Raw genomic sequence first — 57,671 nt, forward strand, 5'->3', positions numbered from 1 at the left:
GCCCGTCGATGACTCAATCTGTGTCATCACTTGACGCATCTGAGCGATGACTTGTTGTTCTGTAATCATGGTCCTTACACATCCTTTACGCTTCCATTGTGCAGGATTTCCCCTTCGATTCGCAAGTTTCCTTAACGTTTCCTTGATTCGACCCAATTCAAAAAGGCGTCATAGTCAAAGCGAACCTGATTTGCATAAAAGTCAGCCCATCTCGATAATTGACGAATGAATAGTGATGGGGAGTCACCGATTGCCGCTGCGATTCGTTCACTCGCCGTATAATCCAACGCGTCAGACGTCGCATCGGCCCGTGCGTGAATCTTCGCTGTGATTTGCGCTTGCACTTTCAACGTCTCGATGAGCGACTTCTCATCTTTCATGTGTTTCGCCTTCACTTTGCGCTTATAAGGTGAGCGCTGCCTTACATAATACTCTTTTCCATCAATCGTCAAATAACCGAGATATGGATCACGACTATGGACCATTGCCCGCTGTGCGGCCACGACACGCGCTCCTTGATGCGATAATTCGTTCTCAAATAGCGGATGCGTCGGCAAAAAGAGCGACGGGACGGCAGATTGTGCCTGTTTCATTTCTAAAATGACATCTTCATCGTGCTCTTTGTCGGCTCCTTCAATCAAAATATAGTAACGCTCTAGACCGATAGAAGCCGTTCCACTTTGAAGCTTGATGGCAATGTCTTTGATTTCATAATGATCGGCGTGATGACGATGCTCCTCCGACAAAGAAGACAGATAATCTCCCCAGGCCGTCTCGATCTTCTCGCGCATACCTGATGAAAGGGGAATCAAATCCTCACTCGTTGAAAAGTAACGTTCCTCATCCCGTACTTCCGTTCGTTCGGACATGAATTCGTCCTTCTTTTTCTCCGCTTTTTTAATGACTTTTTTCACGGCTTTACACGTATTCTCTTTTGTAAATTGAATATGCTCACTTCGCCCGTTCGCATGCTTCTCAATCGCCTCTGCGTAAGAGCGGGCAAACGCCTCGATGGCCGCTTTTCCATCAAACCCAGACTCAGCCGCGAACAAGTCGACAGAGACCGCCATCCGCAACAAGTCGAACAAATATGATCCGATGTACGCCTCGTCAAAATCGTTTACGTCATAAATGATCGTACCGGCACCATCCTCGAACACACCGAAATTTTCAAAGTGCAAGTCTCCTTGAATGAACGTCGGGTGCTCAGGACCTGTGTCAAACGCAATCGGAACTTTCGCAAAGTCATAATAGAACAAGTGTGAACTCCCTCGAAAGAACGAGAACGGGCTCGAACTCATCTTCGCATACTTCTCTTGTCTCGCTTCTTCCGAAAGATGACGAATCGACTGGTCATAAAAATCAAGGACGGTCCCGATCGTCTCGCACCGAATTTGTTGTTTGACGGCTGTGAACATACGGCTCTCCCCTTCACTTGTTGAATAAGTGTTTATATTCCCCGTACCCAGCCTCTTCAAGCTCTTCTACAGGAATGAATCGGAGAGCAGCCGAGTTGATGCAATAGCGTAAGCCGCCTAGTTCTTTCGGTCCGTCGTCAAACACGTGACCGAGGTGACTGTCACCTTGTTTTGAACGCACTTCTGTCCGAACCATGTGGTGCGTCGTATCCATACTCAAGTCAACCCGTTTTTCCTCGATTGGACGTGAGAAACTCGGCCATCCGCAATTTGACTGGAATTTATCATGAGACGTGAATAGTGGCGTTCCATCGACGATGTCGACGTACAACCCTTCCCGCTCTTCGTCCCAGTATTCATTTTGAAACGGTGGTTCCGTTCCATTTTCTTGTGTCACTTTATACTGCATCGGTGTCAAGCGCTCACGGAGCGCTTGTTGTTGCTTACGGTCACTCCATGCTTCTTTGATGAACTTCGCGCGACCCGACCCGACCCGATACATCTCGTAGCGGAACGGATTCTTTTTATAATAGTCTTGATGGTAATCTTCCGCTTCCCAGAACGTTTTCGCAGGGCGGATGTCGACTTCAATCGGACGTTCAAATCGCCCTGAGTCTTCTACTTCCTGTTTCGAACGCTCTGCTGCAGCCCGTTGTTCCTCTGAATGATAGAAGATGGCCGGACGATACGATTCGCCGCGATCGTTGAATTGTCCCCCACCGTCTGTCGGGTCGATTTGACGCCAATAGATGCGGAGCAGTTCCTCATAAGAGATAACCTCAGGATCGAACGTGATCTCGACCGCCTCTAAATGTCCCGTCGTCTCTGAACAGACTTGTTGATACGTCGGGTTATCGACATATCCTCCGGTGTATCCGGAAATGACATGTTCAACCCCCTCATATTTATGAAACGGTTTGACCATGCACCAAAAACAGCCTCCCGCAAATGTAGCTTTTGCCATAAAAAATCCCTCCTTACTTTGTAGTGTACCCAAAAAAGTCATCAGACAACAAAAAACGAGAACCACAAAATGTGTTCTCGCTTCAGTCTTCTTCGACTTGGTTCACATGACGCATCACTAAAAATAAGATGACTCCTACAATCGCAGCCCCCAAAAGGGTCAACACCATGTTATCTCGAGCCGATAAAGTATAAAAGATCGCTAATCCAATCAAAATGAGCGCAATCGGAATAAACGCTCGTTTAAAATGATCCCAGTAACGCACGGACAGTCCTCCTTTTCTCTTATCATACCAAACTTTCGATTTCCGATAGCGAAAGTTCTAAAAGTTGAAACATGTCTGTGAAACCGAAGAGGAGTAATCGGGGTTGTGCGTGAATTCTAATCTAGAATAACTTGTTTAAGTCGCAGGTTAATCCTACCTGTTTCAGATCATATGCTTTATACTGTAACTAAATATTTCCATACAGGATAAGGGGGAGCTTCGATGCTCACAATCGTTAATGCATTCTTTATCAACCTGTGTATCTTGTTCACGCTCTTCACGATTTCCTTTTTACCATTCCGCAATCGCCCTCGTTTGACACCACAATCCCCACTAAAAGGCAGAATCTTGCTCGGTGTACAAACCGGAGGCATTGCAATCCTATTGTTAGTCAATGCCTTACCCCTCGAAGGCGTGCTCATCGACTTGCGCAACATTCCAATCATACTCGCCGTTCTGTTTGGCGGCTGGGTAAGTGGGGCTGTCGCGGGTGTCATCTTATTGATGGGGCGCTTCCTGGTCCTCTTTTTTACAGATGGAGCTATGCTCGGTCTCTATCTTGCCATCGCGACAATGATTGTGTTAGTCGGGGCGACAGGCATTTTGCGTAAACGTATGGATAACACGCGTTCCACTTTACTTGTTTTTACAACGATTAGCATCGCCATCTTCGGGGCAGCTATCTATACCGCGCTACCGCTCAATCTGTTCTATCCCGTCTTAATCGTCTATACACTCATGTCATATAGCGGTTCTTGTGCTGCCTATCGATTGCTTCTCGAACTACGCCGTCATTTCGAGAACGTCCAACATCAACAACAGCTTGCGCGAACGGACGCACTCACTGGGATTGCCAACCGTCGTCTCTTGAATGAAGCGATGGCCAACTTGACGGTCGAGGCAGAAGAATATGCGTTAATCTTAGTCGATATTGATCACTTCAAACGAGTGAATGATACGTATGGGCACGACGTTGGGGATGATGTGTTACGTGAACTCGGTATGCTGCTCGTCAATGAAAGTGAAGAGCGGCATTTGGTCGGTCGCTTCGGCGGAGAAGAATTTTTAATCGTCATGCCTCACGCTACGCGAGATGAAGTGTCTCGCCTCGCAGAATCTATCCGAGAAAAGGTTTCGACGTTCCCGTTTGAAACGAGCGCAGGTACGCTACACATCACCGTTTCGCTCGGCGCCTGCCACTCGAACGATATTGAAATCGACAGTGTGCTAAAGCACGCAGACGAAGCGTTATATCACGCAAAAGAGTCTGGACGAAATCGCTTCATCCTCGCCTCTTAATCGATTGAACACTTCACACTTGAACATGTTTTCTCGCTTTACTTTCTCGAAACGAATCGTTAAACTAGCCTAGACTTTGGTTCAGATTGGTACATCAGGATTTATTCAGAAAAGGGGAAACATCGTTCATGTCAGTTTTGTTATCTTTGTTTGGAATTATGTTTATCAGCTCGTTCGCGATTGACTATAAACGTGGGAAGACGCTTCACCAATCGGCACTCGGGGGAATTCGTTCGATTCAACAAAACTTATGGATTTTCTTCCGTACGTCGCTCTCGATGATGATCGTCATCGGCCCACTCTTATTGATTTCAGGATTCGTATTCTCAGATTTAGTAGCATTTAACACCGTCCCATCTTTCCTGATCGCCGTGCTCAGTATCGGTTTTGCTGAACGGATTATCGGAATGACCGTCGCACCACTCATTCGTACGTTTTGGCATCAGCGTGGTCGTCTCATGCCACTTTATTTAGACGCTGCCCTTTACGTATTCTTGCTATCCATTCTCGTGTTAGAGTTTTTGATGAACATCCCGGGGATTCATCTCCAGTCACCGTTCATTGCGCTATTTTACGCGTTCGCTCTCTTCTTCACGAGATACTTGTTCAGTCTCATTCGCTTCACCGTTCGAAAAGGCGTCGCTTCGAACTAAGCAAAACAGAGTCCCATCCATGTTCGCATGGATGGGTCTTTTTTTACCTTTCTTATTGACAATGAGAATCGTTATCAACTATACTCTAGATGTAGCTTCCCAAAAGCTTGACGTGCACGTTCCCCAAACACATCACGTCACGTGGATTCCCCTCCACGACACACTTTTTGAAAGCATTGCTGCGACAACCCCCATTTGTTGCACCCATATTTGCCAAAAACAAGACGAGCAGCCCACCGACGGGGCTGCTCGTCTTGTTATGATGCGAACACTTCTTGTTCGATTTGTTTCAATTCGTAGAACATGCCTCGCTTCGTCATCAGTTCTTCATACGAACCGACTTCAACGATCCGCCCAGCTTCCATCACAACGATTTGGTCGAAGGCTTCGAGTCCCGTCAAGCGGTGACTGACGAGGATGAGCGTCCCTGCACCAGCTTGATTCAACAGTTCAGAAAAGACGTGCGCTTCCGTTCCGGCATCAAGCGCTGAAGTAGGTTCATCGAGCAACCACATCAGCCCATTTTTCAGAAGGGCTCGTGTAATCGCCAAACGTTGCCGTTCTCCACCCGACAAGTTCGCTCCTTTCTCAAGGACCGGTTCATCAAGCGCAAACGATAAACGGACACGTTCAAGCGCCACAAGCATCTCTTCATCACTAAATTCACCGGCCAGTGCCAAATTCTCACGTACTGTTCCATAAAAGAAGTGATTGTCTTGCAAGACGACACTCGCATGCTGCCAGATTGCAGTCTGTTTCAAATCATTCAAGTTTTGATCATCTAATCGTATCGTTCCATCTTTTGTTCGAACGAACGCCAATAAAAGTTGAAGTAACGTGGACTTCCCAGATCCGCTCGGCCCGACGATGACCGTCTTCGAACCGCTCGGGATGTGTAACGTGACATCGTCGATCACGTCCCGATACGTGTCCGGATAGCGATAGCGAACATGCTCAAATGAGATCGATGGGGACATCGTGAAGGTCACGTCCTGTCGTTTTGCTTCAAGCTCCTCAATCGCTTCACTCGGTTCCGTCACTTCAAACAATCGATCAGCGGCTTGCTTACTGTCAGCAAAATGACCTGGGAACACGGCCATCGGTGTCGTATTCTCAAATGCTGTGAGCGACATCATGATGAGCATCGCCAAGAACAACCCGTTCAAGTCTCCCTCCACCACTTGATATGCCCCAATCGCCAAGACACCCCATGAGACGAGTAAAGAGGCGGCGACGACGAGCGCGGAGTTGAAAAACTGGTTGGTCGTGTCTTTTCGCTCTGCTTCCATGTATCGCTCGCTTCGTGTATAGACGGCTTGCTTCGTCCGGTCAAGTTGATGATGAAGCTTCAAATCTCGGTATCCGTACATCATCTCTGTCAACTGAATCGATACATCCCCGCGCAATGCGCGAATCGTCTCGTCATGATGAGCACGAATCCGAGCAAAGCCAAGTGGAATCAAGAATCCAGTGACGAGTACACCGAGTAGGATCCATACACTGACTGCAAACGAGAAGAACGTGACAAAAAAGATGGTGCTTAAGAAAACAAGCACGAGTATGATCGGCGGATAAAACACACGAAGGAAATAGTTTTGCAGACTCTCGACGTCTCCGACGACACGTGCAAGTAAATCCCCGCTCCGATATTTCGCAAAAATCGACGGGACGAGCGGTTCAAGTTGTCGATAAAAACGGACACGTAGCTCGCTCAAAATCGTAAACGTTGCTCGGTGTGACGCGAGACGCTCCCGATAACGACTGCCTGCCCGAATGACCCCGAACAGTTTGATGAGGACGACAGGTACCATGAGCGCATACAGCGGCGGGACGAGACCCGCACGTGATACGAGGTATCCACTTGCCGCAAACAAGGCGACCGCCGCGATCCCAGCTGCATATCCAAAGAAGATGGAGAGAAGGATATCTTTCTTCTCACGCATCATCCATTTTGTGATTGTCCAAAGCGAGTTCATCGGCTCACTCCTTTCTGAAGCGCAAATAGTTCCGCATACTCTGGAACAGCGAGCAACGCGTCATGCGTCCCTTCTGCGATGCGCTTCCCATCCTCCATAAACCAAATCATATCTGCCTCTTTGATTGTATGCAGACGGTGTGCCACCGTGATCAACGTTGCCTCTTTCGACAGCTCAGCGATTGAACGCCTCACAATCTGCTCGGTCTTCAAATCGAGACCGGTCGTCGGTTCATCGAACAGTAGGATGCCTGGTCGTTTAAAGAACGCTCGGGCGAGTGCGAGACGTTGTCGCTCACCGCCTGACAGACCGAACCCGCCTTCTCCAAGCTCCGTCCAGATTCCATTCGGTAACTGGTCGATCACCTCAGAAAGTCCTGCCGCATCTGCTGCTTCTTGTAACGCGAGCTCGTCGGCTTTTTCGCCTAATGCGATATTATCGGCAAGCGTCCCGGCAAATAGATAAGGGTTTTGTGAGATATAGGCAATGTTTCCATACCAGACGGACTCGTCAAACGAATAAAGTGGCTCACCGTCTACGAGGACGCGTCCCGACTTCACTTGCAAGAGTCCGGAAATGACGTTGAGCACTGTCGTCTTCCCGGACCCGCTTGCGCCGACTAAGGCCAGATGGGTGCCAGAAGGAATCCGACCGCTCAACGGCTGAAGCGCAAAGCGTCCGCCTACATATTCGAAAGACACATCTTCCAGCTCAAGGTCCGGTGTCCGTGAACGAAGTGACTTCGATCCCCATTCGATGCGATCATCCGGGGCGTCTAGTACGTCAAAGATTCTTTCTGCCGCACCCATACTTCCACGTCCCGTATGGAAGGCACTTCCTAAATCTTTAATCGCCAAATAATACTCCGGCGCCAACACGAGAATCAAGAAGCCAGAGAAGAACGTCAGGTTCTCCCAAACGACCATCTGTAAGGCGACCTCTAACGCCACGACACCGGTACTGAGCATCGAGATAAATTCGAGCATGAGTCCCGATAAGAACGCCGTCTTTAAGACGACCATCGTCGCATCCCGAAAGTCGAGGCTACTCTTCTCAATCGCCTTCGCTTCTTGCTCGGTGCGATTGTAAAGCTTGAGCGTCGTCAATCCTTGTAACACATCTAAAAACTTACCGGAGAATTGGTTCATCTTCTCCATTTGTTCTTCCGATTTTTTTTGGGTCGCAATCCCGATGATGATGAAGAACAGCGGGATGAACGGTGCCGTCACCATCATGATGACTCCTGAGATCCAGTGTTGGCTGAAGACGACGACCAAAATAAGAAGCGGGATGATCGATGTTTGGATGACTTGTGGCCAGTATTGGCTAAAGTAAGCGTCCACCTCATCAACTGCATCCATGAACACGCTGACCTTTTTCCCGGACTGACCCGTCAAGGACGATTCGACCGGGCTCGTGGCATACCGATCCAACAATTGTAGGCGTAATGCCTGTTTTGCTTTTTCGGACAAACTCGCACCGATTCGTCCCGATACGTAGCCGAAGAGTGCTCGCGCCAACAAAGCGACAACGAGCCACACCAATGCCGGAAGGATGGCTTCGAATGATTCACCTTTCAAGAAAATTCGGTCGACGATGTCGACGATTAAATACGCTTGCGCTAAAATCGATAGTCCAATCATGATCGCAGACAACACGAGTCCGATGATATGACTTCTTTCAGCGAAAGCAAGGGCTTGCAGTCGTTTCACTGCATTCATCCTTTCTCTATTTACAATTCCATTGCTTTGTGAGATTCATCACTAATTATACAATATGCTACGTTTTGAAGCGAACGCTCCGCTCGTTTGAGTATGTAAAAGACGCCCTCATCTGAGTGGCGTCAATCGCTGTCTTGTTCAAAATATTCAGGATGCCCGATGACGAGTTGATGGGCATCCATGCGAAGCACATCTTCTTTTCGGAGTTTGGCTAAAATCGTCGAAACCGTCTCCCGGGACGTTCCGGACAGACGAGAGAGTTCGATCGCAGTGAATGGGCAGCGGACACGAACGCCTTGTTCGTCAGGCTCTCCTAAATCTTCAATTAAGAAATGGAGCGTATTGATGACACGCTCTTTCGCGCTTGGCGTGATGATTTCTTGGACACGACGCTCATGCAGATCGAGAATCCGGTTCATCTGGCTGATGATATAGAGCAACATGCTCGACTGCGTGGACACGAACCGCTCAAATCGATCCGTCGGGATATAGATGACCTCAATGTCCGTCACGGCCTCGGCCGTATGACGATAGTCTTCCCCCGTGAATAAACCGTTGTAAGGAAAAAATTGTTTCGGTTTCACATAGTCGGCATAATGATGGGTCGCATTCTCGTTCATCCGTTCGAGTTTGACGTAACCGCTCATCAAGAAATAGACACGTTCTCGCGGATCCCCTTCCATGAACAACAGTTGCCCTTTCCGATACGTTCGGCAATAGACGTGCGGAATCAGCTGTTCAAGCGTTCGACTCGGACATGTCGCGAATAGCGTCAACTGCCGTAAATCGTCAATCGTCCACATGTGTCGCATGTGCATCCCCTCTTTTCTACTCTTCTATCCTCAGTATAATGGGATTTTTATTGAAAGCGCTTTCTAATTCCGACAGTTTTCTGACATGACAAAAGGGGGTCGCCCCCCTTTTTCAGTCCAGCATGAGTTCCAACAGTGCATCCTGCAAATCACGCTCGAGTTCTAACGCATGAAGGTCAAACAACCATGCCTCGAGACGTGTCTTTGTCGTAGCCATCTGATACAGGCGATCTTTTAAATCATAGGCGATTTCAGCACGGTCTAAGAACCGATAGAGTCGGTCGAGTCGATGTGCGTTCTGCGTCACTTCGACAGGAAGTGTCACGGTCTGTTCCTGTTTCCATTCACCGAGTGGGATGTGTAACGTTTGCGTCTCCGCATCATAGTCCCCTTCCCCGACGACCCCACGGACAAGAATCGTCAACGTCCGATCCGCCGGCACGAGTGTCAAATCACCCGACGTCTCGATGTGGAGCGTACGCGCTTCCCAATCGAGCGTGAACGTTGTTTCAAGCGACGCCCCGTTCTCATAATCTCGGCTCTCCCCGTCATCTTCATACATCGTGAACGTGTTCGAGGCACCTGGGAAGACGAGTACTTCGAGATCACTCGGATTCCCCGTATCGTTCGCATGCGGTTCATGCGGCATCATCGGGATGATCGCACCGGCTTTGGCGAAGACCGGTTGTTCCTCAAGTCCACGGAACACCCGAATCGACTTGTCCCCTTCATAACGATGTCCCGTGAAGAAGTCGAACCATTCTCCTTTTGGCAACCACACGTTCGCACTGGCGACGTGAAGCTGTCGGTCCATCGGCGTAACGATCGGGGAGACGATGAGTTCACTTCCGAAATAAAACTGATTCGCCACCTCATAAGCCACGTCGTCATCAGGGTGTTCGATATACATCGGTAGCACGAGCGGCAATGAGTCGGCATGATTGCGATAGTTCATCGTATACAAGTACGGAATGAGTTGGTGGCGCAGTCGTAAAAATCGTTTCATCGACTGTTCGGCTTCCATTCCGAAACGCCAAGGCTCTTTTCCGTTGAACGTACTGAACGTCGAATGGAGACGCATGATCGGACTAAATACCCCATATGCGACCCAACGCGCGGCGAGCTCATCGTCTTTTTTACCACGATGATGCCCTCCAATGTCATGACTCCACCATCCGTAGCCGATATTTGTGGCTGTTGCCGTGAAATACGGCTGGAAGGCGAGTGATGCCCACGAGATGATCGTGTCTCCCGAGAATCCAACTGGGTAACGATGGCTTCCCGGTCCTGCGTATCGAGAGAAAATGAGTGGACGTTTGCCGTCACGGGCGATATCGATGGCGTGATAATGATTCAGCATCCATAACGGATCGAGTCCTTCCATCTTCGACGTCGATCCTTGTTGCCAGTCAATCCACCAAAAATCAACGCCGTCCGCTTCATGTGGATGATGCATCTGTTCAAAATACGCTTGAATGAATCGCTTGTCTGAAAAATCAAACGGGATGCGGTCCCCCGATTCCGGATTGACCCCCATCGCCTCAGCCATCGCTGCATATTGATCTTCAAACGCACGGACCCCGTCGGCGGGATGCAGGTTCAGTGTCACCATCATCCCCTCGTCTTTCAACCACTTGAGGAAACGCTTCGGCTCGGGGAACAAGTTTTTATTCCACGAGTACCCCGTCCAACCACTCCCGTACTCTTCTGGAATGTCAGTCACGTGCCAGTCCATGTCGATGACGCTGACCGAGAACGGCACGTCTTCAGACTTGAAACGACGCATCAACGCCTTATATTCTTTTTCGTCGTATCGCCAGTAGCGGCTCCACCAGTTCCCGAGCGCTTTACGCGGAAGCATCGGTGTCGGGCCCGTCAACGTGTAAAAGTCTCGAAGTGCCTGCTTATAGTCATGGCCATATCCAAAGTAGTAGATGTCATGAATCCCTTTACGTCTCGGCTCGACGAAACGGTCATCCGTCATTAAGAACGAGGCCGAATCGTCAATGATTGCATACCCTTGTTTGGAGAGGATCCCTTCCTCTAATTCGGTCGCCCCGTCCACATGATCGAGTGTCCGAGCCGTTCCTTTCAATGTTCGCTCCGGACCATTGAACATGTAGCGGCTATAGTACGTACTAAAGTTTCCTTTCACGTCCACATAGAGCGTATTCGGAGCGAACGGACCTTTCGTATAATATAAGTGGACATGCTCTGTGATGATTTGGAGCTCGGTCTCGTCTTCAATCACCCGAAACTGCGGAACATCAAATTCTCGATTCCATGCTACTTGAGTGGCACGGTCTTCAAAAATCCCATCTTCCGCATACTCCATTCGAATCAACTGACTCGTCAATACGGTGAAGCGATAACAGCTTCCTTGCACGATTGCCTCTTCCTTTGCTTTTGGTCTCATCCACGACTGATACACATGATTTTCTTCGAATAGGCGCATACATCCGAGCGTCTCCGCTCTTCGTCACTTCCTTCCTGAAATAAGTGCAAACGTTTACACTGAATATGATAGCAATCTCATTTTTGGCATACAACATTCCTTCCCCATGAATGGCGACAGAAAACAAAAAGTCGCAAACGGTTCACGTTTGCGACACATTGTTATTGTTGAAGGGAAGGAGCCAAGCGGACGCGTGTTCCGGCATCCCCATCAATGGCGGCTAACGCCTGATCAAGCGATGTGATAATGGCAACCCGGTTCGTACCAGATTCCGCGAACTGCAGTGCCGCTCTCACTTTCGGTAACATGCTACCCGGAGCGAACTGCCCTTCTGCGATATACGTCTCCATCTGCTCTTTTGACGTCTCCTGAAGCGCCACCTCATCTGGCTTTCCAAAGTTGACATACACATGTTCGACAGCGGTCAAGATGAGCAATACGTCTGCGTTGACGAGGTCCGCCAGTTTCGCAGCCGCAAAATCCTTATCGATGACCGCCTCGATGCCGACGTACCCTTCTGCTGTCTCCATGACCGGGATACCACCGCCACCGGAGGCGACGACGATGTGTCCCGCTTCGACGAGCGTTCGAATGACGGCATGTTCGGCAATTTGCACCGGAACCGGACTCGGGACGACACGACGATGTCCCCGTCCTGCGTCTTCTTTGAATACGTAACCGGTCGTCCGTTCGAGATGAAGTGCCTCTTCTTCCGTATAAAATGGACCGATCGGCTTCGTCGGATGATGGAACGCGCTATCATTCGGATCGACCACGCTTCGTGTGACGAGTGAAGCCACCTCTCTTTCTAGACCGCGCGCACGGAGTGCTTTCGTCAGCGCGTTTTCAAACCAGTATCCAATCATCCCTTGCGTCATCGCACCGCATACATCGAGAGGCATCGCCGGCGTTGCCGGACTGTCTGACGCGGCTTGTTGTAGCATCAAATTTCCGACTTGCGGCCCGTTCCCGTGCGTGATGATGACGTCGACCCCTTCCGCGATGAGTGTGGCGAGAGATTCCGCCGTCGCCTCGACCGCCCGCATTTGTGCTTCAGCTGTCGCATCTTTCCCTTGTTGAATCGCATTACCGCCTAAGGCGATGACCACACGTTTTTTTCCCATATCGATACCCCCGATCAGATGACTGAGATATTACCAGATAGTATGCGAACGACTGCGAAGATGGCGAGTGCGGTCAAAACACCGGCGACCAGCCATTCCGTTTTGTTGAGTGACTTGATGCCATTCTCACGTTGCGCTTTCATATAGAGAAGGGTTCCTGGTGCGTATAGAAGGGTTGTCAGGAGTAAATAATCAATTCCTGCGGCGTAGATGAGCCAGAGTCCATAGATGGAAGCGACCAATCCAATCGTCAAATCCCGTGTTCTACGTTCGCCAGCGCTATAACCGATCCCGTTTTTCGATACTTTCACTTGGTAAAATGCCGAGAACACATATGGGATTAAAATGGCACTTGATGCAAGTGAGAACGCAAAATTGTATGCGGCATCTGAAATCAAGAACGTGAAGAGGAACAGTTGGATCAACCCGTTCGTTAACCAAAGCGCGTTGACGGGTGCCTGATTTTTGTTCTCTTTCGTGAACCATTTCGGGAACACACCATCTTTCGCAGCGACGAACGGAATTTCAGCCGCGAGAAGCGTCCAACCGAGCCATGCCCCGAGTACGGAGATGACCAATCCGCCGTTGATGAGCATCGCGCCCCACGGACCGACTGCCGATTCGAGCAAGTAAGCCATTGCCGGTTGCGAGGCGTTCGCTACGTTTTCCGGTGTCATGAGACCGAGCGACATGACGGAAATGAGTAGATAAATGACGAGTGTTCCGAGTAATCCGATCACGGTCGCTTTCCCGACGTCAGAGCGCTTCCGGGCACGACCCGAGAGGACGACCGCACCCTCAACACCGATGAACACCCAAAGTGTGACGAGCATTGTCGAGACAACCTGGTCGCGAACACTACCCCATGAGAAGCCGCCTTGCCCCCAAAAATCGAAGGTGAAGTTTTCGAGATTGAAGAAGAACAGCGTAATCGTAATGAATGCAAAAATCGGAACGAGCTTGGCAATCGTTGTGACGATGTTGATCATCGAGGCCTCATGCACCCCTCGTAGGATGAGCGTATGCACGAGCCACAGCATGATGGATGCTCCAACAATGGAGGCAATGTTTTGCCCCCCTTCAAAAATCGGGAAAAAATAACCGACCGAACTGAACAGCAGTGTCGCATACGCCACATTTCCGAGCCAGGCAGATAACCAATATCCCCATGCCGAGTTAAATCCGACGAACGAGCCAAAACCTGCCCGTGCATAGCTATACACACCACCATCTAAATCAGGACGACGCATCGTCAAATTTTGAAAACTGAGACCGAGCGCGATAATCCCGATTCCGGTGATGACCCATCCGATGAGAATGGCACCCGCATTCGCACCTTGCGCCAGATCGGCTGCCAAGTTAAAGGCGCCACCGCCAATCATTGATCCGACGACAAGTGCCGTCAACGCTCCGAGACCTAACCGCTTATCTTGCTTGTCAGGATGTACTCCAGCCGAACCACCTGAGTCATGCTCCAACTTCGTAGACATTCTACTCATCCCTTTCGCTTATTTTGAAACGGGAGGGGACATTCCCCTCGCCGTCAACGTTCAAGCCATTCGCGTGTCTCCGTGAGCGTTGCCGCCATCACCGCTTTGATGGTATGCATGCGGTTTTCCGCCTCATCAAATACGAACGAGTGACGACTGCGGAACACCTCATCAGTCACTTCCATTTCCGTCAACCCGTATTGTTCGTGAATCGCCCGACCGACTTCCGTTTCTAGGTCGTGGAAGGCAGGGAGGCAATGCAAAAACATGATGTCCGGGTTCCCGCTCTTTTGAAGCATATCCATATTCACTTGATATGGTCGCAACAGTTCGATCCGTTCTGCGAAGGCCGCTTCTTCGCCCATCGACACCCATACATCTGTGTAAACGACGTCCGCCTGATCCATCGCTTCCTCAATGCTCTCCGTCAATGTGATGACGGCACCTGTTTCGGCGGCAACGGATTTCGCATAATCCACGATCTCGTCAGACGGCCAAAGTGATCTCGGGGCACAAATCCGCATATCCATCCCTACTTTTGCACCACCGATCAAGAGGGTGTTCCCCATGTTGTTCCGCCCGTCGCCGACGTACACGAATTTGATTCCGGCAAGTTCTCCTTTTTGTTCTTTCACTGTCAAAAAGTCAGCCAAGATTTGTGTCGGATGATAGAGATCGGTCAATCCGTTCCAAACCGGTACACCAGCATCTTTCGCGAGACCTTCGACCGTCTCGTGGGCGAAGCCGCGGAATTGAATGCCGTCAAACATGCGTCCGAGAACGATGGCCGTATCGCGTACCGATTCTTTCTTCCCGAACTGGATGTCGTTCTTGCCTAAATATTCAGGGTGCATCCCTAAGTCGATTGCGGCGACCGTGAACGCACAACGCGTCCGTGTCGACGGTTTTTCAAATAGAAGGGCGATATTTTTCCCTTCACAAATCCGATGTGGGATGCCTTGTTTCTTTTGACGTTTGAATGCAGCAGACAAATCGATCAAGTAATTGATTTCTTCACCAGAAAACTCGTTTAACGATAAAAAGTGACGACCTTTCAAATCAAAATTGAACGTTGTAGACATACTGCTTCCTCCTTATCACATTTAGATGTCTTGACGGATAATCGGACAGCTCATGCAACGTGGACCCCCACGTCCGCGCGATAGTTCACTCGACATGATTTCGATCACTTCAACGCCTTCTTTACGGAGCAGTTCATTTGATACGTAGTTCCGGTCATATGTGACCACGACACCTGGGGCGATGGCGAGCGTATTCGATCCATCGTTCCACTGTTCGCGAGCCGCTGCGATTGGGTCACCGCCGCCGCAAGGAATCAACGTCGCTTCCTGTAAGCCGAGGACGTCTTTTAACACTTTCAACAAATCAGTATGTTGTGTAATCTGCAATTCGCCTTCTGCATTTAGTGAAAGCTCGAAAATATTCATCTTGCCTTCAGGTCCTTGAATAAACGGATGGATGGTGAATTTGTCATGATCGACCATCGTAAAGACGGTATCGAGATGCATGAATGCCCGGGATTTCGGAATTTCGATGGCGATCACTTTTTTGAAGCTGTCTCCATGTTTAAGCAAATTGAGGGCGACCCGTTCGATTCCTTGAGCGGTCGTTCGTTCAGAGATGCCGATGGCGACAACTTCTTTCGATAAGACGAGCTCGTCTCCGCCCTCCATCGCAAATCGATAGTCGCGGTCTGACCAAATCGGAACATCATGTTTCGCAAAGCGTGGGTGATAGCGCATAATATATTGCGTGAAGAGTGACTCACGGCGACGTGCCGGTTCTTTCATTCGGTTGATGGAGAGACCATGACCGATTGCAGCGGCCGGATCTCGTGTGAAATAGAGGTTTGGCATAGGATCTAAAAAGAAGGGATACGTATCTTCAATCATTTCGTGCAAATGTCGGCGTTTCTCCGGTTTGATTTCCGATTTTCGGATACCGGCCATCACCGTTTCAATCAACGTCTCATTGTCATAGCCGAGTAAATACTCTTTTAATGTTTCGTAAGAGCCGTTGATATTTGATTTAGACTCCGATAAGATATCCGCGACAAACTTTTCGCGAACACCGGGGAGTGACAACGTCTCAGCCATTAGTTTTTCGAGGTAAAGGACTTCCACACCGCGATTTTGGAGCGCACTCGCAAAATAGTCGTGTTCTTTTTGAATGACCGGTAAATGGGGAATATCATCGAACAAGAGGCGCTCTAAATATTCCGGGGTGAGATTTTCTAATTCCCTTCCCGGTCGTTTCAGTAATACCGTTTTTAATTCTCCAATTTCTGAATACACATGAATCGGATGTTTCAGCGTCGTATCTTGTGAAATCGGTTGATTCGTCATTGAGATCATCTCGCTTCCTCCTTGTGATTCGGGTGTGTGACTACCCTTACCTTATCACTTTACCAAATTTGCGAATGTCTAATCCGGCACTTCACCTGTTAGGGATTCCACATTGCTGTGTATAAATGTTCACCTTTGTGAATGAACAAACAATGCATGAAAAATTGGCGTCATGACAAGGGGAAATGCGATGCATGGACGATGAATACCCTCCTCCTAAAAAAGATGAAAAACTTTTTTGAGATTCGGAGAATAAGTTGAAAAATGTGAGAGATCAGGATGTGAGCATATGAAAATAGAAGAAATGGAATACAACGAACATGAAGCAGCACTCCGTACATTGATTCAAAAGGGAGATCCAGTCGATTTTCAAGACCTCTTCCTCTCCCTCCACCCTGGTGAACAGGCCGATCACTTTATCGAACTTGATCAATACGAGCGCGCATTCGTGTATCGCACGATTTCTCCAGAGGTGTTCACCGATTTGTTCGAAAAACTGACGTTAGATGAACAGTGTACATTTATTCAAGAAACACCTCAGCCGTACGCTGTCCGTATTTTAAATGAGATGTATTCGGATAACGCAGCCGACTTGATGCGGGAACTTCCCGACGTGTTCATGGATACGCTATTCGAACAGATGGATGATATCGAAGAACAGGAAGTTAAAGATTTGATGCAATACCCAGAAGAGACGGCCGGTGCGCTCATGACGACCGAATTCGTCGTCCTTCAAGCGAATAAGACGGTCGGACTGACCCTCGAAGAGCTACGTGACCTCGGTCCAGATGCCGAAACGATTTATTACTTATACGTGGTCGACCAAACGCATCAACTCGTTGGCGTCGTCTCCTTACGCGATTTGATTGTCGCGCCACTCGATGCGAAAATCGAAGACATCATGGGATTCCGCGTCATCTCGGCAAACGTCATGACCGACCAGGAAGACTTGGCTCGGATTGTCCAAAAGTATGACTTGTTGGCTCTTCCTGTCACGGATGACCAGCAAAAACTACTCGGCATCATCACGGTCGATGATGTGTTAGACGTCATCGAGCGTGAAACGACAGAAGACTTTGAAGAACTTTCGGCGACGAAGGGGTCGTCCGATATCAACATGAGTCCACTTGAGGCGGCAAAGAAACGCGCCCCGTGGATTGTCAGCCTCATGTTTCTTGGTATGATTACCGCCTCAACGATTGGTAACTTTGAAGACACGCTTGAAACGATTGTGCTACTTGCTGTCTTTATGCCACTTGTCATGGGGTCTGCCGGGAACGCGGCCACCCAGTCCCTTGTCGTCGCCGTGCGCTCGATTGCGCTCGGTACGATCAATCGTAAGAACGTCATGAAGATGATTCGACGCGAGCTCGGGACCGGTATCCTGTTAGGAATCGCCTGTATGATTGTCATCTTCGGGGTCATCACGATTTTGTATGACAACATGCTCATCGGCTTCATTGTCGGGATTTCCATTTTCGCCGCGCTCAGTGTCGCCACGATGATCGGAACGATCGTCCCGCTCTTAATCAACCGTTTGAAGTTAGACCCTGCCGTCGCATCCGGACCGTTCATTACGACACTGATGGACAATCTCGGTCTCATCATCTACTTCACGGTCGCGACGTCTATGCTTCAGTTTTTATGACATTTGTAAAAGTTCACACTAAAAAAAGCGGCGCTGATTGTTTCAGCACCGCTTTTATTGAGATTTTTCTAACAGACGTTTTTGCGTTTCGTTAAAAGCTTCAATGTCTTCATCCGTCATCACGTCGTTATGTTCTGACACATAAGGATTGTCTTTCAATAATGTCTCTAGTTTACTTAATTCAGCACTTAATCCGCTATTTTGATAGAGGTTGGATGCTCCTACCGAAGTCAATGTCCCCGTCTGACTCACTTTGAAGTGTCCTTGTTGTAGACCGACGATCCGATACGCTTTTTGGATTACAGGTCCTTCATATGGCTGTAAATATAGTAAAACTTTCTCACCCTGTTTGACGAGCGGGTCTTCTTCCATATCATTTTGTAGGAGGGTGATTGTATCAGTTCGCGTCAGCTCATGACTCACGTCTCGATATATCTCCTCCACTTGAATGCGTGATTCGAAGAAATTAACCGAATGATATTCAAAAGGTCTCGGGGGACGGTCCACTTTTCCGACAATGACGACCGGCGAACGTGTAGCTAATTCGTCTATATGTCGAAAGCTTTCGGTCACAGCCAAATCACTCGTGTTTACTTCTTTAAGCATTTCACCAAAAATGACATAACCTGCTACCGCTGCAACAGATAACATTCCAATCATCCACTTCTTCAAAGAGATTCCTCCTATCGATTCATCTATTCAACCTCTTGATTTTCTAATCGATCGCAACGGTAGCTCAACTAATCTATGCCCCAATCCATGACTTTCTATCATTCTATCAAGAAAAAGGGACTACTTTCTGACACTTTAGGGTATTTCCTACAAATACATATAAAACATAAGTAAGAAGTGAGGGGATTGTATGACGATTCAACAAGTGCTCTACATACTCGTGACCGGTGCCGCGTTCATGGCACTCGTCGCCTACGTCTCGTATCGCATGACACGAGGAAAAGTCGAAAGTGCAGATGACTACTTCTTGGCCGGTCGTGGACTGACAGGCGTCTTTATCGCGGGGTCACTCCTGTTGACCAACTTGTCAGCAGAACAATTGATCGGCTTGAACGGTCAATCGTTCGCCGGGAACATGTCGGCCATGGCTTGGGAAGTCACGGCGGGGATTGCCGCAATTATCATGGCCCTCTTTTTGTTGCCACGCTTTCTTGGCATCGGGATCTCGACCATCCCTGAATTTCTAAGTCAGCGCTATGACGAGGACGTTCGTCGTTTGACCGTCCTATTGTTTTTACTCGGATACATGTGTGTCACGATTCCGTCTATGCTGTACTCGGGTGGATTGGCCGTCCTTCAACTGTTCGACGTGCCTGCCCTTCTCGGTATCAGCTTTGAGCAGTCGCTTTGGATTGTTGTTTGGTTCATCGGGATCATCGGTGCGATTTATGCGATCTTTGGAGGTCTTCGCGCAGTTGCCGTTTCCGACACGTTGAATGGGATTGGTCTTATCATCATCGGTTTTCTCGTTCCGACACTCGGTTTCCTCGCGTTAGGTGACGGGAATCTTTTGGACGGGATGAAGACCATTGCGACGACAAACCCTGAAAAGTTGAATGCCATCGGCTCAGCCAACGACTCGGTTCCGTTCCTGTCCATTTTCACCGGGATGATTTTTGCAAACTTATTCTACTGGGCACTCAATCAATACGTGATTCAACGAGCCCTTGGCGCAAAAAACTTGGCAGAGGGACAAAAAGGAGTACTTTTTACGGGCTATTTAAAATTACTCGTTCCCATTTTTATGCTCTTACCTGGCGTTATCGCCTTCCATTTGTATGGATCGAACGTCGAGAAAGCTGATTTAGCGTATCCGAGCTTGATTGCTGAACTGTTACCGATGTGGCTCATGGGCTTTTTCTTAGCCGTCTTGCTCGGAGCCGTATTCAGCTCATTCAACTCGCTCTTGAATAGTATTGCGACGCTATTCGTTCTCGATATTTATAAACCGAAGTTCAAGCCGAACGCTTCTGACCAAGAGTTGATTCGCGTCAGCAAATGGTTCGGCACGTTCGTGGCACTCGTCTCTTTCTTCGTCGCCCCGAACCTCATGTATGCACCAGACGGGTTATGGGATTTGATTCGACGTTTCACAGGCTTCTTCAACATTCCAATACTCGTCATTGTCCTGATTGGTATGCTCGTTAAACGTGTTCCACCGATTGCCGCGAAGACCGTCGTCTTCTTCCACGTCATCGCTTACTATTTCCTCGTATGGGGAACGAAACAATGGTTTGGAGTGGAAATCGGGATTAACTTTATCCATATTTACGGCATTCTCTTCGTTGTCGAGACAGGCATCATGCTCGTCTTTGCGCGTGTACGACCGATGCTTCAAGCCAATCCGATTCGAATCGAACTCGGACGGGTCAAACCGTGGCGCCACGCGTTATCGACTTCAATCTTGCTTGTCGCTTCGATGATTTTCGTCTATCTCGTCTTCTCACCAATCGGACTCGCCTACGCAGACGGAATTGTTTCTGGTTGGTTCGCTCCATTGACGATTGGACTCATTGCCGTAACGACCCTTCTGATATGGGCATCCTATCGTTATGGACTCGCACGATATGAACGCTATCTCAACAACTTGGGTGAAGAGCCATCTGAAGTAGAGGAAGCGAGTAGCTAATAAAAAGAGACCTTCTTGGACTAGACGTCAAGAAGATCTCTTTTTTGTTGCTGCTTCTGTTCATACATCGCATCATCTGCTGCTTGCCAGAGTACTTCAATCGATTCTGGGTAAGCTGACCAGGCCAACCCGATGGCAACTGAGATTCCCTCTTCTCGGCATGTCGTTTCGATTTTACAGACCATCTTCTTGCACGCCTCTTCCGACATCATCTGAAGAAACAAGACGAACTCATCTCCTCCAATCCGATAGACAGAGGACTCGATGGTTTGAAGGAGGCTACCGACACGCTTCAATAAACAATCACCAGCAGAGTGCCCTTCCTCATCGTTCACGATTTTTAAATCATTCACATCGAGTACGATGATCCCAACGTCGGTCACTCCTTCCGCTTGACCAATTGTCTCTTCAAACGCCCGACGATTGAAGACACCGGTCAAACTGTCATGCCGACTCTCATACAGCAGACGCTCACGCTCGGTCATGGCCGCCTCGATGTTTCGAATCACACCTTGCACCGCCACAATCTGACCGTCTTCATAAATCGGAGTCGTATACTCTTCAAACCATACATAAGTGCCTTCATTCGTACGCCACCGTTGAAGGATCGCCTCTTCATAGTCGACACGCCCCATCACTTTGTCTAGCAACAGCCGTCGGTCGTCCGGATGGATTCTGCGGAAACATTCCTGCGCATCTGAATAACTACGCATGACCGTCCCTTCCCCCAAATATAAATCTAAGGAAGGACTGATATACCGAAAACGCCACATCGGTTTCGTTTCAAAAATATAGATGACATCTTTCGTTTGGTTCCCGAAATGCATGAACGAAAGCGTCTGTGGATGTGGCCGTTGACGCTTATGTAGCCACAAAGCAATCAAACATCCAACGAGTATCCCTAAAAAGAATAACGTCATTGAACACACTTCCTCTCTATTCGCCCATATCGTACCACGTTCGAGGTCAGACACCCGTCTCAATTCCTGTTATTTGGTAAATGTTTTTTTGAATATTGAGTAAATTTATGGATGATCTCGAGGTACATGATATAGTCGAAGTACTTGATGACTCACACTATGGAGGTTCTTTTGCAAAACTTTACACATGTACCAGTAGACAAAACGTTCTCTGGCGTCTATTCCGTCACGAGCTTAGACACGTCCATTCATCAATCCTTTGGCTACGCCAATCGTTCCGAACAGATTCAACATGATGTGACGACAAGGTTCGGGATTGCTTCTGGCTGTAAACTGTTCACGGCAATCGCCATTTGTCAGTTAGTCGAACGAGGTCGACTCTCTTTTTCAACTTCACTTGAGTCCTTTCAGACACTCGACTTGCCTTACATTTCGTCCCAAGTCACGGTGCATCAGCTGTTGACGCATACGTCAGGCATCCCTGACTATTTTGATGAGTCCGTCTCTGACGACTTCGAAGCGTTGTGGCGTGATGTTCCGATGTATCGTCTTCAACAACTACGAGATTTTTTACCGCTATTTCAACAAAAAGCGATGAAGGATAAACCAGGTTCTCGATTCTCCTACAACAATGCCGGGTATATCTTGTTAGGGTTGATTGTCGAAGAAGTGACCGGACAACGCTTCACCGACTATATCGAACAGTCGATTTTTCAACCTGCTAACATGAAATCTTCCGGATATTTCTCGCTCGATGCCTTACCCTCCAAGACAGCGCTAGGCTATATCGATCACTCGGATGGTTCATGGCGTACGAATCAATATGCGATTCCAATTAAGGGCGGAGCAGACGGTGGGGCTTTTGTGACCGTTCAAGACATGACCCGATTTTGGCAGGCATTGCTTTCACATCAACTTCTTGATGCGTCTTCCACGGCTCGCCTCCTCACGCCACACGTCACCGTCAATGACCGAGGTGGGAGCTATGGATATGGACTTTGGATTCAGCATCATGCGACAGGGGATATCTTTAAATATCATGTAATGGGATATGACCCGGGTGTCAGTTTTCATTCCGGTTACTATCCGGAAACCGATATCATTTCTGTCGTATGTGCCAATCAGTCCGATGGCGCGTTCGACGTGATGAAGCAAATCGAAACACAGATTGGAGAGAAATTCGAATGAAGGTCCGTCCATATGTCTCACAAGATTTTGAACACATCCAGCGACTCAATCGTGATGAGGGTTGGACTCAGCTCGTTGAACGACATGAATTGACCCGTGAAGCGTGGCGTCAATCGAACGTCACCTACGTCATGGAGTCTGATCATGGGGAGATTATCGCTTATTTGCGTGGATTGACCGATACGACAGTCAGTCTATATGTGTGTGAACTATTGGTCGCTTCTGCCTATCGAAAACGTGGTCTTGGTGAACAGATTCTCCAACATGTCCATGCGCTATACCCCGAAACGCGTCTTGAAATGCTGGCGAGCCAAGCTTCTCACACATATTATGAAAAACTACGATTCCGTCCGTTTTACGGGTTTCGGAAAACCATTCACGAATAGGAGGAATATATATGAAACTCGCTCTCGTCACTGGGGCATCGCGTGGTCTCGGTCGTGCCATCGCCCAAGAACTACAATCTCGAGGTTACGAAGTTGTCGGACTCTCACGCTCACAGGCAGAAGACGTCACGTTCGAACAACGTTCTGTGGATCTCTCAAACGTCTCAGGAATCGAGACAGCCATCGAAGAAATCACTCCGCTATTCGAGAGTGCCGATTCAATCCTTCTCGTTCAAAATGCAGCATGGATCGAACCGATTCATCGTGTCGGACAGTTGGATGGGACGAAAGTGACGGCGCATGTTTACGCCAACTTACTCGCGCCGATGCTGTTAGCGAATGCGGTCCTCTCTTTTAACAAACCGACCGAGTTGATTCATGTGACGTCTGGTGCGGCCAAACGTCCGATTTCAGGTTGGAGCGCGTACTGTGGTACGAAAGCTGGACTCGACCATTTCACGGAAACGCTGGCACTTGAACTCGACGGTACACCGCATCGCGCGGCGCTCTTTAATCCCGGTGTGATGGATACGTCGATGCAAGCGGAAATTCGTTCTTCTTCGGAAGAGGCGTTCGCGGACCTCGAACAGTTCCGTTCATACGAAACAGAAGGACGCCTCCGTTCTCCCGAGACGGTCGCGCGTGTATTCGCCGAACAGTTGATTGACCGTCCCCTTGAAAATGGCAAGACGTATTCGATTTATGACTTAATCAAATAATTTACCTGGTCAAAAATAAAACCACCCTACTGCCGGTAAACCGTCTACACTACTTTCATAGACATGTGAAAGGGTGGATCATGATGAAGACCATTGCCGGAGGATTACTGTTATTTGGCTTGTTCAGTTTAACGATGTCGTTCACGATGATTGGGGATACCGCTGTCGTCGGGGCGATGGTGAGCGGGGTCGCACTATTGTGTAGTGTCGGACTGTTTTTCGGAGCAACTGAGCTTGCCCGAGTACGTAGCGACCTGTTTCACGACAAAAAAACGTCTTTCCCATCTGAATGAGGGAAAGACGTTTTTGATTCAGTCTTCTTCGTATTCATCTAATAAATCGTCGACATCATATTCTTCAAAGTCATCTTCGTCGATAAAAATATCGCGATCATTCACGACGTGAATCGGTCCATTGGCCACATCGATTCGAATCGTCCACGCCCAAGGAATGCGTAACCGGTTATATACCCCTGTCCAAAACTCCATTGACTCTTGCTCAAACCGTTCAAATTCTGTCAGGAGTTCTTTAAACGAAACACCTGATAGCTGGAAGTTTGAGTCCTGAAGTCGTTGAAGCGCATGGTGTTTCGCTTCTAATTCGGCCGCCCGAACCATTTCTTCAGCGGTTGCCATCTCGAGGATTGTTCCGTCTGGCGGGAGAATATCGTATACGTTGAACAATTCGCCTTCTTCTACTTCTACATCGTCAAACTCATAGTCATCGTGCCGCATACTACATTCCTCCTTACGCAATTTGAATCCCCTCTATTGTACCACTCTCTACCCGATTCCCCCTAAAGATTCGTGCATATATTTTATTTTGTACGGGAAAGAGTCTTAGAGTGAGAACATCCATAGGAAAAGAGGTTATGCAGATGAATGAGTCATTCCAAGCACTCGTGCTCGACCAGCACGATGAACACCTTCATGCCGAAGTGAAAGAAGTAAAAGCTGACGTGCTTCCAAAAGAAGAGGATGGGAACGTCTTGGTGGAAGTTCACTACTCCGCATTGAATTATAAAGACGCACTCGGATTAACGTCATCAGGTAAAATCGTGAGCCATTACCCGTTCATTCCAGGTTGTGAATTCGTAGGCACCGTCGTCGAATCGGACCATCTCGACATCAAAGTCGGCGATGAGGTCATCGCCACTGGTTTCGGAATCGGAGAGCGTCATTTCGGCGGTTTCAGTCAATACGCCCAAGTGCCTGGTAACTGGCTCGTCAAATTACCAAAAGGGATGAATATGAGGGACGCCATCGCAATCGGAACGCCAGGACTCACCGCCATGTTGTCCATTGACGCACTCGAGCATGCCGGTGTTCGTCCGGGTGAAGAAGTGCTTGTCACAGGCGCGACGGGTGGAGTTGGGAGCTTCGCCATCACGTTGCTTCGCCGTCTTGGCTATCACGTCGTCGCCTCTACTGGTAAAACAGATTCACCTTACTTACGTTCACTCGGTGTCGAGACCATCATCGACCGAAGCGAATTAGAAGGACCGGTTCGTCCACTGGCGAAACAACGTTTTGATGCCGCCATCGATTCGGTCGGCGGGAATACCCTCGCCAACATTTTAAGCCAAACACGTTACGAGGGTGCGGTCGCCGCATGCGGTCTCGTCGGAGGAGCAGATTTACCGACGAGCGTCTATCCGTTCATCCTACGCGGGGTGAAACTGATTGGAATCGATTCGGTCATGCAGCCGATGACACGCCGTACGAACGCATGGGAACGCCTTGAAGAACTCATCGATCCGAAAGTGTTGAACGACATGATCCATGAGATTCCGTTACACGATGTCCCACGTCACGCAGAGGCGATGATGCGCGGCGAGTTGAGCGGTCGCACCGTTGTCCGTTTACGCTAACCACATCAAAAGAGGCTGAATCGCTCTGGCGATTCAGCCTCTTTTTCTCTCTATTCTCCATGGTGTGGAATTAGATGGTAAAGCCGGCCGGTGCATCTTTCACAACGACGAGCACTTTTCCTTGATCTAACTTTTCTTCTAAACGTTCCGATTCGTCTTTCGTGAAGCCAAGTTCCTGGAACTCTGCGCGAAGTTCGTCCCCCTTTTTCCGGAACACGTTTTTAGCGGCTGTCCCCAAGCCGACATCGCTTGCCGAAACCGTGTTCGCATCCGCATTGTCTGCAACGCGCTTACTCCGGTCATCGTCATGTGTGATGACGTAAATGTTCGACTCATCTACCCCATTTGATTTCATTGATTGAACGGCGGTAACGACTTCTTCATCATTTGTAAATTCTTTGTACAAAACTGACATGTCTATTTTCCTCCTTCAATTCTACTACACTAGTATGTATTACCTTCCTTGATGCTCTTCACACATTAAAAAACGATGACAAACGTCATCGTTTTGTTAAACGGCAGGTTCCTGCCCTTTTTGTTTTTTCAATTCTTCCAATAGAATAGTTGATTCATTGAATGGAATCGAATGTCGACCGATTCGCTCGACGTGGTCATGTCCTTTACCGACGACAACGACTCGCTTCCCTTTTAATGCTTGCATCGCGGCATGGCGAAGCGCATCTTCTCTCGCTTCAAACGTCACGTAATTCACGTTCGGCTGAAGTCCTTTTACTAAATCATCAACGATTTGTTTCGGGTTCTCCATACGGACGTCATGTACGGTGACGATGATCTCGTTCGAATATTGACTCGCGATGCGCCCCATATCTTGACGCTTCGTCGGGTCCCGGTCTCCTGCCGCACTTAAGACGACGACGAGAGACCCATCGTCTTGTTGTAACGTGGACAAACACTTCTCTAAACCGTCTGGGGTGTGGGCATAATCGATATAGATTTCGGCATCCTCTGTGTCGAGGCGCTCAAGACGTCCTTTTGGTAACGTCAGTCCTGGTACATTCAAGACAATCTTTCGAAGCGCCATATCAGAAGTCGAGACGAGTCCAATCGCTGCTGCCAAATTCGCCGCATTGAACGAACCCATAAATCGCACGGGTACTTCTAGCTTAAATTCTTTCATATGAACAAGAACCGTATCCTCTCGCCAAATGACTTGAATATCGGCTTCTACTTCTTCTCTCGTGCTATACATAATGGCTCGGCGCGTCGGTGCAAACTCAGCCATCACTCGGCTAGCCTGGTCTTCCGCATTTAACACGATCGCATCACCATTCGTCACTTCTACCTGTTCAAACAATCGCGCCTTCGCCCGGGCATATTCATCCATCGAACGATGGTAGTCTAAATGATCATGCGTCAAGTTTGTAAAGGCGGCTGCATGAAAATGGATTCCGGCCACGCGGCCTTCCATCAACGCATGTGATGACACTTCAAGCACACAATCCGTGACACCAGCATCGACCATATCCGCTAAAATACGATGTAAGACGACGGCTTCCGGAGTCGTATTGGCCGTTTCAATCGTCTGATTAAGAAAACGAGCGCCAATCGTACTGACGATTCCGGCGCGTTGTCCTGAAAGACGTAATAAATCGTATGTCAGTGTCGCTGTTGTTGTTTTTCCATTCGTTCCTGTCACACCATATATGCGCATCCGATGAGACGGATGGTCATAAAAAACACTCGCAACCGCTCCTGCCGTCTGCTTCGTATCGGCAACAACCACATTCGGTACATCGAGATCGAGTGGATATTCTGAGATGACCGCACTCGCACCATTGGCCACGGCGTCTTCCGCAAACTTGTGTCCATCGACCGTGTAGCCGCGAATGCAAATAAAGACATTCCCTGAACTGACCTTCCTGGAGTCTGTTTCGACTCCGGTCACCCATGGATCAAGCTTCATGTCATCCATCTCATTTTGTAAAATGGCGGATAAACGTTTCGTTCTCATGCTGTGTACGTCCTTTCTCATGGGTGTCGCTAGGTGTATAAACCTTATCGTCATGTTACTAGATTTTAACGGCAATTGAGATGACAAATATATTACTTCCCGTTTTCAATGAAAAGCAATCACTTCACGAAAAAAACCTAGACGTCACTTTCACGTACTAGGTTCCTCTTCTTTGAATGCGAGATGATGTTTGGTTAACTCCATTTGTAGGATGTTGATGGCATTCGGTCCGATTCCGTGCCAATTTTCCACCTCATGACGCGTATAGTGACACAGTCGATTTAAGGACTCGATTCCTTTTGACGCCAGAGCTCTTCGGGCTGGTGCAGCTAATTTCGGTAAGGCAATCATCCAATCTCCACCTTCCGCTTTCTCACTCGTTCGTTGATAGGAAGACAGGCAAGAACTTGTTCGATTCGAAACGTTCGTCTAGCCCGTTTATTCAAATCCCACGCCACGACATGTTCCCCTTGCATTTTAATCAATTTGACCCGCCGTTTTGAAAACGCCCCATGTCGATCCACATATACCATCTCCGTGACCAGACCCGAACGCATCCATCGTAACAATTCTTCTCTCATCCTGCTTTCCCCTCCTTTAACTCCATTATACAGAACATTTGTTCTTGTTTCTATGGATAAGCTGTTCGCTTACTCAAATTTCGATTATGATGAAGGAAATTCAACAAGAAAGGAAAGAAGACCATGACCTATGTTTTGTTACTGATTTTAGCGGTCTTTTTATTCGGCGCGATGATTTTCGCCGCACTCGCGTTACCGAACCTTCGCAATATTCTATTCAACCGTGGCAGTTTGTTTAATCAACAGAGTGAGACCGTCACTTGTCCGAAGTGCAAAACGTCGTTTAAACGTGCTCCAGGAGATGCACAGACTTGTCCGAATTGCTATCACACGTTTTGAATGGGTAAGTAGTTGCATATTCGTTTGCCGTTTTTCACATCCTTTTGTTTGAATGACCTCAAATTAGTGAAATAAGAAAAAGGATGCTTTATCCAAGTAAAGTTCCTTATTCTTTTTTACTGTTGAATCCTCATTCCATGCGAAAGGAGTTGCATATGCTTCCTACACTCGACGAGCGCCTGATCGATCAAATCTGTTTAAAGAATCGACAAGCCTTAGAACATTTATATGCTCGCTATGAAAATCTACTCTATCGATACGCGCTCCATTTAAATCATCATCCCGCGACTGCTGAGGCGGCTTTAACCGACTTATTTTGTCGCGTCTGGCAACAACGCCTCAACTTCGAACCTCATACAGAAACAGTGCGTGCAACCCTTATGCGTTCGTTAGAACAAATTTTGCATCATATGAAAGAAGAAACATCCGTTTCTAGCACATCTAAAATACCTTCCGCATAAGATTTTGTTGTCACCTTTGAATACATTCGTTTTGCTTGTTCGGTTGCATTGTTCACTAAATATCCGTTCCCCACATGTTTCAACATGCCAATGTCGTTCCCACTGTCACCAAAAGCGTACGTATCTTCTCGTAAAAAGGAAGCAGTGGCGTATACATATTCTAGGCTTGATACTTTCCCCGCATGCTTCGGATAAAAATCGACATCGAATGCATCAGCAGGGTCACCCGCTTTCGGATTGCATCGACTAATATTGACAGCAATGCCCTCTTCATCAGCTAGCACTTGGACGCCTTCTCTCCATTTCCATTGTTGATGACGTATGTAATAACTCCGAATCCAAGGACTTGTCCCATTCCCTGGCTGTTCTTCCAGACCGATCCTCATTTGTTCGACTTGTGACACGATACGTTCCACTCGAGACACAAAATCGCTCGGGAACGACTGTTGATACATCCTATCTTCAACAAACGTCCCGTCCGAACCGATTCGATAGAGCTCCGTCCCAAGACTCGAAGCAATTCGATGTGGCCAAAAGCGAAGATTCGCCCGTTTTACTTTTTCATGTAATGACGCCAGAGAGCTTCCTGTCACCCACATTGTCGAAAATTTGGAGGAATGTCGCTCTAGAAAATCTTCAAGACGACGCACGGATGCCAATTGAGCTGGCGTACATGCATGAGGAAAATAAGTCTCATCAAAGTCAAAACAAATGAGTATGTTTCCTTCATTCGTAAATCGCTTCATCGTATCGTCTCCTTATCGTTTTCTCTTTCTCCTATAGTACAATGAAACAGAGGAGGCATCTTATGATTCAACGTATCTTTCAAGTATATTGCCAAGTGAGTAGCCTGATTACAGGATTTTTCATTGTTTTCGCTTTTCTACTCGGCATTCGATCCTATTTCTTTTGGATAACGGTCAGTTCTCCCTTGATTGCTATCGGATTGATGCTCGTGACAGCGGTAGGACTGAGCGCCATCACCTATACCTTTTTAGAGAAATTACGATTGTTCATTTATACGAGACTTCCAAGCCAATCATCAACATGTTCAATAAATAGTCACACAAAATAGTCATCCATTTTTCTATTTTGTCCGTTAGATCAATACAAGGGACATCCCTTCTGCGCAAAGGAGTATGTTATGACTGACTTAGAATTATACGAGCGTGTCCGACAAAAGGACAAAGAAGCGCTCGAAATATTGTATGATCGGTATGAGCGAATTTTATACGCCTTTGTTCTACAGCTGACAAAGGATCGCGATTTAGCCGAAGAAGCCATGCAAGAAGTATTTATCAAGTTGTGGCGCGGCGGTGGCGTCTATGATGACTCGAAAGGCAAATTCAGGTCTTGGCTCTTTACGATGAGCCGCCACGTGGCCATCGACTTGATTCGAAAGCGTAAACCTGATTTACAATTAGATGAATCTTACGCCGAGGCTATCCCTTCTGACTCACCATCCGTTGAAAAAGAAGTGGAATGGCAAGAAGAACGCGCTCAAATCGAGACGGCCATGGCGACACTTCCGGCCGAACAACAGCAAGTCGTCCGACTCATGTACTTCCAAGGGTTAAGTCAGCAAAAGATCGCTGACGCGTGTGGCATCCCGCTTGGTACAGTGAAAGGAAGGATTAGACTGGCGCTGAAGCAACTGAGGAAACAGTTATCCCATGAATTCATCGGAAAGGAGGTAGAACAATGAACGCATGCGACCAATTGATTGACTATTTCAACCAACATCTATCAGAAGATGAGCGAGCGAAATTTGAACAACATCTGGCTTCGTGCAAAGACTGTCAAGAAGAGCTCGAACAACTCGAAGCACTCGTCGGTGGCGTCGCGTTCTTGTCTACTCCGATTGAACCACCCCGAGGCATGAAAGCACGTGTCCTCGATCGTGTATTCGAAGAAGAAGACAATGAACCTGTGACATCTGATTCCGTTCCACCTGTCACACCTTTCAAAACAAAACGAGAACGGAAAGTACCTGTCTGGGGAATGGTCACACTCGCGGCAGCGCTCCTTCTCTCTTTAATTGGAAACGGGTATTTGCTCACTAATCAACCCGATTCACCTGGCATCGCACTGACTGAAACGATTCGATTGGAGGGTGAATCTGAAGGGACTGCTTATCTTGCAGAACAAGATGGTACGACTCAATTGATTGTCCAAACAAACGGTTTATCCTCGCTCGACGACAATGAAGTGTATCAAGTGTGGCTGTTAAAAGATAACGCCCCAATCCCGACCGGTGCTTTTGTCACAGACGATAAAGGCAACGGAACGGTTATCTATACGCTCGACTCGGATGAAGTCGACGTCGACTGGGATACGGTCGCCGTCACGAAAGAACCGAATCGCGGCAATGAGACACCACAAGGTGAAATCGTCTTAAGTGCGAGTTTATAATTCCCTAACCGGACGCATCTGCCGTCCGGTTTTTTTGTTATGATGAACCAAAGGAGTGAATAGGATGCAAAAACCTAAAATCGGGATCGTCGGACTCGGAAACATTGCCCAAAAAGCGTATATACCGATCCTCGCGAACCACCCACGTATTGACGTGATCGGTGCCTTTTCTCCGAATAAATCGAAACGGGAAAAGATTTGCCAAACGTATCGGATGACCTCGTTCGATACGCTAAGTGAACTCGCCTCATCGGTCGATGCGGCCTTCGTACATAGTTCGACTGAAACCCATTATGACGTCGTCTCGTATTTACTAGAGCGCGGCATCGACGTGTATGTCGATAAGCCACTCGCCGCAACATTGGATGAGGCGGAACAACTCGTCGAGCAAGCCGAACGGCTCGGTCGCAAGTTGATGGTCGGATTCAATCGACGCTTCGCCCCGATGTACAAACGTCTCCAACAGGAGTCACCTGCGCATATGATTGATGTGGTGAAACATCGAGAGGACGGCATCGGTCCTCATGATGCGACGTTCACGCTACTTGACGACTATCTACATGTCGTCGATACGTTACGCTTCCTCGCCGGAAACGAGCTTCGACTTGTTTCTGGTCAAGTCGAGGTCAATGCCAAACAGGAACTCCGCTTCGCCCGCCACGTTTGGCAAGATGAGCATGGGATGCACACGACATCGATGCATCGCTCGGCCAGCGCGAACCATGAGCACGTCTCCATCGTTCGTGACGGAGAGCGATTGTCTGTGGATGAGATGATCTCGTTACATCGCTTCAAAGATGGACGACATGAAGTCGAAACATTTGGATCGTGGGACACGACACTCACCCAGCGAGGATTCCAAGGGGCAATCGACCACTTCCTTTCTGCGCTCATCGATGATACGCCGATTCAAACAGACGGTCGTGTCGCCCTCGAGACACAGCGACTTGTCACAAATCTAATCAAATAGAGGAGGGCTACATATGGATTTCTTTTTCTACATTATGGTCATGGTGATCGTCGTTTCGTCGGTCGGTGCCAACACGATTATTAAAACGAGAGAAGCCCGTGTCGAAGAACGTCGTTTGAAAATTGAGGAAGAGAAACTTGCCATCCAACGTCTCCAACTCGAAATGAAACGCGAACAAGACAAGCTCGAGCATCGCGGTTTTTAATCAAAAACGGTCGCCCTCTCAACATGAGGGCGACCGTTTCGTGGTCAAAGATTTCATTCTGAAACCGACAACTGTTGTCGTCGTTCCGCGAGCGTCGACCACGTCACGGCCGTCATGATACAACCGGCACCAATAAAGAAATTCAGATGAAGCGTCTCATTCAAGATGAGCCATCCGAGCGTCCCTCCGACCAATGGTTGAAAGAAGAAAAAGAGTGACCCGACACTCGCATCCATCAACTCAAGTCCTTTGTTCCAAAAGAAGAACGCCCCTGCCGTCGATACGATACCGATATACAGGACACTGAGCCAAAGAACACCATTCAATTCCGGAAAGCCGTTTTGCATGACCTCCATACTCATCAAAGGGGTCATCAACAACCAGGCGACTCCAATCGCAAACGTCGTGAGCGTCAACGTCGATAAAGTCTGTGTTCCGATTTTTACATAGATAGACATGAGCGCCCACGTCACGGCGGCTAATACGAGTATAAAACTACCTAAGCGATACGTCCCTTCCCCTTCCCAACCAACCACAATGAGAACACCGACCGTCGCCAGTCCGAGCGCCCCGATTTTGACTGGGGTCAATCGTTCCTTCAACAAAATTCGAGCGAATAAGACCATGAACGCCGGCGTCGCTGCGGTCACGAGAGATCCGGTATGCGCATCCGATAGCTTCGTCCCGATAAATTGAAACGAAATCGAGGCGACATACCCGATGACACCGACGAGTCCGATCCATTTCCAATCCGTCCGCCGAATCGATTCCCGTCCAAACCGAAGCCAGACAACGAATAACACGGTAAATGCGACCGCATATCGTAACCAGACGAACGTGAACGGTTCGATATAGGCGAGCGCATACTTACTGACCACATACATCCCGCCCCATATACTCGCCGCAAGTGTTAAACTGAGTGCCCCTAACCATTCTTTCCTCATGCTCTCGTCCCCCTCAATGGCGACTATATACGACGTCATCGCTTCGATTTCCTCTATTTTCGTTGTCAGCTGTATGAAAAACGCTTACAATCAAGACATAGATAAATGGAAAGGAGGGAGAAAGGTGAAATTTGTCGGACGTACGCATTGGACAACTGAACATTTGTACATTTTGCGTGCGATTTTTCACGATGTCGCTTAATCAAGGGACCCGTCTGTCCTTTTTTAGACATTGCTGAATATACGACAAAGCGCCTCTCTCTCTAAACCGAGCGCTTCTTTGCGCTCGGTTTTTTTGATAGGCCCTAACTTAGGAGGAACCTATTATGTTGATTGATCTTCAACACATTCAAAAACAATATGGCGGTCACGCCGTTCTCACAGATGCGAATTTATTGATAAACGAACATGAACGAGTCGGGCTCGTCGGCAGAAACGGAAGTGGCAAAACGACGCTGTTACGCATGATTGTCGGCTCTGAAGAGCATGATGCCGGCACAATTTACCGTCGGCAGCGACTCTCCATCGGCTATTTAGTCCAACTTCCCGACTATCCCGGTCATAGCGGACGCGACGTGCTCCTTACTGCCTTCGAGGGCGTGCTTCGTCTTCGCGAGAAGATGTCTCGTCTCGAGCAGGAGATGGCGACGTCTGAACAACTCGAACGTCTTCTCGAATCGTATGGTACCGTCCAAGCACAATTCGAACATGCGGGCGGATACGTCTACGAATCAAAAATCAGTGCGATGATCGACGGGCTAAAGCTGACCTCATTCGTGGACCAACCGTTCGATACGTTGAGCGGTGGGGAACGAACGAAAATCGGTCTCGCCTTGGCGCTTCTTCAAGAGCCGGAGCTACTCATTTTAGATGAACCAACGAACCATTTGGATTTAGAAGCGATGACGTGGCTCGAATCCTATTTACAGGATTACGCCTCTGCGCTCCTCATCGTCTCTCATGACCGAGTCTTCTTAGATGCGGTTGCTACGCGAATCGTCGAATGTGAAGACGGGGAATTGACGAGTTATCCTGGCAATTTTACGGATTTCGTCGCACAAAAAGAAAAACAGCTACTCGACCAGTTCCATGCGTATACCGAGCAACAAAAGAAGATTAAAAAGATGAAAGAAACGATTCGGCAATTGCGCCAATGGGCCAACGAAGGTCATCCACCGAACGAAAAATTTTATCGTCGCGCCAAATCGATGGAAAAGGCACTCGAACGGATTGAACGAATCAAGAAACCACAACTCGAAGCCGACCAACCGAACATCCACTTCACGACGAACGGTCGGACCGGACGTGACGTCTTCGAAGTGAGTGATGTGACACTCGTCTATGACCGTCCCTTATTTGAAGACGTGCACTTTTATACAGGGCATGGGGAACGTGTCGCCATCGTCGGACCGAACGGGAGTGGGAAATCTTCACTTTTGAAGATGTTACTCGGTGAAGTCATGCCGCAAACCGGAACCGTAAGGCGCGCCGACCAAGCCAAAATCGGTTATTTGTCGCAACATATCACGTTCGATGAATCACATCGGTTGATCGAAGCATTCCGAGACCGGATTGCAGTCGATGAAGGAAAAGCGAGACACCTCCTCGCCCAGTTTTTGTTCTACGGACCGAGCGTGTTTAAACCTGTCTCAAATTTGAGCGGTGGTGAGAAGATGCGACTTATGCTCGCCATCCTCGTCCATGAAGAAATCAATGTCCTCGTCCTAGACGAGCCGACGAACCACCTCGATATCGAATCGAGAGAGGCGCTTGAAGAAGCGCTCGAACGATTCCCTGGAACGGTCGTCACCGTCTCCCACGATCGTTACTTCTTAAATAAGCTGTTCCCGATCACGTATTGGCTTGACGGGACGACGACACGATTTGAAGGCAACGTCGCCTATGCCCTCGAAAAACGGGGACAAGAACCAAAAGAGGAATCGAAAGCGGAACCCGTCAAACCATCCAAATCAGTGAAGCAGACGACATCTGCTTCATCTAAAATGAACGAAGAAGCTCATTTGACTCAATTAGAGGCGGAACATCAGGCATTGCTTGAGCAGATGAACGAATTGAACGACCTTGATGAGTTGATGGTGCTACAGCAACAAGTCGATGCACTGCAAATAGAAATCGATGACGTGATGACACGTTTACTCGAATCCCTATAAAGAGAAGCGGCACCCAATCAAGGGCGCCGCTTCTTTTGCTCGAATCGAGTCTGTATGAGATAGCCGATGACCGCGATGGCCATCAGCCCGATCGGGAGGAGACGGTAAAGACCTTCCATCGTTCCCGTCGTCAATAGAATCATTCCACTAAGGAACGTCCCGAACCAATATAGCTTTGGCATGTCATCCCTCCATCGATTGCATTCCTCCCATAGGATACCACAAGAAAAGCGCCCTCACTCGGCGCTTTTCTTGATTCTCTAGTCCCCGGACTTTCATCCAACCAAGCCCCGCTCGATTGACCGTCCCATCTATGATTTGGTTCGACTAGAGATGTCCAAGCCAGCGTGACGCATCATTCGAATCGGTTCGTTGTCTATTGGCTCACTAGTCGTCTTCCATCAAACGAAATGAAATCGAACAAGTGACTCGTAGACCGTTTTGATTGAATGGGCACGGCAGGACTTGGCACCTATGATGTCCACTTCTGACGCGGATCATGTGGAATTCCTTATACAAACAGTCTGTCTGGTATGCTTGCTCGGATGGCAAGCAGAGGCCGACGCATCATCGTTTGGAATACACGATTCACGTTCACATGGACTTTCCCATCCGCCTTCTGCCATCAGCTACAGGTGACGAAAGTGCCTACCCGTTCCCCGACTCATTTCAGAAAGTGAATGGTTACATGTATACAATATCCGTTTTAGGCGTGGTTCAACCCTCGTTCACGATTTCTCCATAATCCTGTTTACACATAATGCGTCAGGGCGTAAGCGACCCCGTCCTCTTCCACATCTTTTGTAATATGTGTGCTCAAATCTTTTAGCGGGTCCACAGCATTCCCCATCGCAATCCTCGTCTCTGCCACTTCAAACATCGACACATCGTTCAAATTGTCTCCGATTGCGACGACATCACGCATCGAAATCTGATAATGTTCCGCTAGCTGTTTTAATGCTGCCCCTTTACTCGCATGTGGGTGTCCAATCTCAATTTTCGTCCACCCCGCCGTCGTAATTAAAATATCGTTCCGTGGTTCATAGATTTTACGCAAGCGATGTAGCTTTTGGCGATCGAACGAGTAGACAAACACCTTATACACCTCATCTCGTGCAAAATCGATGTCTTCCATCGAATCCATATACGTCAGACCAAATTGCTCATTTTGAATCTCAATCTCACGTTCTGCCCATTCACGGGTGAACGATTGATCATGCGGCAATACTTCATCAAGTTCCCGCTTTAGTAAGTCGCTTCCCGAACGGAGCACCTTCACACCCGCATTTGTATAAAATTCGACGTACGCATCGTCCGCCTTCGCAATCTCCCATAACTCATCTACAACTGTTCGGTCCATTGCATGATAGTAAATTCGCTCGTTCTCATAAAAGCCGATTGCTCCGTTACCTGACAAAATCGGACAGACGAGGTCACTTCGCTTCAATAGCTCCTCGATATCATGGATGGAGCGTCCTGAACAAATCGCGACGATATCGCCACCCTCTTGCCGACGACGAATCGCTTCTTGGTTCGCCTCTGTAATCACACCGGTGCGCGATAACAGCGTCCCATCTAAATCAATGGCAATCAATTTCATAGCATTCCCTCCTCTTTGTTTCTTTTCCCGATTCAACTCCACAAAACACGATTAAACGCGCTTCCTGTTTGCAATGTGGAGATTAGGGAACCGTTTATTAGTGCTACATAATTTTTTTTTGGAAGGAGACATCTATGAAAGATTCTACACAAAAGCCACGTTTGAATCGCGTCTTTTACATCTCAGCAAGTTTAATCGCCTTACTCGTTCTATTCGGAGCCATCGCTCCAACGACATTCGCTTCGATCGCAGGATCCATTTTCAACTTTACGACTCGCTCATTCGGTTGGTTTTATTTACTATCCGTCTTCTTGTTTGTGCTCTTTTTAATCTTTTTAGCGTTCAGTAAATACGGAAAAATCCGTCTTGGAAAGGATGACGATCGTCCACAATATCCGTTCTTCACCTGGATCGGCATGTTATTCTCCGCTGGATTCGGTGTCGGACTCGTCTTTTGGGGTGTTGCCGAGCCGATGAGTCATTTCTTTACGCCACCGTACGCGGATACGGAAGCACTGACGGTTGAGGGAGCACGTCTTGCGATGGCTTATTCGTTCTTCCATTGGGGTGTCAGTCAATGGTCCGTCTTTGCGATTGTCGGACTGATCATCGCCTACTTCCAGTTCCGTCGTAATGCGGATGGACTCATCTCGACTAGCCTCTCACCGCTTATCAAAGAACGACCGTACAAACAACCATTGAACCAGACGATTGATATTTTAGCGGTCATCGCCACTGTCATGGGTGTCGCGACGTCACTTGGTTTAGGTGTTCTTCAAATCAACGGTGGCCTAAACAGTGTGTTCGGGCTCCCAAACACCGCTTGGATGCAAGTCGCCATCATCGTCGTCTTGACTGCTCTCTTTTTAACATCGACGACGACTGGGCTCGATCGTGGCATCAAATGGTTGAGTAATATCAATTTAGGGACCGCCCTCGTCTTGATGGTCTTTGTCTTCTTTGCCGGTCCAACCATCTTCATTTTAGAAACCCTCACCCTTGGGCTAGGTGACTACTTACAAAATTTCATTCGCTATAGTCTTCGGTTACAACCATATCAGCAAGGGACATGGGTACAGGATTGGACCATCTTTTACTGGGCATGGGCCATCGCCTGGTCACCGTTCGTCGGAGCGTTCGTCGCACGTGTCTCACGAGGACGGACCATCCGTGAATTCATCGTCGGTGTCCTCATCGTTCCTCCGTTCATCGCACTCTTATGGATTGCCGTATTCGGCGGCACTGCCCTACATCTAGATTTATTCGAAGGGACGTCGATTGCCGAAGCCGTCAATGCGGATGTGACGAGCGCTTTGTTTGTGACGTTTGCCGAGCTCCCGTTCAGTTTCATCCTGTCCGTCTTGTCGATTCTATTAATTTTGACGTTCTTAATCACGTCGGCCGATTCCGCCACCTACATTATCAGTAGTATGACGACAAACGGAAGTCTAAACCCTCCCCTCCCTGTTCGAATCGCCTGGGGTGTTCTATTAGGAGGAATCGCTGCCGTCCTATTGATTGCGAGTGGCTTAGAAGGACTTCAAACTGCGTCGTTGATTTCTGCCTTGCCCTTTACGATTATTCTTCTCTTGATGGTCTTCACACTATTCAAGTTACTCCGACAAGAGAATGTACGAAAAATAAAGTAAGGCGCATTCTTCACCGCTCAAGATCATGCTTGAGCGGTTTTTGTTTGAGTCGTCGCCACCTCGTTGTTTATTGACTTCCTTATGTCCGATTGCTACGATTTTGACAACGTACACAGCTTTAAAAGGGGGAAAATGGGGACATGAAAGATTTCACACGTGCTTACGCACAACAACTAGACAAACAAGACCCGCTCGCATCGTATCGGAAAGAGTTTTATTTACCGGAAGACGGGATTTATATGGATGGGAATTCACTCGGTCTCTTATCAAAACGAGCCGAGCGCACACTCCTTGAATCGCTTGCAGACTGGAAAGAATTCGGGATTGACGGTTGGATGTCGGGGCGTCACCCTTGGTTCAACTTGTCCGAAGAGTTGGCCGAACTGAATGCGCCGCTCATCGGTGGAAAGCCGGAAGAAGTTATGGTCACCGGTTCGACGACGGTGAACTTGCATCAACTCGTCGCCTCTTTCTTTAAGCCAGAAGGCAAGCGTACGAAGATTTTGGCAGACGCCCTCACCTTCCCGTCTGATATTTATGCTTTGAAGAGTCAGCTCGAACTACGCGGGCTCGACCCATCAGAACATCTCGTTCAAGTGGACAGTCCGGACGGGCGCTTCTTAGTAGAGGACGATTTGATTGCCGCAATGACCGACGAGATTGCGCTCATCGTGTTACCGACCGTCCTGTATCGGAGTGGTCAAATTTTAGATATGCCTCGCCTAGCGAAAGCGGCACACGAACGCGATATTTTAATTGGATTCGATGCTTGTCACTCCGTCGGCGCCATCCCTCACGACTTCCATGAATGGGGTGTCGACTTCGCTTACTGGTGCAACTACAAACATTTGAACGGTGGTCCAGGAACGGTAGGCGGTTTATTCGTACATGAACGTCACTTCGGCACGGCACCGGGACTCGCTGGATGGTTCGGTTCACGCAAAGACAAACAGTTTGATATGGACCATACGATGACACCGGCTGAGCATGCCGGTGCATTCCAAATCGGGACGCCACACGTCATGAGTCTCGCTCCGCAACTTGGCGCCCTCGAGATGTTTAATGAGGTCGGAATGGAAGCGATTCGTCAAAAATCGCTCGCACTCACGACGTATATGATGGATTTGATCGAAGACATGCTGGCACCACACGGATTCTTTATCGGCAGCCCGACGGACACACGTCAACGCGGTGCCCATTTGAGCCTTGAGCACCCAGAGGCGGCACGCATCTGTAAAGCATTGAAGAAACATCATATCATCCCAGATTTCCGGGCACCGAATATCATCCGTCTCGCACCGGTCGCACTGTATAACACGTTCACCGATGTGTATGACGTGATTGTAACGTTGAAGAAAATCATGGATGACAAAGAATATGAGGCGTTCGAGAACGTCCGTGAAGTGGTCGCATAAGGGGGAACCGACATGAGTGAACGTATGGAACATAAAGTGGAAAAAACGATTCAAACCGACTTCTCAAAAGACATGTCGTACGGTGACTACCTTCAGCTCGACCCAATTTTGTCGAGTCAGCATCGTCTTTCCGACCACCATGATGAGATGTTGTTTATCATCATCCATCAGACGAGTGAGTTATGGATGAAGCTCATCTTGCATGAATTGACGGCGGCCACGACCGCTATCACGAACGGGGAACTCGAGCGCTCATTCAAGATGCTCGCCCGTGTCTCGAAGATTCAGCAGCAACTGATCCAATCATGGGGCGTCCTTGCGACGTTGACTCCGGCAGAGTATTTGGAGTTCCGGGACGAGCTCGGCTCTTCATCCGGTTTTCAGTCCTACCAGAACCGACAAATCGAATTTGCGCTCGGTTTTAAAAACGCGCGCACACTCAGTGTTTATGCGCATGATGAAAAGCTGTATCCACTGCTCGAAGGCTCGCTTCAAGCCCCTAGCATTTATGATGTGACCGTCCGTGAAATGCATCGCCGTGGTCTGTCGATTGATGCGAGCGTGCTCGAACGAGATGTCACACAGGATTGGGAATGGAACGAGAGTGTCGAGAAGGCGTGGGTCGAGGTCTATCGAGACGTCGAGACGTATTGGGACTTATATGAGCTAGGTGAAAAGCTACTCGATATCGGTAGCCAGCAACAGATGTGGCGCTTCAACCATATGAGTACTGTGGAACGAATCATCGGACAGAAAATGGGGACAGGCGGTTCGTCTGGCGTGAACTACTTACGCCGCGTGCTTGACCATCGTTTCTTCCCTGAGCTTTGGACGGTCCGGACATCACTATAAGAGGAGCTGAACGAAATGACATGGATTGATGTATCACAACCGCTTCATGCCGACGTGACGACATGGCCGGGAGACACGAAGTTTTCGTACGAGATTGCTTGGCCGATGGCACAGAGCGGTTCGGTCAATGTCGGGAAAGTGACGATGAGTTTACACGTCGGAACACATATCGATGCACCTTTCCACTTCGATGATCACGGAAAACGCGTCATCGACCTCGACCCTTCCCTCTATATTGGTCCGGCACGCGTCATTCATCTGCCGCATAAGTCTAAAATTGAAGCTTCTGACTTGGACGGTCATGACTTGACCGGGGTCGAACGTCTCATTTTGAAGACAGATGGTTGGCCAGATAAACGCGTCTTTCCAGAGACGATTCCTGAACTGACGCCGTCTCTTGCCGATCGCCTCGGGGAACTAGGGATTTTCTTGATTGGACTCGATTTGCCATCCGTTGATGCGATTGACAGCAAAGAGATGAGCGCCCATCATGCGTTAGCACGAAATGGCGTCCATATATTAGAAGGGCTCGTCCTAGACGACATCTTGCCGGGAGATTATGACTTGAACGCCGTCCCTCTCCCGATTGTCGAAGGCGACGGAAGCCCCGTTCGCGCACTGCTTCGCCCTATGTGAACGAGTTTTTGGACTGGTACGAAAAAGTGATTGCAGTATGTCTAAAAAGACGTTGATTCTCTTTACGTTTCGAGAATTAGCGTCTTTTTGTTGTACAGAAAATCATTTGAAATTCTGGATTTGTATTGAAGTTCATCAGATTCGTATAAGACGCCATACTTTTTTCTAAATTATAATATGAATAAATAAATGTCATTTTGAAAATATTTTATAAAAAGAAATGTTATAGGACTTTTAAAAGGAGGATTTATATGAAAAAAATAGTTTTCATTACAGGTGCGTCAAGTGGTATTGGGAAGGCGACGGCGAAGCGTTTCAAGGCTGAAGGTTGGAATGTAGTGGCTACAATGAGAAACACACAAGATGGCACCGACCTTGAAGGAGATGGTGTTCTTGTCACAAAGCTTGACTTACTTGATTCAGAATCAATTAAGCGTGCAGTTAAAGAAACAGTAGAACATTTTGGAAAAATAGATGTTTTGATTAACAACGCAGGTTATGGCGCTTATGGTCCTCTAGAGGCTACACCGATGGATGTATTAAGAAGACAATTTGATGTAAATCTATTTGGATTAGCTGAAGTCATTAAAGAAGTACTACCTATCATGCGAGAACACAAAGATGGAACAATAGTAAACGTATCATCCATCGGAGGACGAATGGCATTCCCTTTTGGTTCTCTATACCATGGTTCAAAATGGGCTGTCGAGGGACTTTCCGAGGCATTACATTTTGAAGTACGCCTTTTTGGTGTTCGGGTCAAACTCATTGAACCAGGTGGAGTGAATACAGATTTTAGCGGAAGATCTTTTGTTTTTTCAAATGATGAAAGTCTAGAGGAATATCAACCACTTGTAGAGTCATTCATAGAAGCAATGTCCAATATGGATACTTCTAGAAACCAAAACCCTCAAGAGGTAGCGGATGTTATTTGGGAAGCAGCAACAGATGGTAGCGACCAGTTGCGCTATATATCCGGAAATGATGCGAGAGCAACATTGGGAAATCGATACTCAAGTGAAACAGATGAGCAATTTGTAGAGTATATGAGAAAATCATACGGTTTATAATCAAGGAGGAGTCGCAATGGCAACAGTTGTAAAGAAAGCGCTAGGAATTGCCCCAACTAAAGAAAAAAATGGTCGAGGATTTATTCCTTCACCACTCGGAATACTGTTAGGTGTGGATAAAAAAAGTGGCTACACGCATAACAAACGTGTTGCCGGGAAATACAAAGGGAATAAAAAAATATTAGTGCTCTGTACGGAAGAACGCTACTTCAAGATGGAAAACGGTTCTTTATTTTCTACTGGAAATAACGTTCAAGAGACTGCGGTTCCATTGATGCATTTAACGAATGCAGGATTTGATTTTGATGTAGTGACGCCAACAGGTTCATCGGCAGTTCTAGAACAATGGTCGATCCCACGAAAAGATCATGCAGTTCTCGCATTTATGAGAGAAAAGAATTCGAAATTTGATCAACCACTCTCACTTCAAGATATGGTTGGTCGCGGAGACTTAAATGATGACTCCCCCTATGTAGCGCTCTTTTTACCGGGTGGTCATGGTTCGATGGTTGGTTTACCAACGAATGAACATGTTGGGAAACTCATACGTTGGATTCATCAATCTGACCGTTATATGGTCACTGTTTGCCACGGTCCGGCTGCACTCTTGGCTGCATCAGTAAATACGAGTGATCCTCACCCATACAGAGGTTATAAGATGGCTATTTTCCCAGACAGTGTTGACAGACAATCACCTTCATTAGGATATTTGCCTGGAAAACTACCTTGGTATCAAGGTGAAAAACTTTCTGAACAAGGTTTGAGTTTTATTAATAAAAAAGTTGAAGGCGCAGTACATGTTGATCGAAAACTCTACTCCGGGGATAGTCCTAGAGCATGTGATCAACTTGGAAAATTAGTAGCTGATACTTTACTAAAGGAACTGGCACAATAATAAATATGGGTAGTCTCCATGTTAAAAATCGTTTGAATTGAATTTTAAGAAAAAATAAATCATATCAGGAGAATGATTATGAATACTGTTAGGATCGAATCAATAAGTAAAATGCATAAGCTTCTTGGACTAGCTCCGCCTAAACATCCTCATATTAGTATTTTCAATTGGGAGGATGTTCAACCTCAAGAAGGTGCAAATGAAAAGAATGATGGACTAGCAGTTTTTGATTTTTATATGGTAAGTGTAAAAGATTTCCCTTGCGGACAGTTGAAATATGGCAGAAACACTTACGATTTTAGTGAAGGGTCAATGATGTTCGTCGGACCCAACCAAGCTATGAGTAGTACTGATGATACAACCTCTTCCGGATGGGCGTTGATCTTTCATCCAGAACTGATACGTCACAGTAAACTAGCAAAAAAAATGTCTGAGTATACCTTTTTCCACTACAATGTTCATGAAGCTCTCCATTTATCCGAAAAAGAAAAAAGTATCATCAGTGCATTAGTTGACCAAATTCGAGAAGAATATTCAAGTAATATTGATGTATTCACGAAAGAAGTCATTGTGTCACAGCTAGAGCTACTGTTCAATTATTCCCAAAGATTTTATAGTCGACAATTTATTACTAGGACAGCTCACAATAGTGATCTTGTATCAATGTTTGAAGCTCACCTCATAGATTGGTTTGATTCCGGGAAAGCTAGCGATCTAGGTCTTCCAACTGTAAAACAATGTGCTGATAAAATAGGGATGTCCCCTGATTACCTGTCTGATATGTTGAAGCAAGAAACAGGGAAAAGTGCACAAGAACATATTCATTATATGTTAATCGATAGAGCCAAAAACGAGCTTCTTAGTACGTCACATTCTGTTAGTGAAATTGCCTACACACTAGGTTTTGAATATCCGCAGTACTTCAGTAAACTCTTTAAAAACAAAACAGGAATGACCCCTTCTCAATATCGTTCAATTTGATGGAAGAGTTTTCATCAATCTATTAACTCCATGTCGTAAAGAGATAGTCGGAATCGGCTGTCTCTTTTTTGATTAGACAGGGATAGTCCGACGTTTGGCGAAATAGATGACATACGTTATGAAAGGAGGCAGATCGGGCTTGCAACGCATCTTATCCACTCTACGAAACGGTCTGCATACGTACCGTTACGATCTCATCGCATTGACGATTATGATGTTATGCATATTCGTCTATGCGTACCCGCTGTTTTCCCCGGGAATGGTCGTCTTTAGCGATATTGCTTTCGGTCTATCGTCTGACCGTTATATCGAAGAGATTTTTGGTGCCTGGAATGAGCGATGGAGCACGACGACATTGTTGAACGTTCCTCGACTCGTCTTTATCGCGCCTCTTTATGGACTGAGTCTATTGTTTGGTGCATCTGGACCGTTTTTGATCAAATCATTCATTTTATCGTTGCTTGTTATGTCGGCGCTCAGCATGTATGCGCTCGTCAAACGACTCCATTCGATTTATATCACGAAACATTTTCAATTGATGACGCTCATGACATTCACGCTCGCCGGTTTATTTTATGCGTTGAACCCATGGATCATCACACGTATCCAACACATTTACCTTTTATGCGGGTATGCGTTATTCCCGTTCGCACTCCTACTCTTCTTCAACTTGTTCGACCCGAAATTCCGCCGTCAGTTGGATCCAGACTTCTCGTTCGACAAACGACTCTCCCCAAGAATCTGGATTGATGCCATCGGATTGTCTGTGACGTTCATGTTCATGTCGGCCGGGATTCATTACTTTTTCTTCTCAGCCATTTATATGGGGATCATGCTCGGGCTCATCGTGCTCAAAACGCTTTGGACCGAACGGAAGACGTTGCCGTTCAAATCTTATATTTTCTACTATGTCCGACTCATCACGGCAGTCGGATTCGTGTTCATCTTGTTCAACGGCTACTGGTTCTTTATGTATGTCGGTTCCATTCTATTCGGAGCACAGGCATCCCAACATAATATTAACGTCACCGAGACGTTGATGTTGTTCAGTCGCAACTCGTCCATCGAGAACGTACTCTATACAATCAGTTACTGGTGGCCGATGTTTGACTTGCATACACTACCGTTGACGTTTTGGGTAGCGGGTGGTGTCTTGCTCTTCTTCATCGCAATCGGTTTTCTCGGTAGCTATAAACGACCGATTCACTTGTTCTTCGGCTTACTCGGTGTCGGTCTGATCATCTTTGCGACCGGGACATATGAATGGGTAGCAACTGCATTCGTCGCGCTCGTCACGTACACACCGTTGATTGGTCCGATGTTCCGTGACCCAAATAAACTTGTCGGGCTGTTGATTGTCAGTTACAGTCTACTGCTCGCACTTGGGATTGGAATTGTCGATGCCAGACAGTCCAAGGCAATTCCCCGACCGCTCTATCGCGGCATCCTTTTCATCGGCAGCTTTGTCGCATTGACACTCTTTATTCATCCGTATCGTACCGTCTATATGGAAGGATTTTATAAGCCTGTCAATGTGCCTGAAGAATATGCGACCGTCCAAGATGAGGTCGAAGGGAAATGGCTTCAGTTCCCTGTTGCCGATGAGATGACGCAGCCGATCACCGGCGTTGCGACACCGAGATGGAATCAAAACCCCGCACTCGGTGAGTCGGTCAAACCGACTGGGGACTTCCATGTGTATAGTTCTCTCGAAAACACGGTTTTCCATCACGAAGGATCGACGCCTGCGATTCGCTATCTGTTTTCGCTCCTTCAGTATCTCCTCGACACAGGACGTTCAGACGAGGCGAGCAACTTAATCAAAGTGTTCGGTGTCAACCAGTTCGCGTATCGAGATGAATATTTAGGGATGGAGGAACGTCAACAGTTCAACTTAGAGATGCTTGCCTCACAACGTGACTTACTCCGGACAAAACAAGTCGGACTGTTCACCTTATTCGATGTCGTCGCCCCGCTCACCGACCGGACCGTGCCCCAGCTCATCGTGACGCCTTACGGAATCGATCGATCCATCACATATGGAACACTGCCTGGATATGAGCAAGGGAAGCAATCGATTCTATTCACGACACAGCGACATAGCGACGACTTTGAGTGGATTCGTCCAGGTGACACGATTGAGATGATTGAGCAAAAAGATATGCTCCTCAGCCAGGTTCCGGACGACTATTACTGGAAGCCGTTCGAAGCGATTGATTCCGCCAACCCGTTTCTCACGTGGGGCAAGACTCTTTTCGCGAACAGTGACTGGCGTTGGTATCAACAGACGCAAGGCGTGAAAGACCCTGCGTTCGACCTTGATTTCGGAGACGGCGTCGGATTATCTTTCGCTTCTGCCCGCATCGATGCCCCACCGTACGAGCTCGACGACTTACCGACAAAGCAAGTCGCTTCATTCAATTCGATGCTTGAGGATGAGACGTTTTTTAAAGCGGATAATCCGGATATCGTCGACCTGTCCCCAAATCCATTGTCTTCGACGAACGATTTACCACTTCTACAAGCGGAGGTCGCAAAAGGAGACCCGAACTATATTTGGCAAGTCGCGAAGTCCGGTCTGTTGCCGGCACTCCCGAATAACGCGTATCGGTTCGATATTGTCGCATCAGGTCGAGGCGTCGACCGCTTGCACGTCAAAGTTCGCTTCTTTGACGCGTCCGGAGAAGAAATCGACCAAACCTACGTCGTGGCACCAAGAGATTCCGGAAATTTAGACGGGATTCACCTTCGCGGGGAATACGTGACACCACGAGCGGCCGAGACGATGCGCATCGACTTATTGAGTTATCAAAAACCAGAACGAAAGACGTATTGGTGGATTCACGATGTACAAATCGAGAGCTTCGAGTCGCATATGGTCCCGAATACGTTCTCCATCACAAAAGAGACACCGCCGGGTCGCTATATCGGATTCGCTCGTGTCTTGATGAATCAGAGTGGCGGACAGCTTGATGTCACCATCAACGATGACAAGCAAATCGTCGAAACGACTCGGCAAACGGGCGCACGTCTTGAATGGGTACCGCTCGGGATACATGATGTCGGTACGGAAGAGACGACCATCACCGTTGAGAATACAGTCGGTTTTAACGCGATTCAAAATATCGTCTTCTTGCCCGAAGACGAATGGACATCTTTACAGCAATCTCTCGAAAACGTACTAGCGCCAACGAATACGTTCATGGTGCTCGAAGGAGAACAAGACTTTGATTATAGCGGCACAATCCAATCCGAGCGTAACTATCCGTCGCTCAGTTTCGGGAAAGGTGTCTCACTCACGTCCGGCACATTGTCTCGTACGATTGATGTGGCAGAACCCGGTAATTATCGATTCCATATCAATCTGACACCGCCTGTGTCGACAGATGGGACGGTCCGCTTGCGTCTCCTTCAGGACGAAGATGTCGTCCAAGAAGAAACAATCGATGTCACAGCGATGCGGCAACTGCCTGATGTAAAAACCGAGATCGGGTCGAAGACGGTCACATATGATTCCTTGCGTCGTGATTTCCCGTACAAACTTCAGGAACTCGACGGCGTCCACCCGACTATGAAACGTTGGACACCGAATACATTTGAGATGGAACCGGGATCGTACACGCTCGAACTAGCTGTGGAAAGTCGCGTGCCGTCACGAATCGAGCTGGAGGATTTACGAAAGTTCGACCCGAACGAGATTGTGGTGACTGAACCACTTGCGACACCCGAGGCTGCCGCCACGTGTGCGACTTGTGTGTCTATTACAGACGATATGTTCGAATCGACAGTAGAAGACGATACGTTTATCGCATCCTACGAACCGACTTGTTCTTGTGACTGGTACATCTTCGCATCGGAACAAATCGAAGCACTCCCAGACCGAGAATATTTGGTTGCTTTTGACGCACGAAGCGAACAGATTCGAAATCGTCACGTGAAGATGTACTATCTCGACGAGGAACGTCGCGTGATTGGGACTGACTTTATCAGCGAAGTGGAAGAATATCGTAAATCGACATGGAACCACTATGAACAGATTTTGATTCCGCCAGAAGGAACCGCCTCGATGCAGCTTCATATTTGGGCAAGAGGAAATATTGAAAATGCCGGGAGACTCGAGATGAAAAACTTGAATGTCGTCCGCTACGATTACCTTCTCCTGACCGATCAAGTGACCGTCGAAGAAGTGACGGAACGTCCACTACTCGCAAATACAGAAGCAGAATCCCTCGATGTGACACGAAGCGTCATGAAACGGACGGTCTCTCACGAGGATTCGCTCGGTCGCTTCACGTTAAACGACTCCCCCTCCCCGCTGTTTGAACTCTTGACAGATGGGGGGGCGCAGCGTGGTGAAGTCGCATTGAACGGCGTGACACAACTGTACATGTCTTCTGAAAGTGACGTACAGGTGAACGCTGTCTTACGTCTCGTGTACTTCGCAGGTATGATTCTCCTGTTACTCGCCACACCGCTTTCGTTCCTCTTCTATTGGAACGCGCGACAAGAAGAGCCGTTCCTTCGTCGGATGCGACATCGATTCAAGAAAGGATGACGCATGATGATTCGGACTCTAGCGCTCACGACGTTGATAGGCTGTATGATGATTCTTAGTGCTTGTACGATTGATGATGAAAAAAGTGTGATTGAAGACCGGGAAGGATACACACTATTGATTGCTCCGTCCGACCAAGACCCTGAAGAACAGTATGCGCTACAAGAGGTGATACTCACGTCTTCGACGATTGTTGACGGCAAAAAGAATCACCTTGATGCACTGCACGTCGGAGACGTCATCACGATCGACTATGCCGAGACAGATTCTTCGATTGCCGAATCGATTACACACAAATGAGTACAAACAAAGCCCACGTCCAATAAGAGACGCGGGCTTTGTACGTGATGTGATGTTATCGTCTGGCTCGACTGACGGCCCGCTGTCGGCGTAAAAGAAGTGCCATCGTCTTCAAAAATGCGATGGAATCTTTCACGAGATCGACGTGAGACCCCTCCCGTTCGATACAGGTCACTGGTTGTTGATAGACACGAAGGCGTTCTTTTTTGGCGGCATACATCATCTCCAAATCGATGGCGAACCCGCTCGTTGCGCTCAAATAAGGAAGTAACCGCGGAATCGCCCGGCGATTAATGATTTTGAGACCCGTCTGTGAGTCCGACACCCCTTTTGGTAGGAACGGTTTTGTAATCGTTCGTTTTGCGAAACTGACGAATTTTCGGACGAGACTCCGATCTTCAATCGTCAAATCTTTCGTGCCGATGACGATATCATAATAATCATTTTCTGCGATGCTCAATAGTTGAGCGATGTCATCGACTTTGAACGAATTGTCCGCATCGACGAACACATAATATTCGCTCGAGATATGCGTCATTCCCTCGATAAAGAGACCTGCTTTTTTCGTATTCTGCTTCAACTCATACATCTTCAAATAATCAATTTTGAACAACGTGTCCGTCGCATTCATGACGATATCCCGATACTCCTGTAACAAGTGTTTCGATTGATCGGAAGAGGCATCATCTACAAAATAAATCGACCCATGTAAGTAATTTCGTTCAATCATTTTGGTAAGGGATGTCAAAAAAGCATGAATATGTGAAAACCGTTTCTCTTCATTGAAAATTGGTAATATAAAGGCTACAGTCCCTTTTTTCACAGCATATTCTGGATGAATAACATTTTGAATTTCGGCTAACAGTTCATCTGCATACTCTTCTCTATAATAGAATATTCTAAATATCCCATTCCCTAACAATTGATTGAAGGGGAAGTTTCCTCTATGTCGAATAACGTCATCAACCCATAAAATCGATGACTGGGGATGATAGGTACGCAGCGCCGCAGCGATCGCTAATCCGGTTTCATAATCAACATAATCAATCACATATACTTTAATATGATCTTTCATTGCACGAATTTCTGGTGAAATCTTTGGTTCAGAAGATGGATTCGATTCAGAAATCATAAGCTCATAGTGCGGGATAGACGAAGCGTACGGAATGTTTCGTTGTCGATCTGTAAAAATCACTACTTTACCTTTATCCATCACATGGTCCTCCTTAAGGATTGACGAATTGAAAGAGGTGGTTGATATGAAAGCTGTTATGAGTCGTTATTCGATTTTACTCATTTTTCCCGTCCTTGATGCCTTATTGAATATTATTAACTATTCCTATCACTTCTTTTTAGCCCGTGGTTTGACGAGTCAAGACTACGGTCTCTTAAATGCCTATCTCGCTCTTCTCGGATTACTACTCATTATCGGTAGCGCCGTCCAATGGATCGTTACTCGAAACTTGGGACAACAAATTGCGACCGACTATCGGTATATCGAACGGATCATCCTGCTCGTCGCAATGGGTTTATCCAGTGTACTCTTCATACTTATCCCATATATTCTTCCTTTATCTAGGATTAACCTCTTTTTACTTGCAGTTACAGTATTTTTCCATATTCTCGTGTCATTCCGACGTGGTGTCTTACAAGCGAATGAGCGGTTTTATGCCCTCACTCTTTCCTATTACGTCGAAGCGATTGTGAAAGTGGGCGTCACATGGATCTTTCTCGAACAGCTTGATATTACACTCGCCTTGATTGGGATTTTGATTGGCATGATTCTCACATATGGGCTTAGCATCTGGCAAACGCATTTCCCAGAAACGGCTGGTGACAAGCAGTTTCATGGCTTGTTCCAACTCATTCATGTGCAAATTGTCATGACGCTCTTCTTCTCGGTCGATAGTTTACTCGTCACCTTGTTCTTCCCATCGTTAGTCGGAGATTACTCCGTCAGTCTACGCTTTAGTCAGCTCGTCTTGTTCGTCTGTCTCTCGATTTTCCAAGTACTCTTACCACGACTGAGTCGAGCAGCCGAAACAGATTCGTTCCTATCATTCGAACGCATCGTATTCCGCTTGTTATTAGTAGCCCTTGGCATCATTACGGTGTTGTATTTCTTGATTATCCCATCGGTCGTACCAATCTTCTTTGGGCAAGGATACGACGAGGCAGGGTATTTCGTACGTTATATGATTTTCACCTATATCGGCATCATCATCGTTCAGTACGAGGCGATGTTGCAATTTATATTGCGGAACAAGCGATACTTGCGATGGTATTGGGCACTACTTTTCGTCTTTCTCATCGCCTTATTCCTATTCCGTCAGTCGATGGAGATTTGGCTCTTGGCGCAAGCGGTCGTCTTACTCGGAGGATCACTGCTTCTTCGTCTCCGCTTCCATTCTGAGCGACGCCAACAATTTAAGGAGGAATCGTCATGAAACCCACTTTATTATGTCTATCTTGGCGAGATATCAAACATCCGAAAGCAGGAGGAGCAGAAGTATTCACGCATGAGATGCTATCTTACGTAGCTCCTCGTTACAACATCATCCACCTATCCCCTCATATTGAGGGACGCGAGGACGAAGAATGGATTGATGGCGTTCGTTATATTCGATCGGGTACAGACATCACGAGCATCTTAGAGGCACGGCGCTACTACAAAGCGCACGAAGAGGAAATCGACCTCGTCCTCGACCAAATGAACACACATCATTACTTCACGCCATTTTATGTGCCGGCACATAAACGTATTCTCTTCATCCACCAATTGACGCGTGAAATTTGGCGTATCAACCTACCGCCTCCCGTTTCATGGGTGGGAGCATGGACAGAAACGAGTCGCCTGCGCCTCTATCGGCAAAGCGATGTCTTGACCGTCAGTCAGTCGACGGCAAATGACTTGGTCGCCGTCGGAATTCCCGAGTCACACATCACGATTTTGCCGGAAGGGCTCAACTTCACACCGTGGCCAGAAGAAGAATGGCTTGCAAAAGAAGAACATCCTACGTTTTTATACGTTGGGCGCATGTCCGCGTATAAAGGAATCAACGATGCCGTCAAGGCGTTCGTCTCCATCAAACGCGACTTCCCGACTGCGCAACTATGGATTATCGGGAAGAAGAACGAGGCGTACATCGCCGAACAACTCGATCCGATCACACCTGAGGAGGTACGATCGGATATCCATTATTTCGGATTTGTCAGTGAAGAAGAGAAGCTTGAACGCATGAGTCGAGCGACAGCCCTTCTTTTCCCGTCTCGTCGCGAAGGTTGGGGCTTGACCGTCAGTGAGGCCGCTGCCGTTGGAACACCGACCATTGTGTACGATGCTCCTGGACTTCGAGATGCCGTTCAGTATGGAAAGCTCGGTTATATGACGATGGCACAAACAGCGGAGGCGCTCGCACTTGAGATGCGACGCTGTATGAATGACCAAAATCACTATGAAACAGTTAGACACGATGCCCATGCATTCTCAAAAACACTGCAATGGAGTCGCACCGGTGCGGCATTTGAACAATGGTTGAATCAAAAGTTAGGAATCTTGATTCAGGAAGGGAGAACATCATGATTGGAATCGCGATGTCTACGTATTGTAACGAGGAAATCATTCGAGAAACGATTCAGTCCATCCAACAGCAAACGGCCGATTTTGTTTGTGTGATTGCGGATGACGGCTCGACCGATCGAACGGTCGACGTCATGCGGGAATTGACGGCAGACGATGACCGTTTCATCATCCTATCACTTCCTCACGGTGAGCGTGGAATCGCTCGTAAAGAGGCAATCGGCCAACTCCGTGAACGAAACGTTGACGTCTTATATGTCATTGACTCGGATATGGTGTTGACTGAAGGATTATTAACGAGTTGCCTGCTTTACCTTCAACATCATGAAGATGTCGGAGCGCTCGTCATCCCAGAAGAGGCTTATAGCACTTACACCAACTTTTTCTCTAAAGTGAAGGTATTCGAACGAAATCTGTTCCAAATCCCTGAGGAACGGATTGACGACCGCTCCATCGAGGCGGCACGCTTTTGGCGGATGGAAGCGTACGAGGCATCGGGCGGCATCAATCCCGCTCAAATCAGTTTTGAAGAGACGCAACCGACAATCCGATACATTCAACAAGGTGGCGTGATCCGACGCGCCACCTTCACTTCAGTGAAGCACAATGAAAAAGAAGTGACATTACAAAATCTGCTCGAGAAGAAGCGTTATTATTTCCAAGTGATGCCGCAAACGCTCGAGACAGAGGAAGGTGGCTTCCGGAAGGCGCTCGCCCGCTGGTATTTCTTCAGACCAGTGCTCTACCATCCGTCCAATCTCAAAAAATATAGACGACATCCCGTGTTAACACTAGGAGTCGCCTACATGTACGTACGATTAACGATGATTGGGGTATCGCAACTCTTTACCCACAAGTTCGGGAAGAACGATCCCGTGACTGATACAAAATAAATTCTCCGTATTGAGTCGGGATGACGAGACGTTTCAATTCGTTCGTCTCCTCGGACTCGAACGGGACAACGAGTTTTTCAGAGCTGATCAAGTCTCCGCTCTCATAAAACAAACAATACGCATTTCCAAGATCATCTAGAAACTCCGTCAACATGTCCGCGACTCGATACTTATTCGTCTTCATATTGACGGCTTGTTGACCGACATCCTTTATGACGCGAATCACATACTCGTCAATCTTCATTGGTTTCGTCATGATTCGCTTGACGTTTCCATAATTGACGGCCGCAATCAACGTGTGGGTGTGCGTATAGTCAGTCAATACGATTTGATGAATGAGTGGGAACTTTTTCTTCACGTAGGATAACAGTTCGACCCCGTCCGTATGGGGTAGCCTTAATTCAGTGATGACGACGTCGATGTCGCTTGATTCTAAAATTTTAATCGCTTCCGTCGCTTCCGTCGCTTCAAAAATAAGTTCTCCTTCTTTCATCAACAGACGAGCCAATGTCTTTCGCGTATGCTCGTGCGGTTCGACAAGTAAGTAATTTGCCATGTTGTGTACCTCCGAAATTTTAATCGAGAAAGGGTGTCACGAAATGAAACTACTCTTACTATCAGGTGGATCAGGAAAGCGTCTTTGGCCACTTTCAAACGATATCAACTCGAAACAATTCATTCGATTACTTGATGACGGTGAAGGTAGCAAACAATCGATGATTGAACGGGTTTTCTCACAATTAAGTGACATGCAATTAGATCGGGATGCCTTTATTTTAACAAACGCGCTTCAACGTGATGCCATCGTTTATCAAATCGGGACCGATGCTAATATCATCACCGAACCGAGTCGTCGTGATACGTTCCCTGCCATCGTTCTCGGCGCTAGTTATTTGAACGAACAACGTGTCGATCCGGATGAAACGGTACTCGTGATGCCGGTCGATGCTTATGTCGATCTTCGCTTCTTCGAATATTTCCCTCAAGTGGATGAAGCGGTACAGACGAGTGACGATGCCTTACATTTGATTGGTGTCACGCCCCTTCACCCGACGTCAAAATACGGATACATCGTCCCAGATGAAGCCGCTCAAATATCATCCGTCCGCTTGTTCCAAGAAAAACCGACAGTCGACGTGGCGGAGCAACTGATTGAGCAAGGTGCATTGTGGAACTGTGGGATATTTGCGTGTAAGCTTCATTTGTTACTTGATGAACTGGCAGAGCGGAACTTGCCTACGACCTATTCAGAGCTGACAACTCGCTACGATGATTTAGAAAAGACTTCGTTCGACTACGCCGTCGTCGAGCATGCGGAGTCTGTATTCGTACACCGCTATGATGGCGACTGGAAAGACTTAGGGACATGGAATACATTGACCGAAGAAATGACGTCAACCACCCACGGCCAAGTGGATCTGTTCGAATCAACGAACACGCATATCATCAACGAATTGAACCTCCCGTTGATTGGAATCGGGCTCGAAGACCTCGTCGTCGCTGTCAACGCAGACGGGATTCTTGTCTCGACGAAAGAAGCGACCCCGCAACTGAAAGATTATCTCGCTTCTTCTGACGACTATCCAAAGTTCAAATGGAAGCGTTGGGGACAATCAGAAGTGATTCATCACGAGACACTCGCGGACGGTCATCATAGTGTGACAAGACGGATGCTCGTCCAGTCAGGGAAAGAACTCAGCTATCATTACCATGAAGCGACCGATACGATTTGGACGTTACTTCAAGGAACAGCGACCGTGACGATTGACGGTCAATCGTTTGAGGCGAAGCCGACCGACGTTATCTCAATCCAACGCGGTGCGGCTCACACGCTCAAAGCTCATGAAGATGTCGTCTTCATCGAGGTTCAGTATTCAAACGACTGGACACTCGACGATGCTTGTCCTGTACCGTCTCCACTTGATAAACAGTATTGACGCGATGCGTCGTTGGAACAGGGACTTCACTTGTAACGATTTCTACCTTTCCGGTAAACAAGTGAGGTCCTTTTCCTTTTGGAACGAAATAATGTTCCCCCGTGCGGATTGCTTGTGTACCGTCCTCACCTTGAACGAATCCCTCTCCTGAAACGACCGAAATCAATCGAAACGTTTCCGACTGTTCTAAAATGGCTGGGGTTCCATTCACTTGGTGTCTCATGATGGTGAACGATGGTTTTGAAATCAATTCGGTCGTCAACGCATCTTCCAAATTCGTCCGCACGAGTTCATCTGTCCGACGATCCGGAATGTTCATCACTTCCACGGCTTTTTCAATATGAAGTTCACGAAGATTTCCAGTATCGTCTACGCGATCAAAGTCATAGAGTCGATACGTCCGGTCACTCGTCTGTTGAATTTCGAGCAATACGACACCTGGACCGAGAGCGTGTACCGTTCCACTCGGAATATAAATAAAGTCGCCTTTTTTCACGGCTTGCGTCTTTAGACGAGTCGCCCATTCTTTTTGTTGCACACATGTATACACATCTTGTTTCGTTCGGAACGTGTGGCCGACGATAATCTCGGCATTTGGTTCTGCGTCTAACACGTACCAACACTCCTCTTTCCCAAACTCTTCTTGTTCGAGACGTTGTGCCTGCTCATCGTTCGGATGAACTTGTACCGATAAATAGGCACGAGCATCGAGTAGTTTGACGTGTAGGGGGAACGTTGCGAATGGATACGGACCGAATAGCTCCAATCGGTGTGCATCCCATAAATCCGCTAACGTTTGCCCTTCATATGGTCCGTTTTCAAAAGTGGTCATTCCGCTTGGATGTGCGGAGGCAGCCCAACACTCACCGATTGTCCCTTCCGGTAACGAAAGATGAAATAACGTCTCTAGCTGACGACCACCCCAAATACGTTCTTTAAACACCGGTTTGAGCTTATACATATGTGTTGCGTTTCTCAAAAAGAAGAAACGACTCCCCCTTCCTGTATTTTACCTAGATATACCCTGAAAAAGGGAGTTCCTATCCAATTTATGAAGGGGGATATGTGAATATTCAAAAACCTCACGAGGCCCTACCCGAAATCGAGGCACCGTGAGGTTTCATCTTGATTATTTAATTAATTCAAGTTCTACCGGAATGTTCGCTTCCACCGTTTCACCACTCAAGTGGTTGATGGCCGCTTCTACACCGAGTTTTCCGATTTCAGCCGGTTTTTGTGCGATGGTCGCTGCCATTGTCCCACCTTCAACTGCTTTGACCGCATCGTCTGTCGCATCGAATCCGATGACTTTGACATCACTCATTCCAGCTGCTTCAA

55 protein-coding genes (2 of these 55 running past the window's edge) are annotated in these 57,671 nt (G+C 47.7%); 28 read left to right on the forward strand and 27 right to left on the reverse strand.

The genetic code is table 11. From position 1 onward, the window contains the following. The 4 genes from KNO87_RS02885 to KNO87_RS02900 all read right to left on the reverse strand — a co-directional run. Positions 1-69 carry the beginning of a DUF5327 family protein gene (locus KNO87_RS02885; RefSeq protein WP_214792640.1) on the reverse strand. 210 nt of this gene lie to the left of the window's left edge, so 69 of the gene's 279 nt are visible here — the first part of the coding sequence; it begins with the start codon at positions 67-69; its stop codon lies off the left edge, out of view. 62 nt (positions 70-131) lie between these two features. After that, a complete protein-coding gene (locus KNO87_RS02890) occupies positions 132-1,418 on the reverse strand; it encodes a DUF2252 domain-containing protein (RefSeq protein WP_214792637.1) in 1,287 nt (428 codons plus the stop codon). A gap of 13 nt (positions 1,419-1,431) precedes the next feature. Next, positions 1,432-2,382, reverse strand: a complete 951-nt coding sequence (msrA, locus tag KNO87_RS02895) for a peptide-methionine (S)-S-oxide reductase MsrA (protein ID WP_214792634.1) — start codon at positions 2,380-2,382, stop codon at positions 1,432-1,434. 82 nt (positions 2,383-2,464) lie between these two features. Further along, the gene (locus KNO87_RS02900) at positions 2,465-2,647 is read right to left on the reverse strand and encodes a hypothetical protein (protein WP_031422036.1); all 183 of its coding nucleotides are present in this window, start codon (positions 2,645-2,647) and stop codon (positions 2,465-2,467) included. Between the two features lie 222 nt (positions 2,648-2,869). Here KNO87_RS02900 and KNO87_RS02905 point away from each other — a divergent pair, with 222 nt between their 5' ends. Together KNO87_RS02905 and KNO87_RS02910 are read left to right on the forward strand one after the other, a co-directional pair. After that, entirely contained in the window at positions 2,870-3,946 is a 1,077-nt protein-coding gene (locus KNO87_RS02905; protein WP_214792631.1) for a diguanylate cyclase, read from the forward strand. Positions 3,947-4,074: 128 nt separating this feature from the next. Continuing rightward, positions 4,075-4,599 carry a hypothetical protein gene (locus tag KNO87_RS02910; protein WP_214792628.1) on the forward strand — a complete coding sequence of 175 codons (525 nt, stop codon included), beginning with the start codon at positions 4,075-4,077 and terminating at the stop codon, positions 4,597-4,599. A gap of 257 nt (positions 4,600-4,856) precedes the next feature. Here the strand turns inward: KNO87_RS02910 and cydC are convergent, their stop codons facing one another. The 8 genes from cydC to arcA all read right to left on the reverse strand — a co-directional run bounded on the left by cydC (position 4,857) and on the right by arcA (position 16,510). Continuing rightward, the gene (cydC, locus tag KNO87_RS02915) at positions 4,857-6,575 is read right to left on the reverse strand and encodes a thiol reductant ABC exporter subunit CydC (protein WP_214792625.1); all 1,719 of its coding nucleotides are present in this window, start codon (positions 6,573-6,575) and stop codon (positions 4,857-4,859) included. Then, positions 6,572-8,296: a thiol reductant ABC exporter subunit CydD gene (gene cydD / locus KNO87_RS02920; RefSeq protein WP_214792622.1), complete on the reverse strand. Its 1,725-nt coding sequence runs from the start codon at positions 8,294-8,296 to the stop codon at positions 6,572-6,574. Before cydD ends, cydC begins: the two co-directional genes overlap by 4 nt. Before the next feature lie 122 nt (positions 8,297-8,418). Continuing rightward, complete coding sequence (locus KNO87_RS02925) at positions 8,419-9,108, reverse strand: Crp/Fnr family transcriptional regulator (RefSeq protein WP_214786043.1); 690 nt, start codon at positions 9,106-9,108, stop codon at positions 8,419-8,421. Between the two features lie 112 nt (positions 9,109-9,220). Continuing rightward, positions 9,221-11,563: a glycoside hydrolase family 31 protein gene (locus tag KNO87_RS02930; protein WP_214792619.1), complete on the reverse strand. Its 2,343-nt coding sequence runs from the start codon at positions 11,561-11,563 to the stop codon at positions 9,221-9,223. Positions 11,564-11,724: 161 nt separating this feature from the next. Continuing rightward, positions 11,725-12,687, reverse strand: a complete 963-nt coding sequence (arcC, locus tag KNO87_RS02935) for a carbamate kinase (protein WP_214792616.1) — start codon at positions 12,685-12,687, stop codon at positions 11,725-11,727. 14 nt (positions 12,688-12,701) lie between these two features. After that, on the reverse strand, positions 12,702-14,177 hold the full coding sequence (gene arcD, locus KNO87_RS02940) for an arginine-ornithine antiporter (RefSeq protein ID WP_214786036.1): 1,476 nt from the start codon (positions 14,175-14,177) through the stop codon (positions 12,702-12,704). 53 nt (positions 14,178-14,230) lie between these two features. After that, positions 14,231-15,259 (reverse strand): ornithine carbamoyltransferase, encoded by a 1,029-nt coding sequence (gene argF, locus KNO87_RS02945; RefSeq protein ID WP_214792613.1) that lies wholly within the window; start codon positions 15,257-15,259, stop codon positions 14,231-14,233. Positions 15,260-15,280: 21 nt separating this feature from the next. Continuing rightward, entirely contained in the window at positions 15,281-16,510 is a 1,230-nt protein-coding gene (gene arcA, locus KNO87_RS02950) for an arginine deiminase (protein ID WP_214793795.1), read from the reverse strand. 322 nt (positions 16,511-16,832) lie between these two features. On the opposite strand from arcA, the gene mgtE reads away from it, so the two are divergent. Beyond that, positions 16,833-18,191: a magnesium transporter gene (mgtE, locus tag KNO87_RS02955; protein ID WP_214792611.1), complete on the forward strand. Its 1,359-nt coding sequence runs from the start codon at positions 16,833-16,835 to the stop codon at positions 18,189-18,191. A 54-nt stretch (positions 18,192-18,245) separates the two neighbouring features. On the opposite strand, the gene KNO87_RS02960 is transcribed toward mgtE, so the two are convergent. Then, complete coding sequence (locus KNO87_RS02960) at positions 18,246-18,863, reverse strand: hypothetical protein (RefSeq protein ID WP_214792608.1); 618 nt, start codon at positions 18,861-18,863, stop codon at positions 18,246-18,248. A 190-nt stretch (positions 18,864-19,053) separates the two neighbouring features. On the opposite strand from KNO87_RS02960, the gene KNO87_RS02965 reads away from it, so the two are divergent. Next, positions 19,054-20,832, forward strand: coding sequence for a solute:sodium symporter family transporter (locus KNO87_RS02965; RefSeq protein WP_214792605.1), 1,779 nt, complete (start codon positions 19,054-19,056; stop codon positions 20,830-20,832). A 20-nt stretch (positions 20,833-20,852) separates the two neighbouring features. Here the strand turns inward: KNO87_RS02965 and KNO87_RS02970 are convergent, their stop codons facing one another. Continuing rightward, positions 20,853-21,752, reverse strand: a complete 900-nt coding sequence (locus KNO87_RS02970) for a GGDEF domain-containing protein (RefSeq protein WP_214792601.1) — start codon at positions 21,750-21,752, stop codon at positions 20,853-20,855. Positions 21,753-21,911: 159 nt separating this feature from the next. On the opposite strand from KNO87_RS02970, the gene KNO87_RS02975 reads away from it, so the two are divergent. From KNO87_RS02975 to KNO87_RS02990, 4 genes are all read left to right on the forward strand, one after another. After that, positions 21,912-22,940 carry a serine hydrolase domain-containing protein gene (locus KNO87_RS02975; protein WP_214792599.1) on the forward strand — a complete coding sequence of 343 codons (1,029 nt, stop codon included), beginning with the start codon at positions 21,912-21,914 and terminating at the stop codon, positions 22,938-22,940. Then, positions 22,937-23,326, forward strand: a complete 390-nt coding sequence (locus tag KNO87_RS02980; protein WP_214792596.1) for a GNAT family N-acetyltransferase — start codon at positions 22,937-22,939, stop codon at positions 23,324-23,326. The genes KNO87_RS02975 and KNO87_RS02980 overlap by 4 nt, the downstream gene beginning before the upstream one ends. A gap of 11 nt (positions 23,327-23,337) precedes the next feature. Further along, entirely contained in the window at positions 23,338-24,045 is a 708-nt protein-coding gene (locus KNO87_RS02985) for an SDR family NAD(P)-dependent oxidoreductase (RefSeq protein WP_214792593.1), read from the forward strand. An 83-nt stretch (positions 24,046-24,128) separates the two neighbouring features. Further along, positions 24,129-24,338, forward strand: coding sequence for a hypothetical protein (locus tag KNO87_RS02990; RefSeq protein WP_214786019.1), 210 nt, complete (start codon positions 24,129-24,131; stop codon positions 24,336-24,338). A gap of 18 nt (positions 24,339-24,356) precedes the next feature. Here KNO87_RS02990 and KNO87_RS02995 read toward each other — a convergent pair whose 3' ends face one another. Then, positions 24,357-24,779, reverse strand: a complete 423-nt coding sequence (locus tag KNO87_RS02995) for a hypothetical protein (protein ID WP_214786017.1) — start codon at positions 24,777-24,779, stop codon at positions 24,357-24,359. A gap of 143 nt (positions 24,780-24,922) precedes the next feature. Here KNO87_RS02995 and KNO87_RS03000 point away from each other — a divergent pair, with 143 nt between their 5' ends. Then, positions 24,923-25,915: an MDR family oxidoreductase gene (locus KNO87_RS03000; RefSeq protein WP_214792590.1), complete on the forward strand. Its 993-nt coding sequence runs from the start codon at positions 24,923-24,925 to the stop codon at positions 25,913-25,915. Positions 25,916-25,985: 70 nt separating this feature from the next. On the opposite strand, the gene KNO87_RS03005 is transcribed toward KNO87_RS03000, so the two are convergent. From KNO87_RS03005 to KNO87_RS03020, 4 genes are all read right to left on the reverse strand, one after another. Beyond that, positions 25,986-26,330: a YflT domain-containing protein gene (locus tag KNO87_RS03005; protein WP_214792587.1), complete on the reverse strand. Its 345-nt coding sequence runs from the start codon at positions 26,328-26,330 to the stop codon at positions 25,986-25,988. Positions 26,331-26,426: 96 nt separating this feature from the next. After that, a complete protein-coding gene (locus tag KNO87_RS03010) occupies positions 26,427-27,887 on the reverse strand; it encodes a UDP-N-acetylmuramoyl-L-alanyl-D-glutamate--2,6-diaminopimelate ligase (protein WP_214792584.1) in 1,461 nt (486 codons plus the stop codon). A 150-nt stretch (positions 27,888-28,037) separates the two neighbouring features. Further along, positions 28,038-28,238, reverse strand: a complete 201-nt coding sequence (locus KNO87_RS03015; protein ID WP_214792582.1) for a hypothetical protein — start codon at positions 28,236-28,238, stop codon at positions 28,038-28,040. Then, positions 28,235-28,468 (reverse strand): hypothetical protein, encoded by a 234-nt coding sequence (locus KNO87_RS03020; RefSeq protein WP_214786009.1) that lies wholly within the window; start codon positions 28,466-28,468, stop codon positions 28,235-28,237. Before KNO87_RS03020 ends, KNO87_RS03015 begins: the two co-directional genes overlap by 4 nt. Positions 28,469-28,591: 123 nt before the next feature. On the opposite strand from KNO87_RS03020, the gene KNO87_RS03025 reads away from it, so the two are divergent. Beyond that, positions 28,592-28,807, forward strand: a complete 216-nt coding sequence (locus tag KNO87_RS03025) for a zinc ribbon domain-containing protein (RefSeq protein ID WP_214786007.1) — start codon at positions 28,592-28,594, stop codon at positions 28,805-28,807. A 406-nt stretch (positions 28,808-29,213) separates the two neighbouring features. Here the strand turns inward: KNO87_RS03025 and KNO87_RS03035 are convergent, their stop codons facing one another. Then, positions 29,214-30,014 (reverse strand): HAD family hydrolase, encoded by an 801-nt coding sequence (locus tag KNO87_RS03035; RefSeq protein ID WP_214792576.1) that lies wholly within the window; start codon positions 30,012-30,014, stop codon positions 29,214-29,216. Between the two features lie 398 nt (positions 30,015-30,412). Here KNO87_RS03035 and KNO87_RS03040 point away from each other — a divergent pair, with 398 nt between their 5' ends. The 4 genes from KNO87_RS03040 (at position 30,413) to KNO87_RS03055 (ending at position 32,855) form a co-directional block, all read left to right on the forward strand. Further along, positions 30,413-30,973 carry an RNA polymerase sigma factor gene (locus tag KNO87_RS03040; protein WP_214694878.1) on the forward strand — a complete coding sequence of 187 codons (561 nt, stop codon included), beginning with the start codon at positions 30,413-30,415 and terminating at the stop codon, positions 30,971-30,973. Continuing rightward, the gene (locus tag KNO87_RS03045) at positions 30,970-31,680 is read left to right on the forward strand and encodes an anti-sigma factor (protein WP_214792573.1); all 711 of its coding nucleotides are present in this window, start codon (positions 30,970-30,972) and stop codon (positions 31,678-31,680) included. The genes KNO87_RS03040 and KNO87_RS03045 overlap by 4 nt, the downstream gene beginning before the upstream one ends. 64 nt (positions 31,681-31,744) lie before the next feature. Beyond that, entirely contained in the window at positions 31,745-32,650 is a 906-nt protein-coding gene (locus KNO87_RS03050; protein WP_214792570.1) for a Gfo/Idh/MocA family protein, read from the forward strand. Between the two features lie 13 nt (positions 32,651-32,663). Then, positions 32,664-32,855 carry a hypothetical protein gene (locus KNO87_RS03055; RefSeq protein WP_214792567.1) on the forward strand — a complete coding sequence of 64 codons (192 nt, stop codon included), beginning with the start codon at positions 32,664-32,666 and terminating at the stop codon, positions 32,853-32,855. A 53-nt stretch (positions 32,856-32,908) separates the two neighbouring features. On the opposite strand, the gene KNO87_RS03060 is transcribed toward KNO87_RS03055, so the two are convergent. Further along, positions 32,909-33,799, reverse strand: coding sequence for a DMT family transporter (locus KNO87_RS03060; protein WP_214792564.1), 891 nt, complete (start codon positions 33,797-33,799; stop codon positions 32,909-32,911). 326 nt (positions 33,800-34,125) lie between these two features. On the opposite strand from KNO87_RS03060, the gene abc-f reads away from it, so the two are divergent. Continuing rightward, entirely contained in the window at positions 34,126-35,970 is a 1,845-nt protein-coding gene (abc-f, locus tag KNO87_RS03065; protein WP_214792562.1) for a ribosomal protection-like ABC-F family protein, read from the forward strand. Between the two features lie 17 nt (positions 35,971-35,987). Here abc-f and KNO87_RS03070 read toward each other — a convergent pair whose 3' ends face one another. Next, positions 35,988-36,152: a hypothetical protein gene (locus tag KNO87_RS03070; protein ID WP_214785989.1), complete on the reverse strand. Its 165-nt coding sequence runs from the start codon at positions 36,150-36,152 to the stop codon at positions 35,988-35,990. A 569-nt stretch (positions 36,153-36,721) separates the two neighbouring features. Continuing rightward, positions 36,722-37,570 carry a Cof-type HAD-IIB family hydrolase gene (locus KNO87_RS03075; protein ID WP_214792559.1) on the reverse strand — a complete coding sequence of 283 codons (849 nt, stop codon included), beginning with the start codon at positions 37,568-37,570 and terminating at the stop codon, positions 36,722-36,724. A gap of 134 nt (positions 37,571-37,704) precedes the next feature. On the opposite strand from KNO87_RS03075, the gene KNO87_RS03080 reads away from it, so the two are divergent. The 9 genes from KNO87_RS03080 to KNO87_RS03120 all read left to right on the forward strand — a co-directional run bounded on the left by KNO87_RS03080 (position 37,705) and on the right by KNO87_RS03120 (position 49,923). Beyond that, entirely contained in the window at positions 37,705-39,219 is a 1,515-nt protein-coding gene (locus tag KNO87_RS03080) for a glycine betaine uptake BCCT transporter (protein ID WP_214785985.1), read from the forward strand. Positions 39,220-39,359: 140 nt separating this feature from the next. Further along, complete coding sequence (gene kynU / locus KNO87_RS03085; protein ID WP_214792556.1) at positions 39,360-40,634, forward strand: kynureninase; 1,275 nt, start codon at positions 39,360-39,362, stop codon at positions 40,632-40,634. A gap of 12 nt (positions 40,635-40,646) precedes the next feature. Continuing rightward, on the forward strand, positions 40,647-41,486 hold the full coding sequence (gene kynA, locus KNO87_RS03090) for a tryptophan 2,3-dioxygenase (RefSeq protein WP_214792553.1): 840 nt from the start codon (positions 40,647-40,649) through the stop codon (positions 41,484-41,486). A gap of 15 nt (positions 41,487-41,501) precedes the next feature. Continuing rightward, a complete protein-coding gene (gene kynB, locus KNO87_RS03095) occupies positions 41,502-42,122 on the forward strand; it encodes an arylformamidase (protein ID WP_214792549.1) in 621 nt (206 codons plus the stop codon). 251 nt (positions 42,123-42,373) lie between these two features. Then, positions 42,374-43,192, forward strand: coding sequence for an SDR family oxidoreductase (locus tag KNO87_RS03100; protein ID WP_214792546.1), 819 nt, complete (start codon positions 42,374-42,376; stop codon positions 43,190-43,192). Positions 43,193-43,208: 16 nt separating this feature from the next. Then, entirely contained in the window at positions 43,209-44,087 is an 879-nt protein-coding gene (locus KNO87_RS03105) for a DJ-1/PfpI family protein (RefSeq protein ID WP_214792543.1), read from the forward strand. Between the two features lie 78 nt (positions 44,088-44,165). Next, positions 44,166-45,068, forward strand: a complete 903-nt coding sequence (locus KNO87_RS03110) for a helix-turn-helix domain-containing protein (protein ID WP_214792541.1) — start codon at positions 44,166-44,168, stop codon at positions 45,066-45,068. Positions 45,069-45,207: 139 nt separating this feature from the next. Next, entirely contained in the window at positions 45,208-49,623 is a 4,416-nt protein-coding gene (locus tag KNO87_RS03115) for an MFS transporter (RefSeq protein ID WP_214792537.1), read from the forward strand. A 6-nt stretch (positions 49,624-49,629) separates the two neighbouring features. After that, a complete protein-coding gene (locus tag KNO87_RS03120; protein ID WP_251126538.1) occupies positions 49,630-49,923 on the forward strand; it encodes a hypothetical protein in 294 nt (97 codons plus the stop codon). 55 nt (positions 49,924-49,978) lie between these two features. Here the strand turns inward: KNO87_RS03120 and KNO87_RS03125 are convergent, their stop codons facing one another. Next, entirely contained in the window at positions 49,979-51,136 is a 1,158-nt protein-coding gene (locus KNO87_RS03125; protein WP_214792533.1) for a glycosyltransferase, read from the reverse strand. Between the two features lie 46 nt (positions 51,137-51,182). Here KNO87_RS03125 and KNO87_RS03130 point away from each other — a divergent pair, with 46 nt between their 5' ends. Genes KNO87_RS03130 through KNO87_RS03140 form a run of 3 tightly spaced genes read left to right on the forward strand, consistent with a single transcriptional unit; the run spans position 51,183 to position 54,396 of the window. Then, complete coding sequence (locus tag KNO87_RS03130) at positions 51,183-52,370, forward strand: lipopolysaccharide biosynthesis protein (protein WP_214792531.1); 1,188 nt, start codon at positions 51,183-51,185, stop codon at positions 52,368-52,370. Then, entirely contained in the window at positions 52,367-53,506 is a 1,140-nt protein-coding gene (locus KNO87_RS03135; protein ID WP_214792528.1) for a glycosyltransferase family 4 protein, read from the forward strand. The genes KNO87_RS03130 and KNO87_RS03135 overlap by 4 nt, the downstream gene beginning before the upstream one ends. Continuing rightward, positions 53,503-54,396 (forward strand): glycosyltransferase family 2 protein, encoded by an 894-nt coding sequence (locus KNO87_RS03140; protein WP_214792525.1) that lies wholly within the window; start codon positions 53,503-53,505, stop codon positions 54,394-54,396. The genes KNO87_RS03135 and KNO87_RS03140 overlap by 4 nt, the downstream gene beginning before the upstream one ends. Here KNO87_RS03140 and KNO87_RS03145 read toward each other — a convergent pair. Then, on the reverse strand, positions 54,350-54,952 hold the full coding sequence (locus tag KNO87_RS03145) for a response regulator (protein ID WP_214792522.1): 603 nt from the start codon (positions 54,950-54,952) through the stop codon (positions 54,350-54,352). The genes KNO87_RS03140 and KNO87_RS03145 overlap by 47 nt on opposite strands. Positions 54,953-54,995: 43 nt before the next feature. Here KNO87_RS03145 and KNO87_RS03150 point away from each other — a divergent pair, with 43 nt between their 5' ends. Continuing rightward, positions 54,996-56,333 carry a sugar phosphate nucleotidyltransferase gene (locus KNO87_RS03150; RefSeq protein ID WP_214792519.1) on the forward strand — a complete coding sequence of 446 codons (1,338 nt, stop codon included), beginning with the start codon at positions 54,996-54,998 and terminating at the stop codon, positions 56,331-56,333. Here the strand turns inward: KNO87_RS03150 and manA are convergent. Continuing rightward, positions 56,254-57,294, reverse strand: a complete 1,041-nt coding sequence (manA, locus tag KNO87_RS03155; protein ID WP_214792516.1) for a mannose-6-phosphate isomerase, class I — start codon at positions 57,292-57,294, stop codon at positions 56,254-56,256. The genes KNO87_RS03150 and manA overlap by 80 nt on opposite strands. A 168-nt stretch (positions 57,295-57,462) precedes the next feature. Beyond that, positions 57,463-57,671: the 3' end of a ribose ABC transporter substrate-binding protein RbsB gene (rbsB, locus tag KNO87_RS03160; protein WP_214792513.1), read on the reverse strand. The gene runs 703 nt beyond the window's last position; the window shows 209 of its 912 coding nt (coding positions 704-912); its start codon lies off the right edge, out of view; its stop codon occupies positions 57,463-57,465.

The organism is Exiguobacterium sp. s34 (genome assembly GCF_018617435.1).
GTDB classification, from domain to species: Bacteria; Bacillota; Bacilli; order Exiguobacteriales; family Exiguobacteriaceae; genus Exiguobacterium; species Exiguobacterium aestuarii.

Excerpts from the sequence above, each read along its gene's own strand:
- KNO87_RS03015 (WP_214792582.1), bottom strand. The coding sequence starts at position 28,238 with ATGATTGCCTTACCGAAATTAGCTGCACCAGCCCGAAGAGCTCTGGCG.
- KNO87_RS02905 (WP_214792631.1), top strand. The coding sequence starts at position 2,870 with ATGCTCACAATCGTTAATGCATTCTTTATCAACCTGTGTATCTTGTTC.
- KNO87_RS02910 (WP_214792628.1), top strand. The coding sequence starts at position 4,075 with ATGTCAGTTTTGTTATCTTTGTTTGGAATTATGTTTATCAGCTCGTTC.
- KNO87_RS03150 (WP_214792519.1), top strand. The coding sequence starts at position 54,996 with ATGAAACTACTCTTACTATCAGGTGGATCAGGAAAGCGTCTTTGGCCA.
- abc-f (WP_214792562.1), top strand. The coding sequence starts at position 34,126 with ATGTTGATTGATCTTCAACACATTCAAAAACAATATGGCGGTCACGCC.
- KNO87_RS02890 (WP_214792637.1), bottom strand. The coding sequence starts at position 1,418 with ATGTTCACAGCCGTCAAACAACAAATTCGGTGCGAGACGATCGGGACC.
- kynU (WP_214792556.1), top strand. The coding sequence starts at position 39,360 with ATGAAAGATTTCACACGTGCTTACGCACAACAACTAGACAAACAAGAC.
- KNO87_RS03020 (WP_214786009.1), bottom strand. The coding sequence starts at position 28,468 with ATGAGAGAAGAATTGTTACGATGGATGCGTTCGGGTCTGGTCACGGAG.
- KNO87_RS02965 (WP_214792605.1), top strand. The coding sequence starts at position 19,054 with ATGACGATTCAACAAGTGCTCTACATACTCGTGACCGGTGCCGCGTTC.
- KNO87_RS03145 (WP_214792522.1), bottom strand. The coding sequence starts at position 54,952 with ATGGCAAATTACTTACTTGTCGAACCGCACGAGCATACGCGAAAGACA.
- argF (WP_214792613.1), bottom strand. The coding sequence starts at position 15,259 with ATGTCTACAACGTTCAATTTTGATTTGAAAGGTCGTCACTTTTTATCG.
- KNO87_RS02975 (WP_214792599.1), top strand. The coding sequence starts at position 21,912 with ATGGAGGTTCTTTTGCAAAACTTTACACATGTACCAGTAGACAAAACG.
- KNO87_RS03050 (WP_214792570.1), top strand. The coding sequence starts at position 31,745 with ATGCAAAAACCTAAAATCGGGATCGTCGGACTCGGAAACATTGCCCAA.
- KNO87_RS02980 (WP_214792596.1), top strand. The coding sequence starts at position 22,937 with ATGAAGGTCCGTCCATATGTCTCACAAGATTTTGAACACATCCAGCGA.
- KNO87_RS02930 (WP_214792619.1), bottom strand. The coding sequence starts at position 11,563 with ATGCGCCTATTCGAAGAAAATCATGTGTATCAGTCGTGGATGAGACCA.
- arcD (WP_214786036.1), bottom strand. The coding sequence starts at position 14,177 with ATGTCTACGAAGTTGGAGCATGACTCAGGTGGTTCGGCTGGAGTACAT.
- KNO87_RS03045 (WP_214792573.1), top strand. The coding sequence starts at position 30,970 with ATGAACGCATGCGACCAATTGATTGACTATTTCAACCAACATCTATCA.
- mgtE (WP_214792611.1), top strand. The coding sequence starts at position 16,833 with ATGAAAATAGAAGAAATGGAATACAACGAACATGAAGCAGCACTCCGT.
- KNO87_RS02925 (WP_214786043.1), bottom strand. The coding sequence starts at position 9,108 with ATGCGACACATGTGGACGATTGACGATTTACGGCAGTTGACGCTATTC.
- arcC (WP_214792616.1), bottom strand. The coding sequence starts at position 12,687 with ATGGGAAAAAAACGTGTGGTCATCGCCTTAGGCGGTAATGCGATTCAA.
- KNO87_RS02985 (WP_214792593.1), top strand. The coding sequence starts at position 23,338 with ATGAAACTCGCTCTCGTCACTGGGGCATCGCGTGGTCTCGGTCGTGCC.
- KNO87_RS03080 (WP_214785985.1), top strand. The coding sequence starts at position 37,705 with ATGAAAGATTCTACACAAAAGCCACGTTTGAATCGCGTCTTTTACATC.
- KNO87_RS03005 (WP_214792587.1), bottom strand. The coding sequence starts at position 26,330 with ATGTCAGTTTTGTACAAAGAATTTACAAATGATGAAGAAGTCGTTACC.
- KNO87_RS03000 (WP_214792590.1), top strand. The coding sequence starts at position 24,923 with ATGAATGAGTCATTCCAAGCACTCGTGCTCGACCAGCACGATGAACAC.
- KNO87_RS03110 (WP_214792541.1), top strand. The coding sequence starts at position 44,166 with ATGAATACTGTTAGGATCGAATCAATAAGTAAAATGCATAAGCTTCTT.
- KNO87_RS03140 (WP_214792525.1), top strand. The coding sequence starts at position 53,503 with ATGATTGGAATCGCGATGTCTACGTATTGTAACGAGGAAATCATTCGA.
- msrA (WP_214792634.1), bottom strand. The coding sequence starts at position 2,382 with ATGGCAAAAGCTACATTTGCGGGAGGCTGTTTTTGGTGCATGGTCAAA.
- KNO87_RS02995 (WP_214786017.1), bottom strand. The coding sequence starts at position 24,779 with ATGCGGCACGATGACTATGAGTTTGACGATGTAGAAGTAGAAGAAGGC.
- KNO87_RS03040 (WP_214694878.1), top strand. The coding sequence starts at position 30,413 with ATGACTGACTTAGAATTATACGAGCGTGTCCGACAAAAGGACAAAGAA.
- KNO87_RS02990 (WP_214786019.1), top strand. The coding sequence starts at position 24,129 with ATGAAGACCATTGCCGGAGGATTACTGTTATTTGGCTTGTTCAGTTTA.
- KNO87_RS03035 (WP_214792576.1), bottom strand. The coding sequence starts at position 30,014 with ATGAAGCGATTTACGAATGAAGGAAACATACTCATTTGTTTTGACTTT.
- KNO87_RS02970 (WP_214792601.1), bottom strand. The coding sequence starts at position 21,752 with ATGACGTTATTCTTTTTAGGGATACTCGTTGGATGTTTGATTGCTTTG.
- KNO87_RS03055 (WP_214792567.1), top strand. The coding sequence starts at position 32,664 with ATGGATTTCTTTTTCTACATTATGGTCATGGTGATCGTCGTTTCGTCG.
- KNO87_RS03130 (WP_214792531.1), top strand. The coding sequence starts at position 51,183 with ATGAAAGCTGTTATGAGTCGTTATTCGATTTTACTCATTTTTCCCGTC.
- KNO87_RS03060 (WP_214792564.1), bottom strand. The coding sequence starts at position 33,799 with ATGAGGAAAGAATGGTTAGGGGCACTCAGTTTAACACTTGCGGCGAGT.
- KNO87_RS03100 (WP_214792546.1), top strand. The coding sequence starts at position 42,374 with ATGAAAAAAATAGTTTTCATTACAGGTGCGTCAAGTGGTATTGGGAAG.
- kynB (WP_214792549.1), top strand. The coding sequence starts at position 41,502 with ATGACATGGATTGATGTATCACAACCGCTTCATGCCGACGTGACGACA.
- KNO87_RS03135 (WP_214792528.1), top strand. The coding sequence starts at position 52,367 with ATGAAACCCACTTTATTATGTCTATCTTGGCGAGATATCAAACATCCG.
- KNO87_RS03120 (WP_251126538.1), top strand. The coding sequence starts at position 49,630 with ATGATTCGGACTCTAGCGCTCACGACGTTGATAGGCTGTATGATGATT.
- cydD (WP_214792622.1), bottom strand. The coding sequence starts at position 8,296 with ATGAATGCAGTGAAACGACTGCAAGCCCTTGCTTTCGCTGAAAGAAGT.
- KNO87_RS03010 (WP_214792584.1), bottom strand. The coding sequence starts at position 27,887 with ATGAGAACGAAACGTTTATCCGCCATTTTACAAAATGAGATGGATGAC.
- KNO87_RS03075 (WP_214792559.1), bottom strand. The coding sequence starts at position 37,570 with ATGAAATTGATTGCCATTGATTTAGATGGGACGCTGTTATCGCGCACC.
- manA (WP_214792516.1), bottom strand. The coding sequence starts at position 57,294 with ATGTATAAGCTCAAACCGGTGTTTAAAGAACGTATTTGGGGTGGTCGT.
- cydC (WP_214792625.1), bottom strand. The coding sequence starts at position 6,575 with ATGAACTCGCTTTGGACAATCACAAAATGGATGATGCGTGAGAAGAAA.
- KNO87_RS03025 (WP_214786007.1), top strand. The coding sequence starts at position 28,592 with ATGACCTATGTTTTGTTACTGATTTTAGCGGTCTTTTTATTCGGCGCG.
- KNO87_RS03105 (WP_214792543.1), top strand. The coding sequence starts at position 43,209 with ATGGCAACAGTTGTAAAGAAAGCGCTAGGAATTGCCCCAACTAAAGAA.
- kynA (WP_214792553.1), top strand. The coding sequence starts at position 40,647 with ATGAGTGAACGTATGGAACATAAAGTGGAAAAAACGATTCAAACCGAC.
- KNO87_RS03125 (WP_214792533.1), bottom strand. The coding sequence starts at position 51,136 with ATGGATAAAGGTAAAGTAGTGATTTTTACAGATCGACAACGAAACATT.
- KNO87_RS03070 (WP_214785989.1), bottom strand. The coding sequence starts at position 36,152 with ATGCCAAAGCTATATTGGTTCGGGACGTTCCTTAGTGGAATGATTCTA.